Source organism: uncultured Mediterranea sp., from assembly GCF_902493215.1.
Classification (GTDB): domain Bacteria; phylum Bacteroidota; class Bacteroidia; order Bacteroidales; family Bacteroidaceae; genus Bacteroides.
This window is the reverse complement of sequence record NZ_CABUOL010000021.1, coordinates 1-51439: the sequence shown is the minus strand read 5'-3', so window position 1 is coordinate 51439 and position 51439 is coordinate 1. Positions and strand designations below refer to the sequence as shown.

The 51439-nt window shown below is 53.2% G+C and carries 39 protein-coding genes and 3 tRNA genes; 16 read left to right on the top strand and 26 right to left on the bottom strand.

Features of this window, described 5'->3' with window-relative positions:
• Positions 1-259: 259 nt before the first annotated feature.
• The gene (locus RDO88_RS11410; protein ID WP_307759493.1) at positions 260-1129 is read left to right on the top strand and encodes a type II CAAX prenyl endopeptidase Rce1 family protein; all 870 of its coding nucleotides are present in this window, start codon (positions 260-262) and stop codon (positions 1127-1129) included.
• Here RDO88_RS11410 and RDO88_RS11405 read toward each other — a convergent pair.
• Complete coding sequence (locus RDO88_RS11405) at positions 1126-3270, bottom strand: helix-hairpin-helix domain-containing protein (protein WP_307759492.1); 2145 nt, start codon at positions 3268-3270, stop codon at positions 1126-1128. The two genes, RDO88_RS11410 and RDO88_RS11405, sit on opposite strands and share 4 nt — an antisense overlap.
• Before the next feature lie 375 nt (positions 3271-3645).
• Here RDO88_RS11405 and RDO88_RS11400 point away from each other — a divergent pair, with 375 nt between their 5' ends.
• Positions 3646-5391: a 5'-nucleotidase C-terminal domain-containing protein gene (locus tag RDO88_RS11400; protein WP_307759491.1), complete on the top strand. Its 1746-nt coding sequence runs from the start codon at positions 3646-3648 to the stop codon at positions 5389-5391.
• Positions 5381-6277, top strand: a complete 897-nt coding sequence (locus RDO88_RS11395) for a helix-turn-helix domain-containing protein (protein ID WP_307759490.1) — start codon at positions 5381-5383, stop codon at positions 6275-6277. Before RDO88_RS11400 ends, RDO88_RS11395 begins: the two co-directional genes overlap by 11 nt.
• Here RDO88_RS11395 and RDO88_RS11390 read toward each other — a convergent pair.
• Complete coding sequence (locus tag RDO88_RS11390) at positions 6263-6847, bottom strand: cyclic nucleotide-binding domain-containing protein (RefSeq protein WP_307759489.1); 585 nt, start codon at positions 6845-6847, stop codon at positions 6263-6265. The genes RDO88_RS11395 and RDO88_RS11390 overlap by 15 nt on opposite strands.
• A gap of 215 nt (positions 6848-7062) precedes the next feature.
• Between RDO88_RS11390 and RDO88_RS11385 the strand changes: the two genes are divergently transcribed.
• From RDO88_RS11385 to RDO88_RS11365, 5 genes are all read left to right on the top strand, one after another.
• Positions 7063-7149: transfer RNA gene (locus RDO88_RS11385), tRNA-Ser, on the top strand.
• 22 nt (positions 7150-7171) lie between these two features.
• Positions 7172-7243, top strand: a tRNA-Glu gene (locus tag RDO88_RS11380).
• A gap of 9 nt (positions 7244-7252) precedes the next feature.
• Positions 7253-7325, top strand: a tRNA-Lys gene (locus tag RDO88_RS11375).
• 112 nt (positions 7326-7437) lie between these two features.
• Positions 7438-9105 carry a putative transporter gene (locus RDO88_RS11370; RefSeq protein ID WP_307759488.1) on the top strand — a complete coding sequence of 556 codons (1668 nt, stop codon included), beginning with the start codon at positions 7438-7440 and terminating at the stop codon, positions 9103-9105.
• A 32-nt stretch (positions 9106-9137) separates the two neighbouring features.
• Complete coding sequence (locus RDO88_RS11365) at positions 9138-11126, top strand: fructose-bisphosphatase class III (RefSeq protein WP_307759487.1); 1989 nt, start codon at positions 9138-9140, stop codon at positions 11124-11126.
• A 47-nt stretch (positions 11127-11173) separates the two neighbouring features.
• On the opposite strand, the gene RDO88_RS11360 is transcribed toward RDO88_RS11365, so the two are convergent.
• From RDO88_RS11360 to RDO88_RS11350, 3 genes are all read right to left on the bottom strand, one after another.
• The gene (locus tag RDO88_RS11360) at positions 11174-12406 is read right to left on the bottom strand and encodes an LA_2272 family surface repeat-containing protein (protein ID WP_307759486.1); all 1233 of its coding nucleotides are present in this window, start codon (positions 12404-12406) and stop codon (positions 11174-11176) included.
• Positions 12403-14061: an AMP-binding protein gene (locus RDO88_RS11355; RefSeq protein ID WP_307759485.1), complete on the bottom strand. Its 1659-nt coding sequence runs from the start codon at positions 14059-14061 to the stop codon at positions 12403-12405. Before RDO88_RS11355 ends, RDO88_RS11360 begins: the two co-directional genes overlap by 4 nt.
• 83 nt (positions 14062-14144) lie before the next feature.
• Complete coding sequence (locus RDO88_RS11350) at positions 14145-15341, bottom strand: cation:dicarboxylate symporter family transporter (protein ID WP_307759484.1); 1197 nt, start codon at positions 15339-15341, stop codon at positions 14145-14147.
• A gap of 158 nt (positions 15342-15499) precedes the next feature.
• Here RDO88_RS11350 and RDO88_RS11345 point away from each other — a divergent pair, with 158 nt between their 5' ends.
• On the top strand, positions 15500-16195 hold the full coding sequence (locus RDO88_RS11345; RefSeq protein ID WP_307759483.1) for a 6-phosphogluconolactonase: 696 nt from the start codon (positions 15500-15502) through the stop codon (positions 16193-16195).
• Between the two features lie 183 nt (positions 16196-16378).
• Positions 16379-18766: a carboxypeptidase-like regulatory domain-containing protein gene (locus tag RDO88_RS11340; RefSeq protein ID WP_374043945.1), complete on the top strand. Its 2388-nt coding sequence runs from the start codon at positions 16379-16381 to the stop codon at positions 18764-18766.
• Positions 18767-18789: 23 nt separating this feature from the next.
• Here RDO88_RS11340 and RDO88_RS11335 read toward each other — a convergent pair whose 3' ends face one another.
• From RDO88_RS11335 to RDO88_RS11290, 10 genes are all read right to left on the bottom strand, one after another.
• Positions 18790-19578, bottom strand: a complete 789-nt coding sequence (locus RDO88_RS11335; protein WP_307759482.1) for a M48 family metalloprotease — start codon at positions 19576-19578, stop codon at positions 18790-18792.
• Between the two features lie 167 nt (positions 19579-19745).
• On the bottom strand, positions 19746-21395 hold the full coding sequence (locus RDO88_RS11330) for a pseudouridine synthase (protein WP_307759494.1): 1650 nt from the start codon (positions 21393-21395) through the stop codon (positions 19746-19748).
• Between the two features lie 363 nt (positions 21396-21758).
• A complete protein-coding gene (locus RDO88_RS11325) occupies positions 21759-24854 on the bottom strand; it encodes a fimbrial protein (protein WP_307759481.1) in 3096 nt (1031 codons plus the stop codon).
• A 24-nt stretch (positions 24855-24878) separates the two neighbouring features.
• Positions 24879-25895 (bottom strand): FimB/Mfa2 family fimbrial subunit, encoded by a 1017-nt coding sequence (locus tag RDO88_RS11320; RefSeq protein WP_307759480.1) that lies wholly within the window; start codon positions 25893-25895, stop codon positions 24879-24881.
• A gap of 32 nt (positions 25896-25927) precedes the next feature.
• Complete coding sequence (locus tag RDO88_RS11315) at positions 25928-26869, bottom strand: fimbrillin family protein (protein ID WP_307759479.1); 942 nt, start codon at positions 26867-26869, stop codon at positions 25928-25930.
• A gap of 159 nt (positions 26870-27028) precedes the next feature.
• Positions 27029-27880, bottom strand: a complete 852-nt coding sequence (locus tag RDO88_RS11310; protein WP_307759478.1) for a DUF4469 domain-containing protein — start codon at positions 27878-27880, stop codon at positions 27029-27031.
• Between the two features lie 115 nt (positions 27881-27995).
• Positions 27996-28988: a fimbrillin family protein gene (locus RDO88_RS11305; protein ID WP_307759477.1), complete on the bottom strand. Its 993-nt coding sequence runs from the start codon at positions 28986-28988 to the stop codon at positions 27996-27998.
• 91 nt (positions 28989-29079) lie between these two features.
• Entirely contained in the window at positions 29080-30144 is a 1065-nt protein-coding gene (locus tag RDO88_RS11300) for a DUF5119 domain-containing protein (protein WP_307759476.1), read from the bottom strand.
• Positions 30144-31325, bottom strand: coding sequence for a DUF3575 domain-containing protein (locus RDO88_RS11295; RefSeq protein WP_307759475.1), 1182 nt, complete (start codon positions 31323-31325; stop codon positions 30144-30146). Before RDO88_RS11295 ends, RDO88_RS11300 begins: the two co-directional genes overlap by 1 nt.
• A 614-nt stretch (positions 31326-31939) precedes the next feature.
• Positions 31940-32851, bottom strand: a complete 912-nt coding sequence (locus RDO88_RS11290) for a phage integrase SAM-like domain-containing protein (RefSeq protein WP_307759474.1) — start codon at positions 32849-32851, stop codon at positions 31940-31942.
• A gap of 184 nt (positions 32852-33035) precedes the next feature.
• On the opposite strand from RDO88_RS11290, the gene RDO88_RS11285 reads away from it, so the two are divergent.
• A complete protein-coding gene (locus tag RDO88_RS11285; protein WP_307759473.1) occupies positions 33036-33830 on the top strand; it encodes a DnaJ domain-containing protein in 795 nt (264 codons plus the stop codon).
• Positions 33831-33923: 93 nt separating this feature from the next.
• Positions 33924-34889, top strand: a complete 966-nt coding sequence (locus RDO88_RS11280; protein ID WP_307759472.1) for a YitT family protein — start codon at positions 33924-33926, stop codon at positions 34887-34889.
• An 85-nt stretch (positions 34890-34974) separates the two neighbouring features.
• Here RDO88_RS11280 and RDO88_RS11275 read toward each other — a convergent pair whose 3' ends face one another.
• From RDO88_RS11275 to RDO88_RS11235, 9 genes are all read right to left on the bottom strand, one after another.
• On the bottom strand, positions 34975-35412 hold the full coding sequence (locus tag RDO88_RS11275; protein WP_307759471.1) for an Hsp20 family protein: 438 nt from the start codon (positions 35410-35412) through the stop codon (positions 34975-34977).
• A gap of 263 nt (positions 35413-35675) precedes the next feature.
• Entirely contained in the window at positions 35676-36431 is a 756-nt protein-coding gene (locus RDO88_RS11270) for an SDR family oxidoreductase (protein ID WP_307759470.1), read from the bottom strand.
• 112 nt (positions 36432-36543) lie between these two features.
• Complete coding sequence (locus RDO88_RS11265; protein WP_307759469.1) at positions 36544-37218, bottom strand: OmpA family protein; 675 nt, start codon at positions 37216-37218, stop codon at positions 36544-36546.
• A gap of 51 nt (positions 37219-37269) precedes the next feature.
• A complete protein-coding gene (gene nagA, locus RDO88_RS11260) occupies positions 37270-38433 on the bottom strand; it encodes an N-acetylglucosamine-6-phosphate deacetylase (protein WP_307759468.1) in 1164 nt (387 codons plus the stop codon).
• Positions 38434-38537: 104 nt separating this feature from the next.
• Positions 38538-39326: a patatin-like phospholipase family protein gene (locus RDO88_RS11255; RefSeq protein WP_307759467.1), complete on the bottom strand. Its 789-nt coding sequence runs from the start codon at positions 39324-39326 to the stop codon at positions 38538-38540.
• A 37-nt stretch (positions 39327-39363) separates the two neighbouring features.
• A complete protein-coding gene (locus tag RDO88_RS11250; protein WP_307759466.1) occupies positions 39364-40269 on the bottom strand; it encodes an ion transporter in 906 nt (301 codons plus the stop codon).
• A gap of 211 nt (positions 40270-40480) precedes the next feature.
• Positions 40481-41851 carry an efflux transporter outer membrane subunit gene (locus RDO88_RS11245; protein ID WP_307759465.1) on the bottom strand — a complete coding sequence of 457 codons (1371 nt, stop codon included), beginning with the start codon at positions 41849-41851 and terminating at the stop codon, positions 40481-40483.
• Positions 41852-41881: 30 nt separating this feature from the next.
• Positions 41882-45016 carry an efflux RND transporter permease subunit gene (locus RDO88_RS11240; RefSeq protein ID WP_307759464.1) on the bottom strand — a complete coding sequence of 1045 codons (3135 nt, stop codon included), beginning with the start codon at positions 45014-45016 and terminating at the stop codon, positions 41882-41884.
• A gap of 21 nt (positions 45017-45037) precedes the next feature.
• The gene (locus tag RDO88_RS11235; protein ID WP_374043944.1) at positions 45038-46162 is read right to left on the bottom strand and encodes an efflux RND transporter periplasmic adaptor subunit; all 1125 of its coding nucleotides are present in this window, start codon (positions 46160-46162) and stop codon (positions 45038-45040) included.
• A gap of 259 nt (positions 46163-46421) precedes the next feature.
• On the opposite strand from RDO88_RS11235, the gene RDO88_RS11230 reads away from it, so the two are divergent.
• The gene (locus tag RDO88_RS11230; protein WP_307759462.1) at positions 46422-47339 is read left to right on the top strand and encodes a helix-turn-helix domain-containing protein; all 918 of its coding nucleotides are present in this window, start codon (positions 46422-46424) and stop codon (positions 47337-47339) included.
• Between the two features lie 5 nt (positions 47340-47344).
• Here the strand turns inward: RDO88_RS11230 and RDO88_RS11225 are convergent, their stop codons facing one another.
• Positions 47345-48469: a glycerate kinase gene (locus tag RDO88_RS11225; protein ID WP_307759461.1), complete on the bottom strand. Its 1125-nt coding sequence runs from the start codon at positions 48467-48469 to the stop codon at positions 47345-47347.
• Between the two features lie 88 nt (positions 48470-48557).
• On the opposite strand from RDO88_RS11225, the gene RDO88_RS11220 reads away from it, so the two are divergent.
• From RDO88_RS11220 to RDO88_RS11210, 3 genes are read left to right on the top strand one after another with little or no spacing between them, the layout of a single operon-like run.
• Positions 48558-49157, top strand: a complete 600-nt coding sequence (locus RDO88_RS11220) for a YigZ family protein (protein WP_307759460.1) — start codon at positions 48558-48560, stop codon at positions 49155-49157.
• A 37-nt stretch (positions 49158-49194) separates the two neighbouring features.
• Positions 49195-50319 (top strand): HpaII family restriction endonuclease, encoded by a 1125-nt coding sequence (locus tag RDO88_RS11215; RefSeq protein WP_307759459.1) that lies wholly within the window; start codon positions 49195-49197, stop codon positions 50317-50319.
• Positions 50320-50340: 21 nt separating this feature from the next.
• Entirely contained in the window at positions 50341-50904 is a 564-nt protein-coding gene (locus RDO88_RS11210) for a nitroreductase family protein (RefSeq protein WP_307759458.1), read from the top strand.
• Positions 50905-50919: 15 nt separating this feature from the next.
• Here RDO88_RS11210 and RDO88_RS11205 read toward each other — a convergent pair whose 3' ends face one another.
• Positions 50920-51204, bottom strand: a complete 285-nt coding sequence (locus RDO88_RS11205) for a hypothetical protein (RefSeq protein ID WP_307759457.1) — start codon at positions 51202-51204, stop codon at positions 50920-50922.
• Positions 51205-51439: the final 235 nt, after the last annotated feature.

Below are 51439 nucleotides of genomic sequence, written 5' to 3'. Positions count from 1 at the left end.
CATTTTATTTACTGCCAGAGCCGCTTAGGCTTGGCGAATTTTTAACGAACTATTGTATTTATAGAGTGAAGGTTGGAACTAAAAAGATGGAAGCATAAATTGTATTTTGTCATTTTAGAAAAATAAATAGAACTGACTGCTTGAGATATAGGTGGGGTTGTAAATCGCAAGATTTGTAGAGAATGAATATCTTTTTTCCTTTTATTTGTATTTTTGTGGCTGTGTTCAGCTGATTTTAGACAATAATATATAATAAGGTATGGAAATAGGAAACAAAATGTTATGGAGAAAGACCGGCCGATTGGTGGCGGATATTCTGCTGTTTTATGTGATAGGGACATTTATCCTGATGTTTCTGGGTATATTTCTCTTCTTGGGATATAAGTTGGCGGCAGCAGAGATGCCGGAGGACGGCTTGCTCTCCCATGCGTGTGAGAGTCTGTTTATGCTGGTGGGCTATCTGAGTGCGGCGGTCTTGATATTGCGCTGGCGTAACCTACCCCTATCGCTGCTGGGCTTGTCGCTGAAGGGGCGGGGGAAGGACCTGTTGGCGGGCCTTGGTGTAGCGGTGGTGCTGTATGCCGTCGGGTTCGGCGTGTCGCTCCTGACAGGGGCTGTCGAGGTGGCAGGCATCCAATGGATACCTTGTGACCTGCTGGGATGGTTGCTGCTCTTCCTGCTGGTAGCCGTTTCGGAAGAGGTGATGCTTCGTGGTTTCGTGTTGGGCAGGATGCTTTCGGAAGGTATGAACCGTTTCGTGGCTCTTTTCTTGTCGTCGGCCCTATTTTCGGCCATGCACCTGTTCAATCCCAATTTCGCGCTTCTGCCGTTTGTCAACATTCTGCTGGCAGGCTGTCTGCTGGGTGCCTCTTTCCTGTATACACGTAATTTGTGCTTCCCCATTGTGCTGCACTGGTTCTGGAACTGGCTGCAGGGACCGGTGCTGGGTTATGAGGTCAGCGGGACGGACTGTGGCCAAACATTGCTTACCCTCCGCCTGAAGGGTAGTGATCTGCTGACTGGTGGCAGTTTCGGCTTCGAAGGTTCGCTGCTCTGCACGGTGCTGCTCGTTGTAGGGACATTGGCCATTGTCGGTTATTACGAACGGCGCGGCAGGAAGGAGGTTTAGAGTCCTTCCTGCGATACGCCGCGCAGAGTCAGCTGGATGCGCTTGCGCTCGGTGTCGATGCCCAGTACGCGTACCCTGACGTGTTGGTGGATGGACACCACTTCATTAGGGTCGCTCACGTAGCGGTCGGCCAGCTGGGAGAGGTGTATCAGGCCGTTTTCCTTGATGCCGATGTCCACGAAGGCACCGAAGTTGGTGATGTTGCCCACGATGCCGGGCAGCTCCATGCCCTCGCGCAGGTCGTCCAGCGTACGGACGTTCGGGTCGAATTCGAACACCTTGATAGGGCCGCGCGGGTCTCGTCCGGGCTTGTCCAGTTCCTGAAGGATGTCCTTGAGGGTGGGCATGCCGACGGTGTCCGTCAGGTAATGCTCAGGACGGATGCGCAGGCGCAGCTGCTTGTCGGCTATCAGTTCGCTGACGGTGCAGCCCAGGTCTTGGGCCATCTGCTCCACGATGCCGTAACTTTCAGGATGGACGGCCGTGTTGTCCAGCGGGTTCTTGGCGTCGGGGATGCGCAGGAAGCCGGCGCACTGTTCGAAGGCCTTGGCGCCCATGCGGGGCACCTTCAGCAGGTCGCGGCGCGAAGCGAAAGGACCATGTTCGGCACGGTAGCTGACGATGTTCTGCGCCAGTTGCGGCCCGAGGCCCGATATATAGGTCAGCAGATGGCTGCTCGCCGTGTTCAGGTTGACTCCTACGAGATTCACACAACTTTCCACCGTCTGGTCGAGCGATTTCTTCAGTTTCGTCTGGTCCACGTCGTGCTGGTACTGGCCCACGCCGATGGACTTCGGGTCTATCTTCACCAGCTCGGCCAGCGGGTCCATGAGTCGGCGGGCGATGGAGACAGCGCCGCGGACGGTGACGTCGTAGTCGGGGAACTCCTCGCGGGCCAGCTTGGAGGCCGAGTAGATGGAGGCACCCTGCTCGCTGACGACGAATATCTGCATGTCGCGGTCGAAGCGCAGGTGCTTCAGGAAGTCTTCCGTCTCGCGGCTGGCGGTACCGTTACCGATGGCCATGGCCTCGATGCGGTAGGCCTCCACCATCTTCTGTATCTTCTGTGTCGCTTCCTTGGGTTTGCTGACGGGCGGGTGGGGGTAGATGTTCTCGTTGTGGAGCAGGTTGCCCTGCGCGTCGAGGCATACCACTTTGCAGCCCGTGCGAAAGCCGGGGTCGATGCCCATGACACGCTTCTGTCCCAGCGGGGAGGCCAGGAGCAGCTGGCGCAGGTTGGCGGCAAATACACGGATAGCCTCGTCGTCAGCCCGTTCCTTGCTCAGGGCGGCAAACTCGGTTTCGATGGAGGGCTTCAGCAGACGTTTGTAGGCATCCTGTACGGCGTCGGCCACGTAGCGGCTGCAGGCATTATTGCCCCGCACATACCGGCGTTCGAGGCGCTCCAGGCAGGTATCGTCCTCGTCGGGGGCAATGCTCACTTTCAGTACTCCTTCGGCCTCGGCACGGCGCATGGCCAGCAGGCGGTGGGAGCTGCAACGCTTCAGCGGGTCGGACACGTCGAAGTAGTCGCGGTAGTTGGCCGCTTCGGCTTCCTTGCCTTTCACCACGCGGGCGGTGATGACGGCACGGCGGTCGAAGGTCGTGCGGACGGTCTGCCGCGAACGTTCGTCCTCGCTCACCTGTTCGGCTATGATGTCGCAGGCGCCCTTCAGGGCTTCTTCCACGCTCTTCACGTCGCCCTTGACGTAACTCTTTGCCTGTCGGTCGGGGGCGGGGTCTTTCTGGAGCAGCAGCAGGGTGGCCAGCGGTTCGAGTCCCTTCTGGCGGGCGGCTTCGGCGCGGGTCTTGCGCTTGGGGCGGTAGGGGAGGTAGAGGTCTTCCAGCTCGGTGTTGTCCCAAGTGTCAGCAATGCGTTGCTTCAGCGTATCAGTCAGCTTGCCCTGAGCCTCGATGGTGGTCAGGATGGTTTCCTTACGTCGTTCGGTTTCCTTCAGCTTCTCGTAACGGTCGCGTATGCTTTCTATCTGCACCTCGTCCAGTCCGCCGGTGGCCTCCTTGCGGTAGCGGCTGATGAAGGGGATGGTGGCCCCGTCGTCCAGCAGGGCAAGGGTCTGGCGCACCTGCTTGTCCGTCAGGGCGAGCGGTGCGGCTATCAGGTGGGGAAACAGGTCGTTCATGTCAGTGATGTTTGGATGAATAAATCGGGCCAAAGATAGTGCAAACGGGCTGAACTGCCAAGCGGAAACGGCGTTTTCGGTCGGAAGCCTCTGTCGGAAGGGCTGTTCCTTCTGCCTCGGCATGAGGGTTGGAGTATGTGTTTTTTCCAAGGAAATTCGTATATTTGCCGTCAGGACGTAACCGTTGGTCCGTGCAGAAGGGCGGACAAGTGTAGGCTTTGTCTTGCCTGTCTCCGTGCCTTGTCCATGCTTCCTGCCGAAGTCATGTAGGAATCATCCGGGATGATTCCTACATGAGGCAGCAGGTTGGAGACCTTACTTTGCAGGTCCGTGGTAGCTTTGTCCTGTGAGTATCATTATAAACTGTAACGAACTATGAGAAAAAAGAACATCTTGTTCCTGATGTGCCTGCTGCTGGCCTTCCCAATGTGGGCGCAGGAGCAGCAGGAAGTGAAACTGAAGCTGGTGCAGACGAGCGACGTGCACGGCAATTATTATCCTTACGACTTCATTGTGGACCGCGATGCGGCGGGCAGCCTCTCGCACGTCTGTTCGTACGTGCGGCAGGAGCGCCGGACGTATGGCGACCGGCTGGTGCTGCTGGACAACGGCGACATCCTGCAGGGGCAGCCCACGGCCTATTACTATAATTATATGGACACGACGTCCGTGCATCTGTGTGCCGACATGATGAACTTCATGGGCTACGACGCAGGCAACATGGGCAACCACGACGTGGAGACGGGCCGCACGGTGTTCGACCGCTGGGCGTCGGACTGCCGTTTCCCCATCCTCGGTGCCAACATTGTGGATGTGGCTACCGGGCAGCCACACTTCAAGCCTTACGTCGTGCTGCAGCGTGGCGGGGTGAAGGTGGCCGTGCTGGGCATGATAACTCCTGCCATCCCCGCCTGGTTGTCGGAGAACCTGTGGCGCGGCCTGTGCTTCGACGACATGGAGGAGACGGCCCGCCGCTGGATGCAGGTCATCCGCGAACGGGAAAAACCTGACGTGGTGGTGGGTATCTTTCACTCGGGACGCAATGCCTACGTGATGAACGGCAAGTATAACGAGAACGCCTCGGCCGACGTGGCCCGCCGCGTGCCCGGCTTCGACGTGGTGATGATGGGCCACGACCATGCCCTGGCCTGCGAAAAGGTGGTGAATGTGGAGGGCGACTCCGTGCTCATCATCAATCCCGCCAACAATGCCTCCATAGTGTCTGCCGTGGACGTGACGCTGACGCTGCGCGACGGTCGTGTCACCGGCAAGCACGTCTCCGGCGAACTGGTACGGATGGACGGTTACGAACCCGATGCCGAGTTTACAGCTCACTTTGCTCCCCAGCGTAAGGCGGTGGAGCAGTTCGTGTCCAAGCGGATAGGTCGTTTCACCGAGAGTATTTCCACCCGTCCGGCCTATTTCGGTCCTTCGGCCTTCGTGGACTTCATCCATCAGCTCCAGCTGGCCATCAGTGGGGCCGACATATCATTGGCCGCTCCCTTGTCTTTCGACGCGGAGATACGGGCGGGCGATATCTTCGTGAGTGATATGTTCAACCTTTATAAATATGAGAACATGCTCTACGTCATGAGCCTTTCCGGTAAGGAAATCCGCGGGGCCCTCGAGATGTCGTACGCCTTGTGGACCAACTGCATGACTTCGGCCGACGATCCGCTCCTCCTCCTGCGCGACCGTCCCCGCGAGGGAGCTGCCGACCGTGCCGCCTTCCAGAATCCCAGTTACAACTTCGATTCGGCGGCAGGCATCATCTATACGGTGGATGTGACGAAACCCGAAGGGCAGAAAGTACACATCGTGAGCATGGCCGACGGTACTCCCTTCGATGAGGCAAAGATGTACAAGGTGGCCGTAAATTCCTATCGCGGCAACGGCGGGGGCGAACTGCTGACCCGCGGAGCCGGCATCCCGCAGGACGAACTGGAGAAACGCATCCTCTCGTCTACGGACAAGGACCTGCGTTATTACCTGATGCAGTACATCGAGCAGCAGCAGACCCTTACCCCCCGTTCTCTGAACCAATGGCGCTTTATTCCCGAAGACTGGGCGGGACCGGCCTCCAGACGCGACTACAGAAGGTTGTTCGGAGATGGAAACTAAGATACCTCATATAGACTTGTCGCATATCCAGCACTTGCCGATGATTGACTTCATAGGCAACGACTTTGCCATTTTTGACAATATCAAGGATATACCTTTTTCCCATTATCCTAGTCGTCTGGGTGTGGTTTGCCTGTACGTTTGTCTGAAAGGAGAGGGTACAATGTGGCTCAACCTGCAGGAATATAAGGTGGAAGCGGGGATGATGGGTGTTATTTTGCCGGAACAGATTATTCAGCAAGGAAGATATTCCGATGACTTTTCGGGGCTTTTTATTGTTGTGTCCAAAGATTTTGTAGACGGGATTTTACCCACCATGCAGAAGTTGTTTCCGGTATTTCTGCTGGTGAAAGACCATCCTTGTATTCATATCACTCCGGAAGAAGAGCAATCCTTTTGCCAGTACCATTCTTTCCTGCGGAGCAAGGTGCGCCAGCAGGGACATCCTTTCCGTCGGGAGGTGGCCCAAGGACTTCTTCTCTCTTTGTTCTATGAGATATATGGCATCTACCTGCAGCGCAATCTGGAAGTAAAAGGGCCAGAGAATCTGCAGGAAGAACAGTTCCGCCAGTTCATGCGTCTGGTGACCGAGCATTGCAAGCAGGAACGCAGTGTCTCGTTCTATGCCGGCGAGATGTGTCTTTCGTCCAAACACCTGTCGGCTGTGGTGAAGCGGGTCAGTGGACGTACGGCAGGTGAATGGATAGACAGTCTGGTGGTACTGGAGGCCAAGGTGATGCTCAAATCGTCTGAAGCAAGCATACAGGAGATTGCTGAAGAACTGCATTTTGCCAACCAGTCCTTCTTCGGCAAATACTTCAAGCAACATGCAGGTATGTCGCCCAAGGCATACCGAAAACAGCAGGTCGGTCTACAAGACTCCTGAACGTACCCTGCTCAATGTTTCGGGAGTCATCAGCAGATAGGAAGCTATGTGTGAGAGGGGAGCCCGCTTGATGACTTCCGGCTGTGTCTGCATCAGGTTGTTATAGCGTTCGCGTGCCGTCTCAAATCGCCACGAGTCGGCTTTCACCTGCAAGGTAATGAGTGAATGCTCCAGTACTTTGCGGTAGAACATGTTGACTTCCCATGACACTTCGGCAAGCAGCATCAGTTTGTGATGGTTGAGCAGATAGATGGTTCCGTCTTCAAGAGCTTCCATCATCAGTCGGGTAGGCTCCTGTTTCAGCAGGCTCTCGATACACATGGCGATGCAGCCTTCATAGGAAAAGTGTTCGGTTACGTCTTTCCCATTCTTATAATAGAATTGGCGTATCATACCTTTTCCTACCAGAACAATGTTTTGGCTGATCTGTCCTTCGGCAACGAGGAGTTCTCCTTTGGAGAAATCCTTGCGGACGAGAATATTCTCTATTTGTTTTCTGCCTTCAAGGTTCATACCCGGGTATCGGGAGTTGACAGCCAGGTTGACGGTTTCTTTTAATAAAGTGTCCATATCTTGCTTGTTTTTCTTCACGTTTTTAATTTAGGCCTGCAAAGATAACAAAAAACATGGGTTTTTGGTTTATTCGTCGTTCGCTTTATAGGTTTGAAAGTTAGAAGATTATGATTTTGTATGAAAAAACAATGAAAAAAATATGCCGTAAAGCTTTGCACAGTCCAAAACTTTGTCTACCTTTGCAGCGCATTTGAAAAAATGCTGGTCACTAAGGAAGTTTGGGTGAGTGGCTGAAACCAGCAGTTTGCTAAACTGCCGTACGGGTTACCGTACCGGGGGTTCGAATCCCCCAGCTTCCGCACCGCTTTTTTCAAATATGTCGGTGGATTCGTCTAGCGGCTAGGACACATGCCTCTCACGCATGGAACACGAGTTCGATTCTCGTATCCACTACAATTGAATGCACTCTTAGCTCAGTTGGTAGAGCAACTGACTCTTAATCAGTGGGTCCAGGGTTCGAATCCCTGAGGGTGTACAAAAGTGAAGCAACTGCATCGGTAAACTGCAGTTGCTTTTTTTATGCTTTTATTTTCCCTCTCCAAGGATAGTTCCTATCTTTGCAGAGTAAAACGTAAATGTGATATCTTTTGGACTGGTTATATAGTTTGTTTGTAGAACATTCCGCTTTGCAGGCGGTTGTTGTCCTCTCGCTGATTTCCGCAATCGGCCTCGGACTGGGGAAAGTCCGTTTTTGGGGAATTTCCTTGGGGGTAACTTTTGTTTTCTTTGCCGGTATTCTGGCTGGTCATTTGGGGCTTTCAATTGATCCTCAGATGTTGAATTATGCGGAGAGTTTCGGACTTGTGATATTTGTATATGCTTTGGGGCTTCAGGTTGGTCCGGGTTTTTTCAGTTCTTTCCGTCAGGGAGGAGTCCGGTTGAACATGTTGGCTTTGGGAGTCGTATTGATAGGTACACTGATGGCTGTATTGGGTAGTTTCCTTACTGGCATATCGTTACCTGATATGGTGGGTATTCTGTGTGGAGCCACCACCAATACTCCGGCCTTGGGTGCAGCTCAGCAGACTTTGAAGCAGTTGGGTATGGAAACCAGTACACCGGCTTTGGGTTGTGCGGTAACCTATCCGTTGGGGGTGGTCGGTGTTATTCTGGCCATTCTTGTCCTGCGTAAGTCGATGGTAACTGACAAAGATCTGGAAGTACAGGAAAAGGAAGGTGAGAACAAAACTTATATAGGTGCTTTCCAAGTGCATAATCCGGGTATTTTTAACAAAAGCGTGAAGGAAATAGCCGATCTGAGTTATGCCAAGTTTGTGATTTCCCGCCTCTGGCGCGACGGTAAGGTAACCATTCCGACTTCGGATAAGATTGTGAAAGAAGGTGACCGTCTGCTGGTCATTACTTCGGAAAAGGATGCGGCTGCCATGACGGTGCTCTTCGGCGAACAGGAGCATACGGACTGGAATAAGGAGGATATCGACTGGGATGCCATTGACAGCAAACTGATATCCCAACGAATTGTGGTAACCCGCCCCGAACTGAACGGTAAGAAATTGGGAGCCCTCCATTTGCGTAACCATTATGGAATCAATATCACACGTGTGTATCGTAGCGGTGTACAGTTACTGGCTACGGCCGGGCTCACATTGCAATTGGGCGACCGTCTGACCATTGTCGGTGAAGCTGCGGCGGTGCATAATGTGGAAAAAGTATTGGGTAACGCTATTAAAAGTCTGAAGGAACCCAATCTGGTTGCTGTATTTATCGGCATCATTTTAGGACTTGTTTTGGGATCCATTCCGATATCATTTCCCGGAATCAGTCAGCCCGTAAAGCTTGGACTGGCAGGTGGCCCTATCGTGGTGGGCATTCTGATAGGAACTTTCGGCCCACGGCTGCACATGGTGACTTATACCACCCGTAGTGCCAATCTGATGCTTCGTGCTTTGGGACTGTCTTTGTATCTGGCCTGTTTGGGCCTGGATGCCGGCGCTCATTTCTTTGAGACCGTTTTTCGTCCCGAAGGACTTTTATGGATTGGAGTAGGGTTTGTACTGACGCTGGTCCCCGTTCTGATAATGGGTGTGGTCGCCTTTAAATGGATGAAGGTGGATTTCGGTTCTGTAACCGGAATGCTTTGCGGCAGTATGGCCAATCCGATGGCATTGAATTATGCCAACGATACGATTCCCGGTGACAATCCATCGGTATCATACGCTACCGTGTATCCGCTTTGCATGTTCATTCGGGTGATTATCGCCCAAGTGCTGCTGATGTTCCTGTTGGGATCCTAATATTGAATAGAAACAGATAAAAATATAAAGTCATGGGAAACATTACTTCTGAAAGCATAATCAGTGATTTGCGTTATCTCCAGTTGTTGTCGTGCAGTTTTCCGACCATAGCCGATGCCAGTACTGAAATCATTAATCTGGAAGCTATCCAGAATCTGCCGAAGGGAACAGAACATTTCCTGACCGACCTTCACGGAGAATACGAAGCTTTTCAGCACGTGCTGAAAAATGCTTCGGGTGCTGTAAAACGTAAAGTGAACGAGATATTCGGCCACACGCTCCGTGAAAGTGAAAAGAAAGAGCTTTGTACACTGATTTATTATCCGGAAGAAAAGCTGCAGCTGATCAAGGAGCGGGAGAAGGATCTTGATGACTGGTATCTGATAACGCTGAACCAATTGGTCAAGGTCTGTCAGAATGTGTCGTCCAAATATACGCGTTCGAAAGTGAGGAAAGCTTTGCCGAAAGACTTTTCCTATATCATTCAGGAGTTGCTGCATGAGTCGACGATTGACCCTAACAAGCATGCTTACATCAACGTCATCATCAGTACCATTATTTCGACCAAGCGTGCCGATGACTTTATCATAGCTATGTGTAACCTGATACAGCGGCTTACCATTGATCTGTTGCATATTGTAGGCGATATATACGACCGTGGACCGGGAGCCCATATCATTATGGATACCCTTTGTGACTATCATAACTTTGATATCCAGTGGGGCAATCACGATCTCCTTTGGATGGGGGCGGCATCTGGAAATGATGCTTGTATGGCAAACGTGATCCGTATGTCCATGCGTTATGCCAATTTGGCCACACTGGAAGACGGATACGGCATCAACTTGCTTCCGTTGGCAACTTTTGCCATGGATGTCTATGGAGATGATCCCTGTGAGATTTTTGCGCCGAAACTGAACTTTTCCGATTCCCGTTACAATGAAAAGACATTGCGTCTCATTACCCAGATGCATAAAGCCATTACCATCATACAGTTGAAGCTGGAAGCTGCCATTATTGACCGTCGTCCGGATCTCGGTATGCAGGGGCGCAAATTGTTGCATCTGATAGATTTTGAGCGGGGAGTTTTCCAATATGAGGGGCAGGAATATGCTTTGCTCGATACCAATTTCCCGACAATCGATCCGGCTGATCCCTATCGGTTGACGGATGAAGAGCATGATTTGATGGAGAAGATCCATGCATCTTTCATGAACAGTGAAAAACTGAAGAAGCACATGCGTTGCCTTTTTACTTATGGTGGCATGTATCTGGTGTGCAACAGCAATTTGCTTTACCATGCCTCGGTGCCTCTGAATGCGGATGGCAGTTTCAAGCATGTAGCCATAAACGGAAAAGAATATTGGGGCCAAAAGCTGCTGAAAAAGGTCGACCAGTTGGTACGCACCGCTTATTTCGGTGAAGAGGGGTCGGAAGAAAAGAGTTTTGCCCTTGATTATATGTGGTATTTATGGTGCGGACCGGATGCTCCTTCGTTTGACAAGGACAAGATGGCCACGTTTGAACGCTATTTTGTAGAGGACAAATCATTGCATAAAGAGACGAAGGGCTACTATTACACGTTGCGGAACGAAGTGGAAGTATGCAATAACATTCTTCGTGAGTTTGGTGTAGATCCCGAAGCCCATGCCCATATTATCAACGGACATGTACCGGTTAAGACGATCAAAGGGGAGCAACCCATCAAGGCCGAAGGAAAAATGCTTGTGATTGACGGAGGATTCTCCAAAGCCTATCAGCCGGAAACGGGTATAGCCGGATATACGCTGGTTTATCATTCGCATGGCTTGCAGCTGGTGCAGCACGAGCCTTTCCAAAGCCGGCAGAAAGCAATCGAAGAGGGGCAGGATATCAAGTCGACCACATTCCTGGTGGAATTCAATTCGCAGCGTATGATGGTGAAGGATACAGACAAGGGACGTGAACTGCGTACTCAGATAGAAGATTTAAAGAAACTTCTTGTGGCCTATCGTACCGGTCTGATAAAAGAGCATGTATGATTGGGTAGTCAAATGAGGAATGAATCATTGAATCCGGAGGGCGGCATTCAGTACTTGAACAGTACAATGCCGCCCTCAATGATGATTCCTTTGTCATAGGTGGCATTACGGTCGTAATGGCGGTCCCATCCATAGCCCCCGCTGACAAACAGGCCGGCACTTCCGGTCAGTCTGTATTCCAGATTGATGCGGGTTTGGAGGGAATACAGGCGGGCAGGATAGCCTGCGTCGTTTTTGCGGAATGTTTCGATATGCCTATAACCCAAGTCTCCGCTGACAAACAGACGTTTGCAGAGGGGAAGTTCAGCTCCTGCCCGGTAGAATACCGCGCCGGAAAACTTTTCGTTGAAGTCAAAATAGGGAGCACCGATGCCCAAAATGGTATAGAGCCTGTTGTTCTTGAAACGGGCACCCAAATTCAATTTAGTCGTATTGCCTCCTGATACCAAAAGCTGTATGCGGGTATGCGGATTGGCATTGACCAGACCAAGTTGCAGCCCGTCGAATTTTTCCTTGTAATAGTTGAACAGCCCGATTTGCACTCCTTTGGCACGGGAAGCCATATTGAGCAGACCGATTTGTATGCCTCTAAGTTCTCGTCCCGTTACGTTTCCTATTCCCGATAACTGGACTCCTCGCATATCTTCACCGGTGATGTTGAGCAGTCCGCCGACCTGTACTCCCGTTGAGGAGCCTCCGGCCACATTCATCAGTCCTGATGAGGCCAGTCCGCGATAGTTGTTCCCCGAAATGTTGGCTAAACCGGTCAGCAGCAGTCCTGAGCCATTGTCTCCTGTAAAATTCATCAAGCCGGCGATGGTGATTCCCCGGTTACTGTTTCCTGTAATGTTAGCTAGACCGGAGACCAGCATTCCTTTTCCTTCGTTGCCACTAATACCTACCAGTCCGGCAACAGAAAGTCCATAGTATCCATATCTGTTGATGTTGGTGATGCCTGCCAGTTGTAGACCTTGCATGCGATATCCTGCATTGTTGGACAGTCCTGCCAGTTGGATACCTTTTACATCCCGGCGCGTATTGCTTCCCAAGATGTTGATTCCCAATCCCGTCAGGTTGTTCTGGGAAGAAAAGATACCCAGGTTGAAGGCTGAAGAACCTATGCTGTCGTCAGCCTGTGTAGAGATACCTTTCCACAATGACAGATTGATTCCAATGGGTTTCAGTGGGCTGGAAACCGTCCGGCGGGTAGGGGACTGGGCAAAAAGAGTCCCTGCCGTGAGCAGGGACATCAGAAGTATTATAGAATTTTGTTTTCTCATCCTTTGGCTTCTTGATACAGGAAACGTTTGATGGACTTCTTGGGAGTCTTTTCAAACTCTTCCGGATAGATTTTCATTTTATACAGCTGGCTGTATGCCGGAAGTTCGGCATTCAGGGCTACCCGGTTCTCTTCCATAACCCGTTCGATGTCTTCGTTGGTCAGGCCATGAGCGAAAGCGTCGTCAAAGTCAGGGTAAACCAAGCCTACCAGGCGTTCATTCTGCTGCACGATGATGCTTTCGGCCACATAAGGCATGTTGTTCAGCTTGTCCTCGATTTCTTCCGGATAAATGTTCTGTCCGCTGGGGCCAAGAAGCATATTCTTGCTGCGTCCCTTGATGGTAATGTTTCCTTCACGATCCATCAGAGCCAGGTCGCCCGTATGCAGCCAGCCATCCGGTTCCAGTACCTCTTGGGTCGCTTCCTCGTTCTTGTAGTAGCCGAGCATCACGTTGGGACCGCGGCAGATGATTTCGCCGGGGATATTTTCCGGATCGGGTGAGGCTATCTTGACTTCCATACGTGGGGCGGCTTTTCCGCACGATCCCGGCTTGAACCGTTTCCAGTCTTCATAGCAGATGATGGGGCCACATTCGGTCATTCCGTAGCCTACGGTATAAGGGAAATCAATCATTTTGAGGAACTGCTCCACGTCGTGATTGAAGGCTGCTCCACCGATAATGACCTCTTCGAAGTTTCCGCCGAATGCCTGTACCACCTGTTCGCGCACGGTAGCCTTGATCTTGTCGTTGACAAAAGGTACTTTCAGCAACAACTTCATGGTCGGTGTCTCCAGCTTGGGCAACACGTTCTTTTTGATAATCTTCTCGATGATGAGCGGCACGGCAACGACAATGCGGGGCTTCACTTCAGCAAATGCCTGGAAAATGATTTTCGGACTCGGCATGCGGGTCAGGTAATAGATATGGCAACCCACAGCGATTTCATACAGGAATTCAAAGGCCAGTCCGTACATGTGGGCCATAGGAAGCATGGACACTACCTTGTCGCCACATTTTAGCGGAAGTACCTGGAAGGCGAAGGTAGTATTCGACCAAAGGCTGCGGTAGGGCAGCATTACGCCTTTGGAGTAACTGGTGGTTCCCGAAGTATAATTGATGACGGCCAGTTCTTCCGGTTGGTCCTTGTGATAGGATACGTGTTCCTTGCGGAAGTTCTTGGGGTATTTCTTGCCGAAGAGTTCATTGAGATGTTCGCGGGCATAATCCACTTTTTCACTTCGGGAAACAAGAATCGAAAAGTCTGTCATCATGAAGATGCCTTCCAGCAGCGGCATGGCATTTTCATTCAGATTTTCCCATGCCATATCGCCTACAAAAAGCAGTTTGGCTTCGGAGTGGTTCACTATGTTGTGTATGTTGTCTGCCTTGAATTCGTGCAGGATGGGGACAATGACTGCTCCGTAGGTCAGCGTAGCTAGGAAGGTGACTCCCCAATGCGAACTATTACGGCCGCAGACGGCTATCTTGTCACCTTTCTTAATGCCGCTTGCTTCAAAGATGATGTGCAGCTTCTCTATTTTTCGTGCAACGTCTTTGTATTGTAGGGTTGCTCCCTTGTAGTCGGTCAGGGCGTCCAGGTCCCAGTTCTCTTTGATACTCTTCTCAATGTATGCGATAAAACTTTGTTCCATAATTATTGCACATTTTTGTTAGATTTGTGCAAATATAGCTCTTTCTCTATATAACACAAACGAATTAGTATAAATTTTGTTGTTCAGGCAACAAGTTCCTGTTTGTTTCTCCTTGCTTGCCGTTTTGTATAAATCTTGTCGATGACCAGTGCGATGGCTCCGTCGCCTGTAACGTTGCAGGCTGTTCCGAAACTGTCCATGGCGATGTATAGGGCTATCATCAGTGCCTGTTCCGATTCGCCGAAACCCAGAATGGACTGGAGGATTCCGAGCGAGGCCATGATGGCTCCTCCGGGGACGCCCGGTGCTGCAACCATCGTGATGCCCAGCATGAAGATGAAGCCGGCGAACAGCTGGAAGTCATAGTGTATGCCTTGCATCATCATCAGTGCCAGGGCACAGGCCACAATCTTCAGTGTGCTCCCCGACAGGTGGATGGTAGCACAGAGCGGGATGACAAATCCTGCTATTCCAGGCGATACACCGTTCTTGACGGTCTGTGCCAGAGTGACGGGGATGGTAGCGGCCGACGACTGCGTACCCAGTGCCGTGAAATAGGCAGGCATCATCCGTCCCAGCAGCCTGAGGGGATTGCGGCGGACGAACAATGCGGCAATACTATATTGGAAGACCAGCAGGAAGATGTGCAGCAGGAAGATGATACCGATAATTTTGATGAACACACTGAGAATGCCGAATACCTGTCCCGAGCGGGTCATGTTCAGGAAGATGCCGAAGATATAGACAGGCAGCAGCGGCAGAATGACGGTACTGATGGTTTTCACGACAATCTCCTGGAAGTCCAGTGCCACGTTTTTCAGGGCATCAGTCTTCAGGTGGGCCAGGCCCAGCCCCAGAGTGAAGGCCAGCACAAGCGCCGTCATGACATTCATCAGCGGAGGAATGGCTACGTTGAAGTAGGGTAGGATACCCTGTGCTTCGCTCACCTGTTCCAGTGGCACGTCCTGCCGGATGAGCGACGGAAAGAAGGTTGTACCGGTGAAATAGGACAGGAAGCCGGCGAACAGCGTGGCACCGTAAGCTATCAGTACGGTGGCCAGCAACATCTTACCCGCTCCTTTGCCGATGTTGGCAATGGCAACGGTCACCAGCCCGACGATAATGAGTGGAATGGAGAAATTCAGAAACTCACTGAAGATGCCGTTGAACGTGACAAATGCCCTGATCAGCGTCATGGGCAGCACGTTTCCGAAAGCGATGCCCGCCGCGATGGCTATCACGATGCGGGGCAGGAGGCCGATATGTATCTTTTTCTTCATCCGTCTGTAGTTTTGGCGAAGTGAACAATAGGGTTGTCTGATGCAAAAATAACTATTTTCAAATCAAACAATGAACAATCTTGTCCGGCATTTTGTTCTATAAACGTCATTATTTTCGACAGAGTGGCATCAGGATGCCACTCCTTGCAGACCTAATTATGAAAACAGTAACCAGGAAAACAGTCGCCGATACTTACCATGCGCTGATAAGGCACCTTGTCGGCATGATGGATGCCCGGCCGGAGAAAGTCTTTCATTTCGCTTTTTCCGGAGGTGAGTCCTTATGGCCCTTATTCGACATCTGGGCCAACGACTATCGTTCGGTTACTCCCTGGAACCGGATGCGCATTTATTGGGCAGACGAACGTTATGTCCCTGCCGAACATTCGGACAGTCATTACGGAGCCTTGAAACGTCTGTTGCTCAGCAAGACCGATATTCCTTCGGCCTGTGTATATCCTGTCATTTACGGGCAGCGGTGGGGAGCCGGGCGCGAAGCCGAACGCTATGCCGTCATGACCGCTGCTGTCGTGCCGTCGGTTCAGGGCAGACCTGTATTCGATGCCGTGCTTCTGGGAATAGAGGCCGATGGCCGGGCTGCATCCATCTATCCCGGTCAGGAACATCTGCTTGCCTCTCCGAAAGCGTATGTTTCGTGTACCAATCCTTATACAGGGCAGCCTTGTGTTACCATGACGGGTACGACATTGCTGGCAGCTTCACAGCTGGTGTTGCTGGCCGCAGGCGAGGGTTGCAGAAAGGTGGTAGACGACATTCTGCATTCGGGCGACACTTCTCCAATGGCCTATATCGCCCATCATGCGGCCGATGTCGTACTGTTTATGGAGGGCTGAACTGCTCGATTCGAAAACTTTCTTCCCGTCTTTTGTACTTCCCCCGGATTGAACTATCTTTTCAGAACATAGGCGGCACCTCGGAAATACAAAAGATGAAAACTGCGTTTCCTCTTTTGTGCTTCGCTCGGTTTGCACTATCTTTGCACAACCGATGTGTAACACTTATTCAATCTGAACGATATGTCATTCCGTCTGTTCTTTTGCATCCTGTTGTGGATATCCTTGCTGCCTTTGCAGCTGATGGCCCAGGGCTTCACCGTCCGGGGCAGGGTAGTGGACAAACTTTCGCGTCAGCCCGTGCCCTACGCCAACGTGTCGCTCTACGGCAATCCCGGTCAGGGTGCGTCGACCGACAGCCTGGGGCAGTTCCGCATCGAGCACGTGGCGCCGGGCATTCATCAGCTATCCGTGTCGTGCATTGGCTACAAGAACCTGCTTTCGCCCGAATACATCGTCTCCGCCAAGCTACCGCCCGTCGAACTGGAGCTGGAGGAAGACGCCTCCCAACTGGCCGAAGTCACCGTAAAGGCCGCTGCGCCCTTCCGTCGCCTCAAGGACAGTCCCGTCAGCCTGCAGATTATAGGCCTGAGCGAGATTGAGAAAAGCCCCGGCGGCAACCGCGACATCTCGCGCATCGTCCGTTCCTATCCGGGCGTGTCATTCTCGCCCATCGGCTACCGCAACGACCTCATCGTGCGCGGCGGCTCGCCCTCGGAGAACCGTTTCTACATGGACGGCATCGAGATTCCCAACATCAACCACTTCGCCACGCAGGGCGCATCGGGCGGTCCCGTCAGCATTCTCAATGCCGACCTCATCCGCGAGGTGCAGTTCTACACCGGTGCCTTTCCGGCCGACAAGGGTGGAGCGCTGAGTTCCGTGATGGACATTCGCCTGCGCGACGGCAACCCCGACGACCAGACCTTCAAGGCCACGCTGGGCGCCTCGGAAGTGTCGCTCAGCGGCGCGGGCCATTTCGGCGAGCGCACCACCTACCTCTTCTCCGTCCGACAGTCCTACCTGCAACTGCTCTTCAAGATGCTGGGCTTGCCCTTCCTGCCCAACTACATCGACGGGCAGTTCAAGATCAAGACGCGTCTTACGGCCACGGACGAACTCATTTTCCTGGGCCTGACGGGCATCGACAACATGAAGCTGAACACCGACGAGGAAGGCGAGGACGCCGAGTACATGCTGAGCTACCTGCCCCGCATCAAGCAGCAAACCTTCACCCTGGGCGCGGCCTACAAGCACTATGCCGGCCGCCACGTGCAGACTGTCTCCCTGGGCTACAACTACCTGGCCAACCAGAACCTGAAATATACGAACAACGACGACTCCTCGCCCGACAACCTGACCCTCGACCTGAGCTCGCACGAGCAGAAGGCCACCCTCCGCGCCGAGAACCGCACGCACGGCGAGCGCTGGACCTTGATCGAGGGTGTGGAAACCTGGTATGCCCGCTACGACGACCGCACCTTCCAGCGCATCTTTGCCGGCGGCGCGCAGCAGGCCTGGCAGCAGCAGACCGACCTGGGCATCGTGGGGTGGGGCGCCTTTGCTTCCGCCCGCTATCGCACGCCCGACGAACGTTGGACAGCCACGCTCGGCCTGCGCCTCGACGGCTGCGACTATTCCCGCTCCATGATGCGCTTCTGGCAGAACCTGTCGCCCAACCTCTCCGTGTCGTGGCGCGTGCGTCCCGCCGTGGCCATCAACGCCGCCGTGGGCCTCTACCACCAGCTGCCGGCCTACACGGGCCTGGGCTATAAGGACGCCACGGGCGAGTTGGTCAACAAGTCGTTGAAGTACATGCGCGTGGCCAACGCCAACCTGGGCACCGAGTGGAACGTCACCCCCCGTGTGGTCCTCGCCCTCGAAGGCTTCTACAAATATTACACCCGCGTGCCCCTCTCCGTGGCCGACGGCATCCCCCTCTCCTGTAAGGGCAACGACTACGGCACGGTGGGCAACGAGCTGCTCCTTCCCACAGCCAGCGGCCGCGCTTACGGTGTCGAGGCCTCCATGCGCTGGCAGATACCCGGCAAGTTTACCTCCGTGACCTCCGTCACCTGCTTCCGCAGTGAGTACCGCAACGACGACCGTTCACCCTACATCGCCTCCGCCTGGGACAACCGCTTCATCGCCAACGTGAGCGGCACCTACGACTTCCCCCGCAACTGGAGCGTCGGTGCTAAGCTGAGTGCCATCGGCGGCAGCCCCTACACGCCCTACGATGAAGACAAGTCGTCGCTCGTCGAGGCCTGGGACGTGCAGGGGCGGCCCTACTACGATTACTCGCGCTACAACACCTGCCGCCTCGACGCCTTCGCCCAGCTCGACGTCCGCGTGGACAAGAACTACTACTTCCGCGGCTGGCGCCTGGGCATCTACCTTGACCTGCAGAACGTCACAAAGAGCGTCCTCCGCCAGCAGGACGTGCTGATGAGCACCGGCGTCGTCGAAAACCCCGAAGCTCCTGCCTCCGAGCAGCGTTACGTCATGAAACGCCTGAAGCAGGAGAGCGGCACCCTGCTGCCCACCATCGGCCTGACGGTGGAATTCTGATGCCGTCTCATTTCTCTATTATTTCAGTATTTCGCCTTGATCTCCGGCAGCGCCTTCCGGATGTCGCTGATGCGGCGGGCGTCGCTGGGGTGCGTGCTGAGCAGTTCGGGGACGGAGCCGCTGCCCGAGGCCGACATCTTCTGCCAGAAGCCGACGGCCACGTCGGGGTTGTAGCCCGCCATGCGCATCAGCACCAGGCCCATGTAGTCGGCCTCCGTCTCGTGCTTGCGCGAGAAGGGCAGCATGACGCCCACCTGTGCGCCCAGTCCGTAGATGGTGGAGGCAGCCGTCTGGATGGCGGCGCTCTTCTCGGCGAGGGAGTAGTTGAGCAGCTGGGCGCCCGTCTGTGCCAGCATCTGCTGGCTGAGGCGCTCGTTGCTGTGCTTGGCCACGGCGTGCGCCACTTCGTGACCAACGACCACGGCCAGTTCGTCGTCCGAGGTGACGAGCTTCATCAGCCCCTCATAGACCACAATCTTGCCGCCGGGCATGCAGAAGGCGTTCACCTGTTTGTCCGCCACGAGGTTGAACTCCCACTGGAAGTTCTTCACTTCTGCGGCCAGTCCGTTCTGGCGGAGGTAGGCCTCGGTGGCCTGGGCTATCTTCTGGCCGACGCGCTTCACCATGGCCGCCTGCTTGGCCGACGAGGAACGCGGGGCGGTCTTCATGTAGTCGTTGTACTGCGTCAGGCTGGAGGTGAGGACTTCCTGGTCGGAGACGAGTAGCAGCTGGCGGCGTCCCGTCAGGGGGACGGAACCGCATCCCGTCCAAAGGAGGGCGGTGAGGGCGAGGGGGAGAAGGGAATTTTTCATATATTATCGTTTAAAGGGTTATGCCTGGACAAAGATACGGAGATTTTTGGATTTCTGTCTCTTTCACCACAGATTACGCGGATTGACACAGATTATGATCTGTGTAATCTGTGTAATCCGTGGTGTTCGGTCATTCCGCACTGGATGCGGAATCCATGTCCCGAGGGTTATCTGCCGTGTGTGTCATCTGTGTGCCAGTCGCTTTCCACGTACACCTCTTGCCCCGTGACGGGATGGACGAAGCGCAGCGAGCGGGCATGCAGGTAAAGGCGGTCGGCGGGCTTGCCGTAGAGCGGGTCGCCCACGATAGGGCAGCCGAGGCCCTCGGCATGGGCGGCGTGGACGCGGAGCTGGTGCGTACGCCCCGTCAGCGGACGGAAACGGATGAGCGTGCGGCCCTCGCGGCGTTCCAGCACTTCGTAGAGGGTCTGCGCCGGCTTGGCGTGGGGCGCGCGAACCTCCTGGCAGGGACGGTGGTGCGGGCTGGGTCCTAGGGGCAGGTCGATGAGGCCGCTGTCCGCCGCGACGGTGCCTTCGAGCAGGGCGATGTACTCCTTCTCCACGGCACGCGTCTCGAAGAGGGCTTGCAGGCGGCGGTGCACGTCGGCACTCTTGGCGATGAGCATCAGGCCGGAGGTGTCCATGTCCAGGCGGTGCACCACCAGCGGGCCTTCGGCCTGGGGCAGGCGGCTGCGCATCAGGCTGAGCACCGAGGGGGCGTCGGTCTCCCTGCCCGGCACGGAGAGCAGGCCGGCGGGTTTGTCCACGATGAGCAGCCACTCGTCCTCATAGACTGTGCGCAGGCGGTGGGCAGGGGCGTCTGCCATCTTCTGTTGCAGTGGGTTGTCGTCCACGTCGAGGCCCTGGAGCATGTGCTTCAGGATGGGGCCGCACTTGCCCGTACAGGCGGGGTAGAAGTGTCCGTGCTCGCGTATTTCGTTCGCTGGTGAGCGGCCCCACCAGAACTCGGCCATGCAGAGGGGCTTCCACTTGTGCAGATAGGCCTGCTGGAGTAGCTTGGGCGCGGCACATTCGCCTGCACCGGCGGGCGGGGTGCCCTGGCGGGTGGGGGCGAAGATGGTGCAGAGATCCTTGGCCTCGCCGCGGGCGTTGAGCATCTTGAAGTGCCAGAAGAGGCGCATCTGCAGGGCGGCGGAACGGCGGTGGCGTTCGGCCTTCAGTTCGCGGATGGGCTCCTGCAGGTTGTCGAAGAGGGTCTGCAAGGCAGCCTTGCGGGCCTGCCAGGCGCGTTCGGCGCGCTTGTATTCAGCCTTCTGGTGCTGGCTTTCGCGCGTCAGGGCGGCTTCCTCGTCGGGCGTCAGCGTGGCCGATTGGCGCAGGCGGTGGCGTGCGTCGCGGGCCTCCTTCATCAGACGCCGCATCCCGGCCAGGTTTTCGTCGGCCTGGCGCTGGACCTCCTCCACCTCTTCCTTCAGCAGACGCATGTTCTCGTCGGCCTCCAGCGCGGCGATGCGGCGGTTCAGGGCGGAGATTTGCTCTTCCTCCTGCTTGAAGAAGCCGTCGGGCTGCAGCAGGTCGTAGACGGGCGGCACAAAGAAAGGCAGGCGGTTCTGCCCCGCCAGGATGCCCGAGAAGGCGGCCAGGTAGCCCAGCTGCCCCTCGCGGGTGCGTACCACCAACACGCCGAACATCTTGCCGCGTTCCAGCTCGTCGTGCCACTGCGTCTGCGCCGCCAGGTACTGCTGCACCTCGTGCGCGGCCAGCAGGCAGAGCGGGTGGGGCATGTAGGCAAAGGGATAGGTGAACCGCCGGGGCGGCTCGATGCCCTCGGTAGGCGAGGCGAACGGGTGGAGCATCTCCGCCCCGGCGCCGGTGGTGCGTGCGGCGGCCTTTTTCAGCCCTGCTGCGTGTTTCTTCTTCTTTTCCCATGCCGCCTTGCGGGCCTCGTAGGCGTCGCGCTGGCGTTCCAGATAGTTGTCGGCCATAGAATTGAGAATGGATAATTGATAATTGATAATGGAAAATTTGAACTTAAACCCCGCAAATATAGCAAAAGCTATTCGTATGAACAATTGGGGGCCTGTAAAAAACAAGCCATACGACCCGTGGCCGCATGGCTTGACAAACAAAACAAACAAATGCCTGTTGCAATAACAAGCACCTTGCCTCCCTGCTTCGCCAAGCTGGGGAGGCGGACCCGCCTCACGGCGGGGATATTATTATTCCTTTACATCCTGTACGGGACGAACATAACCTTCATCACCAATAGTGTTCTGTAAGAAAAAAACGCCTGATTCTGAGTTCCAAATAAATCCTTCACGACTATTATTGTATGGTGCATTCCCATTCAATGAGAAAGATGTTTGGCAGACATAGTTAGGCTTTATACTGGCTGTTTGCCTTCCGCTTTTATCTGTAAAAGTTTTCCAAGCTTCCGCTGGCATTCGGGTCGTCATAATAAGTAGCTCGCGCTGATTCGGTATACGATATCCAGCCGGATCTGCTCTAAATGTCTGATAATAATTCCATGGCCAATCATTCCATTCATCTTTAGTCAAATTATTCCATTGATCTACGTGAGGCTCCTGACCATCTCCACCATAAACATTTGGATGTACCCTGAATTTGGCATACGGCAGATTGTTTGCTGAGCGCTCGTTGTGTACGGGTAAGGGATTTACCTCGTAGTTGGTACGACGTGACTTTACATTCAGGTTGGTGGCATCTATCAGGTAGTAGCCTCCCTCTTCCGAGGTTACATCTATCAAATCTTCTGGCTCATCGTCAGGTTCGCTGAGCTTCAGCCCAAGATTACGGGCACACCGGTAGGAGAAATATGTATTTTGAACAGGTTTCTCACCGGGATCCCACCATGGCCCTTCTGTCGTTTCATCTTTAATAGACCCTGCCGAACCTCCTCGCGAAGCACCCTCCTCTGACCAAAGAATCCAAGCGTCACTTGTGCCATTAGCTGAGGAGGAGATGTAGTGCCAGCGCACCTGTGTCTTTCCTTCTTCGTCAACGCGGTCTGCCGGATTGCTGGGGTATAGGCGTGACTTTTCGTCCAGCGCATATTCTCCGATGTAGATGTCCGTCAGCTGGTCGATGGCGGCCAGGTACCAGCGGATTTCGTTGGATTGGATAATGTTGTCGCCGTTCAGGTCGCGGTTACGCATCAGGCAGGCGTGTACGGGGTCCTGATAGGTGCTGTTCAAGTCATAGTGCTTATCAGTGTTCAGCACGTCCGTCCAATGTACCACGTTGTTGTGGTTGGAACCGAGAATAATGTCCAGCGTATTCATTCGCCCATTGCTGGTAGAGCTGCCGTACTGGCGGCTGCCTTTCTGCATGCGTCCTGTTTCCATCACGGATTCTAGCCCCCAGGCGGTTTGCAATCCAGGCTTGTCCACATTGAAGATGGTGCTGATGGGGCGTTGCTTGAAGGTGAAGGTGGAGTTCACGACGCTGGAGTTACCGTCTGCACTGATTTGTGAGCCTCGGGCGATGATGTGTAACTGGCGGTCTTCTTTGTCGGTGGTGAGTTTCCACAACGAGCGGTTCTCCGCTCCCGGCTGGTTGGTCAGTGGGTGGTTGAAGTAGAGGTGCTCGTCGACGAAGACAGTGATGGCCACTTTCGCCTCTCCGTCAGTATCTTTGTAGAAGATTTTTGAATTCGGGTCATTGTATTCTCTTTGCAGACGGCGAATCAGCTGGTTCACGTCGAGCAGGCGGGCATTAGGATAATTTCTGCCACCTGTTGTATAATAAGGAGATGACTCGTTATTGGCTGCGCCAGTCATCGGGAACGGGTCGTTGTAGTTTTGGTCGCCCGGGTATTTCACGAAGTGTTCATTGTCCACGCCATAGTCGGCATTGATGGCAAACTTTATCCAGCGGTAGTCGCGCATATCCTGTTCGATGTTTTTGTCATCGTCCGTGGCATCGTGTATGCCGCGGCTGAAGGGGGTATTTACGCTCCACTTCATGTCCGTACCAATGGCACTCCTGTTCAGCTTGATGAGGCGGCGGTCGTAGTGGGAGTCGAACTCGAAGATGTCGGTGGTGCTGTACACCACGTCGCCCTCGTAGCCGGGACGCTTGTCCTCCCCATTCTCACTGGTTACCTCCACGATGATGTCGTTAACGCCCTGCACCTTTACATTATACGTATAGAAACCGTTGCGCTCGGTGTTGTAGTCGTTGGGGTCGGCGGGTACGGGCTGTCCGTTACGATTGGACACGTAGCCCAGGTGCACGATGAAGCGCACGTCGGCGTTAACCAGCATGTTCTCTCCGTCCACGTAGGAGATTGTTCCTGTCATTTCCACGAAGGTGGAGTTGGCGTTGGCGTTTGTGAAGATACGGTCGCCGTTGTCGTCCAGTCCTTCCTTGGTGTCCCACGCGTCACGCTGTGCATAGTCGAAAACGGATTGGAGTGGTGACTTCTTGTTTTCAGGCATGTAGAACACGAAGCTGCCGCCGGTGTAGAGGTTGGCGTTGTTCGGGTCAGTGGTCATCGTCTCGAAGGGTACGGCGGGTGTGTTGAAGTAGGTGGCATCGTCTCCGTCGTAGTCGCCAGACTTTGCTTCGAGCAGATAGCTCTGCTGCGGCACACGCTTCACTTCCCAGGTGCGGGGGGTAAAGGAGAAGTCTTTCCATGCCGGATTACTAGGGTTTGTTGTCACCATAAACTTCACCTTGGCATCGGTGCGCTCGAACTGCAGGGTCGACTCCATGGTCACGGTTCCGCTTTCCGAACCGGGGATGGTGACAACGGTGTTACCCTCTTTGTCCTTGGCGTAGCCAGTCATCATGAACAGACCGCCTCGGCTGACGGAGGCATCGCTCATGCGCATGACATAGGCTTTCAAGGCTTTTAGGTCGGCTATCTTGTCCAACTCGTCTTTTGTCACAGGGAAAGCCGTACCGGAGGTCCCGGTCCATAGGTTGGCGATACCCACAATGGTAGCGTCGTTCATCGACTTGGTGTCGAAAATAATCTTTCCCGAAGAGTGGTTAGGGTCTCCATTCTCAAAGGTAAAGCTCTCACCTTCCGTGAAGAAATTCCGGTAAACGATGGCGCCGCCTCCGTCGAACACGAAGACGTAGGCGTTTTCTATGCGGTTCTCGTATTCTTCGCTCTGCTCTGCTCGGGTCATCACTTCGCCGGCTTCGGCGCGGAATTTCAGCTGCACACGGACGGGGATACCTTCTTCCACCCGGCTGTGGTTGTCCATAAACGTGTCGTCGGTGCACGATGCTCCCAGAAGCGCCAGCACCGCTATCATGCTATACAGTAACTTGCTTGCTTTCATATCTGTTTCTACTATCGTTACGTGTTAATTGAATGAGGGTACGTCCACGGTGTTCTGTTCCCAAGGCACTACCTCAAATGCTATTTCAATGTGCGTGTCCGTGCGCAGCGTGGCATTGATGTTGACCTGCGTGTTGCGGGCTATGGAGTTCAGCGCACCGTAGTTGTTCACGAATGGCAGCGGCGTATATATTCCCCCTGACTCCGTGGTGAAGCCGATGGTATAGGGTGAGGCCTGCCCAGCGTCTTTCCATGCAAACGACGGATAGATATAGAGTGCCAGCGTTTCGCTGCTGTTACCCTCGATGGGGATATTGATGTTCTCCGTATAGCTCATTTCGTCATATTTCGTGTCGTCGGGCACGTCGAGGCTGCTTGTGTGGAAAAGGTAGAGGCAGTCGCCAAAGAATGGGCCGAACGACATGCTGTTGATGGTGATAGGGTCGCTCAGCGCATTGTTCATCGTGATGTTTAGCTTGGCCACGGCGCGCACCAGATTCACCTCAATTGCCTGTGGCGTATCGGTAGGTGGGTCAATGGTCAGCTGCCCCATCCACTCCATAGGCAGCCCCTTCGTGGTAAAGTCTATTTCCGAGCCGCGCTTGGGGAAGTATTGGTGCCCGTCATCATGAATGTGCACCTTCCTGGTTTCCGGTTCAATATCGGCCTGTAACTTCGCTAGGTCGCTGTAGTCCTTACCCAGGCTCGCCTCGTTGGCTATGACATACATCTGTACCTGACCAACAGGCACGTTGTCTATTGTGATAAAACTGCCACTTGTCAAGTCCTTGAATTCTTGGTTGATGGTGGTTGTCCCATCCGACTCTATGATGACGCGCAGGGTGTGGATTGCGGATTCCTGCTCCTTGGTGGGCGTCGTGATGCGTGTAGCCGCCTCGAGCATGGGGATGTCCAGCCGGATGGTAGCCGTACGTCCGTCGGCCGCCGGTTCGTCAGCCTCACGGGTACAACCGGCAAAGGTTGCCGAGAGCAGGCAGGTGGCCAGCAGCCCCATGATGTAATGATAAGTTGAATGTTTCATATCGTTGTTTCTTTTCATTATTCTCTTTTATATTATCCCCACGATACGGAGGTGTCTTCTTCTTTCCAGTCCGCTACTTTTACGGTGACGGTCAGCGTGCCGCCCTTGATGGTCAGGGTGTAGTGGTAGCTCTTTCCGGCGTCCCATTGGGTGATGGCTGTGGTCTGTAAATCGATGGTGGAGGTCCGGTCTACCGTATCTCCCTGATATTTATAAGCTATGTAGAGCTTGGCGTCTGTCAGGTTTGTGCCCGGTATCAGCAATACGTCGCCCAGCATGTCTTTTTCAAAACCATAGGTGGTGTTGAAGATGAAGTTTTCCAATTTATAAGGAGTATTGGCTTCGGTACAAGATGTTACTGGATCCCAAGTTGCTGTTTGTCCTTTGGTAAGCGTTCCTTGGTAGTTCACGCCATATACCTTGAAGGTGCTGACGGTGGCTACGGTGTTTTCCGACTTTACGGTGAATTTCACCCGTGCCAGCTCGTGCTTGAACTCCATCGCTACTGGTTGTGGATCATTGCCTGCCTCATAAGGAATGCTTGGGGGAATGGCTGTCATCAGGTCCACAGCATCCTCTCCCGTTTTCGAGCAATCGAAGTTCTTGACGGTAAGAGTGCCGTTGCTGAATGTTGTTTTGTCTTTAATTGTCGCCGGATAGACAGCGTAAAAATTGTATGTGCCCGGCACCCAGTAGCGTAATCCGTTGTCGTATGTTCCGTTGGGATGTACGGTTTCGCCTTCAAACAGGGGGAATTCAGGATTATATCCACCCCACACAAGGAAATCGTCGGGCAGACTACCACCATCCACCGCCGCGCGTGTCTCTGCCGCGGGAGTGAAAGAGATGGCACGGGCATCCGTGTCGGGTTCGCCCGTGGCGGTGTCGGTACACGAGGCGAGGGGCAGGAGGAGGGAGGCCGCCATGAGGAGGACGGCTCCGCGATTGTTTTGTTTTGTAAATATCTTTCTCATCTTCTTATGATTGGTGTATTTAATTGTCTATTAAGCGTCCGTTTAACGGACTGTTAAGCGGTCGTTTAATGGACCGTTAAGCGGGGCTTTAACGGTCCGTTAAATAGGGCCTTAACGGACCGTTAAATTCCGCGGGGGGCTGACCGGCCCCAGAAGGGCCTACAGCGGGCTTTCGTCCTGTCCGTCGCCTCCCGTACCGCCGCCCGGTTCGGGCTCTTCGGGGGCGAGGCCTACGTAGACGGGGCGGTTCAGTGTAAAGATTCTTGGAGACTTCGTCTGGTAGTTGCCGCCGGCGTACTGGGTGGTGACCTTCACCGTCCAGGCACCTTCGGTGATGCCTGCGGGCAGGCTGAACTGGAGCTTCTTGGGCGTGTTGGGCGAAATCTTGGCGGCGGGGATGAAGAAGGTCTTCTGCGGGTCGTCCACCGAGGTGAGGGTGACGCCTACTGAGGGGTCGGTGCCCACTACCTTGAGGCCGTTGCCGGTGATGACGGCCATGTCGCCTGCCTCCATGGGGAGGGGTACGCGGGTGACGGCGCCGCCTGCGCCGGTCTGTTCATTGAAGAAGGCGCTGGTCATGCCGGCGATGTAGGGCCCTGTGGCTGCGGGCTGCAGGAAGAGCTGGAGCTTGGCCTGGGCGAGGGCTTCGGTGACGGCGCTGCCCTGGCGGAAGGAGGCGTAGACGCGCACCTTGTCGCGGTCGACGGGCTGCGAGAGTTCGTGTTCCATCACCACGCCGGTGGCCATGGGCTGGGCGTAGCACAGGGGGGTGGAGACACAGAATCCGCTGGCCACGGCCTGTGCCATCACTTCCATGCCCACCTGCAGGGCGGAACGTACCTTGGTGATTTCTTCGCCCAGCCGTTGTGCGGTGGCACGGGCAATGTCGTCCAGGTCGAGCGGGGTGCTCTGTGTGTCTACGCGTACGGTGTAGTCGTCGTCCACGTCGGGCGTCAGCTGGTTGGGGTAGGCCTTCAGATTGAGGTCCATCGAAAATTGATTCTGTGCCATAATCGTTCGGTTTTAATGGCTAAAGTTTCGGGTTCGCTTGTGCAGCGCGGGGCTGCGTTGTGCCCGGGTGGGCGGTCAGGCCCGCCCGGGCTGTGATGGTTAAATAAAAGGGTGATTAGTTTTGGGGATCCGGATTGATAGGAGTTGTAGCACCACCTGTTGTCCAGTCGGAAGCTGAACCTGTGAATTCGATAGGTTTCGGGTCTTTTCCCGGATCTGGAGTCACGATGTTCTCATACTTCAATTCGGCTGTATAAACATATTTTGTTTGCGGATCCCATTTGGTGATACCAGTTGTCGGTACGGTAGCTGTGACTTTACCTGTTTTGATATTACTACCGTTGGCATCGGTAATTTCGGCGGTAGCAGTAATAGCAAATGCATCTACATCCTGTGGAATTACATAGAATTCTGCAGTAGAAAGACCTTGGGTTCCATCAATTACTGTTAAGACATCTTTGAAAGCAGTGTAGTCACCAGTAGCAGGTTCATCGGCAACTTGCTGAGTACCATCTACCCACTTGGCATTAGTGGTAAGGCCTGCAACCTTGAAATCTTTCAATTTTACGGTTACACCACCAAGGCTTTTCACTTCTTTTGTAAACTTGAATTGGATTTTAGACAGCAGGTGGGTAAAGTTGAGTACTACTTGAGTATTGTAGGTTGCGGGGTCGGCTACTACAATACCATTACCATCTTCACCTTTATTTGCAGCAAAAATCACATCACTTTGCTTATCTGCGGCAGAGTTAACAGCCAATGTCAGCTTACCAGCAGCATTGTCCCAAGTTGGAGTAACACCGTCACCGCCAGCATATCCGGCAAAGAACCAAGTACCTTTTGCCCAGTATTGTGTAGGACTATAACCCCAAGCGCTTCCGCTTTTTGTTACACTGATTTTGTTGAATACAGCATTTGTTCCATAACCACCATACACATAGAACTGTTCGAATGAAGTTGACGTAATGTCGTCAGCTTTCGTAATGTTGTCAATACCGGTTCCATTGAATCCGATAGCGCGGCTGTCCGATATGTTCAGCACTTCCTCGTTTGTACAGCTGGCCAGCACCATTGCGGCTACGCCCAGCATCATTAAACCTTTCTTCATAATCTTAATCATTTAAAGGGTTAATAAATAAAGTTAGTTGATTAGTTAATTGGTTTCTTAAGTTTATAATTCCATTATCCATTCTTCATTCTCAATCAATCGGCAGGGGTACCTCGATGACGTCACCCCAGTCTTCCACATCGGGATCGAAACCGCCGGAGCCTTCGGTACCGTCTTCATCGGAAATCTCGATGTCGTTGAACACCAGGATGCCGCCGCGGGGCTGGATGCGCATGGCGGCGCTTATGTCGCGGTCGAAGGTGAGGTGCTTGCCGTTCTTCAGCATCACTTCGAGGGTGAGCACGCAGTGCATCTTCTCGGGGTCGTCGGTATACTCGTTGGTCTTATAGGCAAAGTTGGGCACACCGAAGGTGAGCACTTCTGCCGTGCAGCCCTTCTCGTCCACCTTGCAGTCGAAGAGCACGGTGGCCGCTTCGGCGTCGGTGTGGCCGTCGTTCAGGAACACCTTCTCGGCCATGCCGGCCAGGGCTCCCTTGGCCTGTGCCACGTACTGCAGTCCCGACTTGAAGCGGTAACGTATCAGATACGTGTAGGTACGGGGGTACATGGTGGTGGGAAGGCCGTCCGGCGTGAGCGACTTGTGGGCCTCGTAGCTGGGCACGTAGGAGGCGTAGAGCACATCGGGCGGGGTGATGGTGCGCTCGTCGGCGTGGGTCTGCGGGGCCTGGTAGCTGGCGCGGGTGCGGGTACGGGTGCTGGCCGTGGCCGAGGCCGAGTTGTCGGTACCGTCGAAGACGATGTACTCCGTGTCGTTGTTGTAGAAGAGGATGGAGTGCGTGCCCTCGGTCATGGAGATGATGCCGCCGTCGCTCTCGAGGTTGCTTACGGAAGGCTCGTCACCGGTGTTGTAGACGATGGAGCGTATGCCGTCCGCCACGTCGGGGCGGAACTCGTCGTAACTGCGGGGCCATCCCTGCTCTTCCCAGATGGTTTCCCAGTCCGGCTGGATTTCACCTCCGGTGTAGGGGTTTTCCCATTCCTGCATCCATTCGGGCTGCACGTCGGCCCTCACGGAGGGGGCGTGGTCGGCATGGTTGTAGCACAGGTCCTTGCGACAGCCGGTAGTCAGCACCGCCGCCAACAGCATGGTTCCGGCCAGTGCGATATTCTTCATTTTTCGTTCTTCATTCTTCATTATCTGTTTCCTCCTTTCTCCGTCCAGCGGCCGATGTTCCATACAAAAGCGAATTTCAGTTTCAGCGGGCCGAAGTAGTTGGTCCGGTTGGTCTGCTGGTAGGCGTAGTGTCCGTCTGCCGGTACATATTCTTCGTACTTCAGGTGCGCGTAGCCCAGGCCGATGCCTGCCTCGAAGGCAAAGTACTTGCCCACGGGGAACATGTAGCCGTAGCTGAGGCCCACCATGCCGCCCTCGCCGCGGTAGCCGGTCTTGCCGTTCTCGAGGTCGTACCAGCCCGGTCCGCCGAAGAGGCCGAGGTAGTGGCCCTTGCGGGCACCCTGCGGCTTGAACCACCAGCGGGCTTCGGGAACGATGGTGGCCAGCTGGTAGTACTTATGCTTGCCGTTGTTGTGCCACCAGGCCATGTTGCCCTCGATGGCGGCCGAGAAATGTTCGCTGAAGCGGTATTCTATTTCGAGTGAAGGCATGAGCACGGCGTCGTAGAGGAGGTTCGACTTGATGTACCAGGGGGTAGCCTTGTAGACGCGGGTGCGGGCTTCGGCTTCGCGTGCCAGGCTGTCGGCGGCCTGACGGCGGCGCATCTCTTCGGCCCGCTGGAGGCTGTCGCGGCGCAACTGTGCCAGGCGTTCGGCCTCGGCGCGTGCGGCTTCGATGGCAGCCAGACTGTCGGCACGGAGGCGTTCAAGGCTGTCGCGGCGGGCCTTCAGGGCGCGCTGTTCGGCCAGATATTCCTCGGTGAACTGGATGCCCATGAGGGCTACGACGTCGCGGATGCCGTTATAGGAACGGGATGAGTTGTAGGTGCGGTAGTAGTCTTCCTTCATGCCGTGGTGGGTGATGAACCACGACTTCACCTGGTTGGTGCGGTTCTTGGCTGCCTTCAGGTTTTCGGCCTGGCTGCCGTAGGATCCGCAGAAGCCGCGGATGTACAGATAGGCCTTGCCCGAAGTGATTTCTTCGCGGTGGCGGTCGATGAGCGCGGCGGCTTCGGTAATGGACTTGTCATTCCCTCGGAAGGGGGAATAGAACATGAGCTTTCCGGGAACGAACCGGAAGAGGATAGCGGAATCACCTGTCTGCTCCACAGGTGTCTGCCGGTTTTGGGCTTGCGTGGGCTGGCCTGTGCAGAACAGCAGAAACAGCAAGCCGGACAGTGCAAGATGTCGGACTCTACACATAAGATTTTTTCGTTACAGTTTTACAATGGGTGTCCGTTACTTCGTAGGTAACGGGAGAGTGTACTTTTCTTTTGCCTTGACGCAAAAGAAAAGATACCAAAAGAAAAAGTCAAGGGCTGAACCTCCGGGGCTACTCCGTTCCCTCCTTTTGCTAAAAGGCAGAAACTCGCTGCGCTCAGACAGTCTGCCTTTCTTTACGCAAAAGGAGGGACTCCGCTTTACGCCCCTCCGATTAGGCCCCGGCTGCGCATGGAAAGCCTACACGCCGCATGGTGGACCGGCCTCACCGTAGGGGCGTAAAGCGTAAGGCGGCTTTCAGGCGTGAAGAAGGACAGGCTGTCTGAGCGCAGCGAGTTCCTGTCCTTTAGCCTGAAAGCCGTCTGGAGTAGCCCCGAAGGTGCAGACGGGGCCCTTTCTTTTTGATATCTTTTTCTTTCGGGCAAGCGAAAGAAAAAGTATAGTAACTTTTTTGAAACCTGAAATGTTAAATCAATGATTTTGCTTGTTTATTATGTAAAAAAGGCCGTCCTTTGTCGCAACAAACAATCGCAAGTCCCGTTACCTACGAAGTAACGGAATTCTTCATTTTCCCTCTCTTGTGAACCAATATGAACTTAAATGGACAAATACGATAGAATACTTCTGTTCATGTCGTGTATCCGTTCATCAGAATGTCGTTTGAAGTAAGTTTCCGTAATTTTTACAGATGAATGCCCCATGGCGTTGCTGATGAGTTCCGGCTGGAAATCACGGTAGTTGGCCAGGGTGGCCCAGCTGTGGCGGGCTGCATAGCTGCTGAGCTGTATACCGGCCTTTAGGGTGGCAGCTAGCTGCTTCAGCCGGTAGTTGAAGCGGCGCAGGGCAACGGTGTATTGACGGTAACCCTCGGCCCCTGTGCCGCGGACGAAGGAGAAGAGGTAGGGCGACTCGGGGTCCCGGCTCTTCAGGCGCTCGATGAGCTTCATGGCCTCGGGCTCGACACGTACCGTGAGCCAGGCACCCGTCTTGCGGCGGCGGTAGGTCAGGAGGTTGCCGTGCAGGTCGCAGCGGCGCATGTAGGCGATATCGACAAAGGGGATACCGCGCAGCATGAAGAGCAGTATGAAGAGCAGGCGTGAACGTTCGAGGCTTTCGGATGCGGATACGGGCTTTTGCAGGCGGCGGAGTATCTGCTCGTCGAGGGCCCGCTTTACCGTGACCCGCGTGCCGGTATATACTCCCTTGAAGAGGCGCGGGCGGAAGGGGGCGAGGCCTTCGTCGACGGCTCGGTAGTAGACGGCGCGCAGCATGCGCATGTAGGTGGAGATGGTGTTCCAGTTGAGCATACGTCCCAGCAGGTAGTTCTGGAAAGCTTGCAGCCACGTGGGGGTGATGGCACTGAAGGGGAGCGGCCTGCCGCCGACAAATTCGTTGATGCGGTTGAGGGTACTGCGGTAGACGTGGGCCGTGCCGAGCCGTTCCACGTTCTGGAGGCGGGCTGTCACTGCGGACATGTAGGCGATGAAATCTTTTTTAGAGTTAGTCATGGATTAACGGAATTAGTTGTTGGTTAATATATAAATATGTATAAATAGTGTGGAGGTGAGTATTGTTTGTTTTGTTTCGTGTGCAAAAATACGATTTTGCGCTAAATATTGTTCCGGCTCTTTGGCAGACCGCCGAAATTTACGTTCCTTTGTTGCCGGATTGAATCAAACTATATAGATTATTATGGGATACGGAAAATGGATAGGCGGCGTGGTGGGCTTCATGGCTATGGGTCCTCTGGGTGCGCTGGCCGGTTATGCGATAGGTTCGCTGTTCGACAAGGCTTCGGACGCGGAGGCACAGGGTGCGACAGGACATGAGTACTACGGGCCTACATCGGCCGGTTGCGAGGACTTGGGTCAGCGCAACAGTTTCCTTTTTGCCATGCTCGTCATGGCTTCATACATCATCCGAGCCGACGGGCGCATCATGCACAGCGAAATGGAGTTTGTGCGCCGTTTCCTGCGGGTGAATTTCGGCGAAGGTGCCGTGGCCGAGGGCGAACAGATTCTGCTGAACCTCTTCGAACGGCGCAAGCAGATGGAACGCACCAATCCGATGGCATTCAAGAACACCATCCACGACTGTGGTGCGCAGATTGCTGTCAACCTGACCTACGAGCAGCGTCTGCAGATGCTGGACTTCCTGGTGAAGATAGCGCAGAGCGACGGCAACGTGTGCCAGGCAGAGATTGAGGCGTTGAAGGAGGTGGCGGTGGCCATGGGACTCTCGGTGCAGGAGGTGGAGTCGATGCTCAACCTGCGCGGCAGTTCGCTGGAAGATGCCTACAAGGTACTCGAAATCTCTCCCGAGGCTACCGATGCCGAGGTACGTGCGGCCTATCGCCGGCTGGCCTTGAAGCATCATCCCGACAAGGTGGCGGCGCTGGGTGAAGACATCCGCCGCGCTGCCGAACAGAAGTTCCAGGAAATCAACGAAGCCAAGGAACGCATCTACAAGGCACGCGGACTGAAGTGAGGCAGGACGGCTTCATGCGATTTTTTTTCCATCGGATAGTTGCAGCAAAGGTTATAGATTTGTATATTTGCTGCATAAAAATAAAACAATCGTATGAAGAAAATAATCTGTTCGTGGGTCAGCATTCTGTTCGGATGCTTCATTCTTGCATCCGGTTTCGTGTTTTTCATCAACCCTTATAACATTGTTCCGGGAGGTGTGTATGGGGCGAGCATCGTGCTTCACAATTTGTTCCCTTCCGTTCAGGTGGGTACGTTCGGCTATATGTTCGATGTACCTTTGCTCATTCTGTCGGTGGTGCTGCTGGGTGCCAAGCTGGGTACCCGGACCATTGCGGCCGCTCTTGTCACTCCGCTTATCATGAACGTGCTTTCGCGGGCTGTTTATCCCACACAGGAGGCGCTTGAAGCACTCGACCCCTCACAATTGCTGGGAGGATGCATCGACTTTTCTGATCATCTGATGCTGACGGCCGTTGTCGGTGCAACGTTGATTGGCATTGGGTCGGGCATCGTGGTGCGCAACCAGGCCACAACGGGAGGAACGGATATTGTAGCCATGCTGTTGCAGAAGTATCTGCACATCCGCTTCTCGAACGGCATTCTGCTGGCCGATGCGGTAGTGGTTTGTTTTGGTCTGGCAGTCATCGGTTTTGGTATCGGCAGTGCCGAAGACATGGAGCAGCCTGCCCTTTTCCTGTCGTTCTATTCGCTGGTTGCCATCTTTGTATGTTCGCGTGTCATTGCTTTCATGATCAATGGTGCGAAGAATGACAAGCTGATTTTTGTAATCAGTGACAAGAAGATGACCGAACTGCACAAATACATTCTCGAAGAGCTGGACCGTACGGCCACCTGCATCAAAAGCAGCGGCCTTTATACAGGGGCAGAGAAGGAAATGTTGTTTCTGGTGGTAAGCTACAAGGAAGTGAACGGGGTGAAGCTCCGTATCAAGCAGGCCGATCCGCGTGCATTTGTGGTGGTGACCGATGCTTACGATGCCTTTGGTGAGGGCTGGAAGCAGTTGCCTTCTTCGGCCAACGAACTTCAGCCGGAGTAATACAGGCAGTATATACAAAAAAAGAAGGCCGTTCTCCTTTGGTGGGGAACGGCCTTCCTGTTGTCTTTACCGGAAACCGGACTGATTAATGGATTTCAATCACACGGTTGATTTTGGCTTTTTCTTCGGGTGTGCGTTTCGGCAGGTCAATGGTCAGCACGCCGTCGGTGACGTTGGCGCTGATCTTTTCCTTTTCGACATCCTCGGGCAGAACGAATGCCTGCTGGAACTTGGAGTATGAGAACTCGCGACGCAGATACTTCTTGTTCTCTTTGTCTTCTTCTTTGCTTTCGTTCTTCTTCTCCATGGTGATGACCAATTCGTTGTCTTCACTCAGATGGATGTTGAAGTCGTCCTTGGTCATACCCGGAGCAGCCACTTCCACCTTGTAGTCTTTTTCATTCTCAATCACGTTGATGGCAGGAGCAGTAGCGTTGGCTTTTACCATCCAGTCGTTGTCGAAGAAATCGTTAAAGATACTCGGTAACCAGTTCTGATTGTTGTACTTTCTAATCGGCATCATAGTTGTAATCTCCTATTTTAAATTGTTTATTATCAATTTTCTTCTGAACCCCTCTACCTTTCGGTTTCGTTGTTCGCAAGAGTATTTGCAAACTCTGTGCCTGTTTGACGAAATGTCAGTCACAACACCCAGTTGTTTAAACTTGCGCAAACATTTTTAATCAGCCGGTCTGTCGTTTTAAATCTTTGCATACTTTATTGATTGTTCGTCGTTGCCGGCATGGACATGCCGGTCGTCAGATTGTCACTTTTTCGGCAATATTGTCATTTTTCCAGCCGCCATCCTTCGTCGTTGTGATAGACCATCAGGTGGCTCATACCTCCGTCTACGGTCAGATTGATACCGTTGACGAAGCTGTTCTGTTCATCACAGAGGAAAAAGGTGGCCCGTACGATGTCTTCCGGTTCGCCGACGCGTCCGGACGGATGTTGCAGGCTGTCACTTGTTGTATAGTGGGGCTGGGGCGTTCCTTCGTGGAAACGGGCCGTTTCAATCCATCCCGGTGCGATGGAGTTGACGCGAGCAATACCGGACAGGCTTACGGCCAGTGCATGAGTCAGGGAGGTGATGCCGCCTTTGGCCGCAGAATAGCTTTCCGTATCGGCTTGTGACTGGAAGGCCCGGGTGGACGAAAGGTTGACGATGGATGCACCCGGAGCGAAGTGGGGCTTCAGACGGCTGGCCAGCCAGAAGGGGGCAGCCACGCCTACGCGTTGTACATAGAGGAACGCTTCGTATGAGCACCCGGAGAGGATGCCGCCATTCATCAGGCAGGCGTTGTTTATCAGATAATTTACCTGCTTTTCCTGCTCCAATATCCAGTCGACAAAGCTGTCGATGACAGTTTGTTCGGCAATGTCACCTTGATAGAAATGAATGTTGGGGTCAGCAGGATGGTCGGGACATGTTTTGTCGATAACGTAGACACGGGCTCCTTCGGCACTGAAACTTTCGGCCAGGCAGCGTCCGATGCCGGCTGCCCCTCCGGTGATTACACAGACTTTTTGTTTGAATTTCATGAGGGTAAAGATGATTTTATGAGCTGACAGATGGGTTAGTGGATAAAAAAATGAGGCTATGTCGATTTATGGCACAGCCTCATCGGTTGGTAATGAGAATCTTATTATCTTATTATTGTTGGGCTTCGGCCTGTTGGATCATCTCCTTGCTGGCATACATGTAGATTTCCACACGGCGGTTCTGGTCGGCCGACTTGCTTTCGTCGTATTCATCGTAGGCCACACCTTTCACCACCTTGAACTGGGCGGGCGAAACGTTGCAGTCCTGCAGATAGTTTTCGACGGCGTATGCACGGTCTTTCGAGACTTTCACATTGGCTTCGTATGTACCCACTTTGTCGGTATGGCCGATGATGGCAATGTCTGTAGTCGTATCTTCGCGCAGAATCTCAGCCAGTTTGCGGAGCGATGCCTTGGCATCGTTGCTCAATGTCGAAGAGTTGAATCCGAACAGAATGCCCGAGGTGAAGGATACTTTGACTGCATCCAGTCCGTTGGTATCGGTCACTTTTTCGACTTCGGCTCCTTCAATCTTGGCAGCTTCTTCCGCCTTCTTGTCCATCTTGCGGCCGATGACAACACCGGTACCAGTTCCTACAACGGCGCCTACAGCTGCACCGATGGCGGCTCCTTTTCCTTTACCTATCAGGCCGCCTATCAGAGCACCGGCTGCTGTACCCGAAGTACCACCGATGATACCTCCTTTCGTTGTATTGTTCATTGTTCCGCAACCGCTGAGCAGCAGACTTGCACAAAGCACGCCGGCCATCACTTTCACATTTTTCATTTTTCTATCAGTTTTGGGTTAGGATATTGTTTTTGTTTCCTGTTCCTGCAATCAGAACAAGGTATTGGTTTCGTCGATGAGTTTGCCTGCCTGCCATACGGCACGGATGTTCAGTTCCTTGTCCATGACGATGACGTCGGCATCCATGTCTTTTTGCAAAGATCCCTTGCGGTCGGCAATGTTCATGATGCGTGCCGGTGTTTCGCTGGCCATGCGGAGGGCGTCTCCCAGAGGGATGCCGGCCTTGACCATGGTACGTACCAGAGTGTCACAGGTAGCAATACTGCCAGCCAGTGCCGAGCGGTCGGCCAGTTTGCAGACTCCGTCTTCGATGATGTAGCGCGGGTCGTTGATTTCCTTTCCGTCGCTGGCCGAACACGACATGGCGTCGGTGACGAGGCAGGTGTGGTCTACACCCTTCAACTTATAAGCCAGTTTCAGAATGGTGGCGGGCAGGTGGATACCGTCGGCTATCAGCTCGATGGTCATGCCGTCCGTCAGATAGACGCTTTCTACAGTACCTTCGTATTTGTATTCGCGGCGCTTGTGGAAGCCCGGCATAGCGTTGTAGAAGTGTGCGGCATGGGTGAAGCCGGCTTCGTAGGCAGCTTTGATGTCGTCATATTCGGCTTCTGTATGCGAAACGGCAGCCAGGATACCTTTTTCACGCAGATAACCGGCAAACTTGAGTGCACCCGGCAATTCGGGAGAAGCGTCCCAGCGGCGGATGCAGTCGGTCTTTTCCAACAGTTCCTTGTATTCTTTTTCTTCAATGGGCTTGACCAGGCCTGCAAATTGTTCTCCGGCCATTTTAGGGTTCAGATAAGGACCTTCGATGTGGAGGCCTTCCACAGGACTGCCTGCTTCGTGCATGATTTTCTCGCAGATGGCGGCTGCTTCGTACAGCTTGTCAAAGGGAGAGCAGGACAGAGTGGGGTAGATGGTCGTGGAACCATGGAGCAGGTGGGCATGGATAGCAGTACGGAAAGCTTCTTCCGTACACTCGGTAAAGTCGTGTCCGCCTCCTCCGTGAATGTGCATGGACACAAAGCCGGGTACGATGTACATGCCTTTGGCATCTATGAGCTGAGCACCGATCAGGGCCAGGTCACAGTTGGTCACTTCCAATATCTTTCCGTCGCGCATCAGTACGGATCCTTCTTCCAGCCATCCTTGCGGAGTAAATATACGGCCGTTTATAATCTGGGTAAGCATCGTTTTTTTTCTTTTAAAGGTTAGTATTGTTGAATTAGGTTTTCGCAAAAGTAACTACTTCTTGTGAGAAATGGTCATTTTCCGTTCGTTTTTTTGTAAAACTATCAAGAACAGACTGAATGGGCGCGTATTTCGAGAGTCTGTCGGGCCGCTTCGGCTCCACTTTGGATGATGCGGCGGGCGTGGTGGAACTCCATCATGTCGTAGTCGTGTGCAGACATCTGGATAAGGATGTCTGGTTTGAAACGTTCGATGTCGTAGCGGGTAATCTGCTGCATCATCAGACGAGATGATTCGGACAGCAGCAGGTAGGGATTCATACGACGGCGCTTGCCGTTATTGATGGGGGCGTTGACGTCGACGGCCATGAGCAGGTCGCCTGGTGTGCGGATGGCGTGGCGCAGGGGCAGAGGATTGAGCAGGCCACCGTCTACCAGTATGCGTCCTTCTGAACGGACAGGACGGAATACCATGGGAATGGAGATGGAGGCGCGGATGGCTTCGAACAGGTTGCCGGAGGTGAACTTCACTTCCTGCTCACTCAGAATATCTGTGGCCAGGGCGGCGTAGGGCAGGGGCAGACTTTCGATGGGCACGTCGGGGACAATCTGCTTCAGTTCGCGGATGAAGCGGTCACCCTTTACCAGACCGTCGCGGCTCAGGGTGAGGTCGGCCAGTTGGAACATCTTGCGTTTGTCCCAGCTGCATAGCCATTCCTTACATTCGGCCATTCGTCCTGTGGCATACATGGCGCCTACCATGGCTCCCATAGAACTGCCGACGATGGAAGCGATTTCGTAACCATATTCCAGCAAGGTTTCTATTACGCCGATGTGGGCAATACCACGGGCTCCACCCATGGAGAGTACGAGGGATATTTTTTGTTTCTCCATAATTATGAATATATGATGTATGATGGGGAAGAAGCGGTCAGAAACGTTCGTCGTCTCGTCGTTCTTCGTTTACTTTGTCGGGTTCGCTTTTTTTCAGCCTTGCACCGCAACATTTGCAGTAGAGGGCTTCGAAGTCATGACCGTCGCGGTGGCAACGGGGACAGCGCCGTTTCTCCATTTTCTTATGTTCACTCACCATTGTGGCCGAGACGATGCCTGTAGGCACGGCAATGATGGTATAACCGATGAGCATGATGACGGCCGAGAGAAAACGGCCCACCGGGGTAACGGGCGTGATGTCGCCATAGCCTACGGTCGTCATGGTGACAATGGCCCAGTAGATGCTGTTGGGAATATTGTTGAATTGTGAGCCGGTGGCGTCACCTTCGATGGCATACATCACCGTTCCCATGGATGTCACGAGGATGAGCACGAAAAAGAAGAAGATGAATATCTTGGGGGCACTGATCCACAAGGAACGAAGCAGCAGATTGCCTTCGTTGATGAAGGTGAAGAGTTTGAAGATGCGGAAGATGCGGATGAGGCGGAAGGCACGGATGACGAGCAGGTAGTGTGTACCGTGGAGGACGAAACTCAGGTAGACGGGCAACGTAGCCAGCAGATCGACGATGCCGAAAAAGCTGAAAATGTATTTCCGGGGCTCCTTCAGGCAGTAGATGCGTGCCAGATATTCAATGGTGAAAAACAGTGTGAGCACATACTCCAGCACTCGCAGTACGAGATAGGCCGAATGGGGGAAGATGTGCATGCTCTCCAGGATGACGAGCAACACGCTGAGTACAATACTTCCGATGAGAATGATGTCAAACAGTTTGCCTTTGGGCGTGTCCGATTCGAAAACGATGGAGTAAATTTTCTGCTTCAGCTCCTCGTTGTGCAGGAAGTGGTGCCAGTGTTGGCGTAGGGTGGAAAAATATTTCATAATGTCCGGTTACTTGATGATTGTCTGGCAAAGTTAGCAATTTCTTTACGAAACTGGTGGTTTCATCCGTTGAAACATAAAACAAGCCCGCACGGTTCGTCGCGAATGGTGCGGGCTTCAGGTTGACTTCATAATATTGGTTTATGAAGAGAGAGTAGATTTAGTTAACATGGTATTAGAAAACCCCTTTAGGGAAATATAGGATTCTATTTTATTGGTCGGTTCCTCCACCCAAAGCATGGTAGAGGTTGATGACTCCCTGTATCTCGCTGTAGCGGTCGGATGCCAGTGTCAGTTGCGCCGAGAGGAGTGATTGACGGGCAGTAATCACTTGCAGATAGTTTACCGTACCGTGCTCCATCAGCAGGCGGGTATCTGAAACTGTTGTTTCCAATTGTTTCACCTGTTCCTTGTCCAGCAGGATTTGTTCGCGGGCAGTCTGCCATTGGATAAGGGCGTTGTTCACTTCCTGACCGGCATTAAGCAGTGACTGTTTGAAGGCGAGCACTGCTTCCTGCTGTTGTGCCTTGGCTATTTTCAGGTTGGCGATGTTCTGTCCGCGGTTGAAGAGTGGCTGTACGAGTGACCCCACTGCTTGCAGAAGCCAGGCACCCGGATTGGTGATGGCTGCTCCGCCACTGTTGGTCCATCCGGCACTTCCGCTCAGTGTGATGCTGGGATAGAAGGCCGACCGGGCAGAGTTGGTGGCATAGAAGGCTTGCATCAGCGAGGCTTCGGCTTGGCGTACGTCCGGACGGCGTGACAGGAGTTCGATGGGTAGTCCGACTGACATGCGGTCAGGGAACTGCTGCCCGTCCAATGTTCCTCGTTCGAGGCGGTGGGGTACTTCACCGATGAACACACACAAGGCATTTTCCTGTTCGGCTACCTGTCGTTGGAGCGAGAGGAGCGATGACTCGGCGCTGAGCCGCGAGGCTTCGGCCTGGCTTAGCGTGGCACGGTCAGCCTCGCCTGCTTTCATCAGGGCGTGGAGTGATTTGACGTATTCACGCCAACTTTCTGTTGTCTGCGTGGTGACTCTAACCTGTTCGTCAAGCATCAGCAGGGCATAGTAGCTGTCGGCTACAGTAGCTATGACCTGTGTCTGCATGGCCTGTCGGTAGGCCTCGCTTTCCAGCAGGGCAGCGCGGGCACCTCGTTTAGCGTTGGTCAGTTTCCCGAAGAGGTCAATTTCCCACGAGGCCGATCCTCCCAGTGAATAGGTTTTCTGTGCTTTGCTTCCGTCAAAACTGGAGAGAGTGCCCTGCGGGTCGAGTTGCAGGGAGGGTAGGTAAGCCAGTTTGGATGACATCAGTGTGGCCTGTGCTTCCTTGACACGTAAGGCAGCTGTTTGCAGGTCTGTGTTGGCTTCCAGACCACGGCGTATGAGTGACTGGAGGCAGGGATCGGTGAACAGTTCCTCCCATCCCAGCGAGGCGATGGACGAAGCTGTGTCGGGAGCGGTGTCGGCGCGGTAGAGGCTGTCGGTCTGCACCGTGCTCAGGTCGGGCCGTTCGTATTTGTTGTATATGCCGCAACCGGTTGTCAATAAGGAAAGGGCGGCTATCAGTATTTTTTTCATTCTATTGTTTCTGTTATGGTTTGTACAATTTCAGTCTTCCTCGTGTTTGCGGGCAGGCATCAGCCGTTCCTGCAAGGTCTGGAAGACAATGAACAGTGTGGGTACTACGAAGAGCAGGGCCAGTGTCCCGACGATCATTCCACCTACAGTACCTACACCCAGCGAGATGTTACCGTTGGCACCGGCACCCGAGGCTACGACCAATGGGAACAGACCGATGATCATCGTAAGGGCAGTCATCAGGATGGGACGCAGACGGACGCCGGCTGCCGATACGGCCGCTTGTGCGATGGTCATACCCTGACGGCGTCGGGCCGAAGCATATTCGGTCAGCAGAATGGCTGTCTTGGCCAACAGACCAATCAGCATAATGAGTCCGGTCTGCATGTAGATGTTGTTTTCCAGTCCCCATATCTTGGCAAAGAGGAAACTTCCCATCAGTCCGAATGGTACGCTTAACATGACGGCCAGCGGTACGAAGATACTCTCGTACAGGGCACAGAGGATGAGGAAGACGAAGATGATGCAGATGGAGAAGATGATAACCGTGTTGCTTCCGCTTCCTGCCTCTTCACGTGTGATACCACCGAACTCGTAACCGTAACCTACGGGCAATGTCTCCTTGGCCACTTCGGCAATGGCGGCAATGGCTTCACCCGTACTGTAACCGTCGGCCGGAAGTCCGTTCACCTGAATGGAACTGTAGAGGTTGAAACGGGTAAGTGTTTCAGTACCATATACTTTGGTCAGGTTGACGAACTGACCGATGGGGGCCATCTCACCCGACGAGGTACGTATGAACATATTGTTCAAGGCGTTCTTGTCCAGACGATAAGTCTTGTCGGCCTGTACCATGACGCGGTAAAGTTTGGAGAAACGATTGAAATTGGACGAATAGTTTCCGCCGATGAAGCCCGACAGAACACTGAGCACATCGGTAGTCGTAACGCCTGCACGTTGGCATCGGGCAGCATCCACTTCTACGGTATATTGCGGGAATTTCGTGTCAAATGAGGTATAGGCCATTTGGATTTCGGGACGCTGGTTCAGGGCGGCGATGAAATCCGTGGTATATTTCTGTAATGCGTTGATGTCGCCACCTGCACGGTCCTGCACATAGAGTTCGAACCCGTTTCCCATACCGTATCCCATGATGGTAGGTTGGGCAAAAACGAAGAGTTTCGCCGACTTGATATTGGCTGTACGGCGGTAAATCTCGCTGATGACAGCGTTGATGTTGTCTTGACTTTCCGTACGTTCATCCCAGGGTTTCAGTTTGATGATGAGCATACCACCCGACGGTGCCTGTCCACCCATCATACTGTAGCCGCTGACATTGGAGTAACGGGATATTTGGGGAATGTCTTTGATACATTTCTCGACTTCAGACATGGCTTTGATGGTTTGCGAGAGGCTGCTGCCCGGAGGAGTGGTGACGTTCATAAAGATACAGCCCATGTCTTCCTCGGGGACCAGACCGGTCTTGGTCGTTTTCATCAGAACCACCAGCAGGGCGATACTGGCTACCAGTGCAGTTCCTATTACCCATTTGCGACGGAAGAACCACTTTACCCCGCCTTTGTAGCGAAGTATCAAGCGGTTGAACGAAGCTTCAAAAGCCTGATGGAAACGGGAAGAAAAACTTAGTTTCTGGCCGGTAGAGGCATCGATGTGAGGTGTCATGATGAGTGCACACAGGGCCGGACTCAGTGTAAGGGCGTTGATAGCCGAAATGCCTACGGCAACAGCCATGGTCAGACCGAATTGCATATAGAAGGTTCCGCTGGTACCTCCCATAAACGAAGAGGGAATAAACACGGCCATAAATACCAATGATGTGGTGACAATGGCAGCCGCAATGCCGTCCATGGCACCAGTTGTGGCTTTATAGGGTGAGCGGACACCCTCATCGAACTTGGCCTGTACCGCCTCGACCACCACAATAGCATCGTCCACTACCGTACCGATGACCAAGACGAGAGCAAACAATGTCAACAGGTTGAGGCTGAAACCGGCTATATAAAGGAAAGCAAACGTACCTACCAGTGATACAATGATGGATACTGCTGGAATGATGGTGGAACGTACACTTTGCAGGAAGACATATACAACGAGGATAACGAGGATGATGGCCTCAATCAAAGTCTTTACCACTTCGTGGATAGAGGCATCAAGGAAGTCCTTGGTACTCATCAGATCGGTCAGTACCAGTCCCTTGGGCAATTCTTTGGCTATTTCCGCGGTCAGCTTGTCTATTTCTTCAATGATTTCATTGGCATTGGAACCGGCCGTTTGCGAAATCATACAGGTGGCACCCGGATGTCCGTTTATCTCGCTGTTGTAGGCATAGCTCTGTGCACCAAGTTCTACTTTGGCAATATCTTTCAAACGGAGCACTTCACCGTTCGCAAGTGATTTGATGACAATGTTACCGAATTCTTCGGATGTCTCGTATCGTCCGCGGTATTTGAGGGTGTACTGATAGGTGTTTTCCGAATCTTCGCCTAACGTACCGGTAGCAGCTTCCACGTTTTGGTCGCCTAGAGCATTGATAACGTCGTCGGGTACCAGTGAATACTGGGCCATGACTTGTGGGTTGAGCCAGATACGCATGGCGTAGTCGCCACCCATCACATTGACGTTACCTACACCTGTGATACGTGAAAGGCGTGGCTCGACATTGATTTTGAAGTAGTTGTTGATAAAGGTCTGGTCGTAACTGTCATCGGGACTATAGAGGGCCAGAATTTTCAGCATACTGTTCTGCCTTTTCTCTACGGTTACACCGATTTTGGTCACTTCGGCCGGCAGAAGACCTTCAGCTTCGGATACACGGTTTTTGGTGTTGATGGTTGCCATGTCGGGGTCTGTCCCTTGCTTGAAGTAAACGGTGATACTTCCCGAACCGTTGTTGGTGGCGGTAGAGGTCATGTAGGTCATGTTCTCCACGCCGTTGATGGCTTCCTCCAGCGGGACGATGACGCTCTTCTGTACTGTTTCGGCATTGGCTCCCGTGTAACTGGTGGATACCATAACAGTAGGCGGTGCAATGTCGGGATATTGTTCCATAGGCAGATTGAACAGGCTGATGAGGCCCAGCATCAATATCAACACCGATATGACGCATGCCAGGATGGGGCGGTCAATGAATGTTCTGAGTTTCATAACATATTCCTCCTTTCAGGTTTAGTTGGCAGGCGTGTTGGCGGTTGGCTGGTTGCCTATTACGGCTCCTTCCTGAACCAGACCTGCACCTTCGGCAATGATGGTTTCACCTTCTTCCAGTCCGTTCTCTACGATATACTCTTTTCCATTGTTCACGGGGAATACGGTTACTTGGGAAGAAGTGGCTTTTCCATCCACTACTTTATATACGAATATTTTGTCCTGTATTTCGAATGTGGCTTCCTGCGGCACGATGAGTACGTTCTCTTTTATATAAGGAAGGACGACAGTTCCGCTTCCACCGTTACGCAGCATGTGTTCTGGATTGGGGAAAGTGGCTCTCAGGCTGACGGCGCCTGTACTGGTATCAATTGTTCCGCTGATGGCATCAATACGTCCCTTGTGATCGTAAATCAGACCATCGCTGAGTTTCAGTTCCACTTCAGGCATTTGTTTCAATGCTTCGTCCAGTGTTTTGTACTGGCGTACCAGAGAAAGTACCTGGCTTTCGGTCATGGAAAAATAGACGTACATTTCGGTATCATCGGATACGGTGGTAAGCGGTGTGGAAATAGAGGCGTCTACCAAAGCTCCTACACGGTAGGGCAACATGCCTGATACTCCGTCGACGGGACTTTTCACTTCGGTGTACGAAAGATTGTTGCGCGCATTTACTTCTTCAGCTTTGGCTTGTGCCAGTGTGGCTTCAGCTTGCAACAGACTGTTACGGGCGGTTTGCAGGTCGAAGGCCGATACTACATTTTCTTTGAACAATTGTTCTTTACTGTCGGCTGTCAGGCGTGCCGTGGCGACCGATGCTTCGGCGCTTTTTACGTTGGCTATGGCTGTTTCAAGTGCCGCTTTGTAGGGTACTTGGTCAATGATGACCAATGTCTGCCCTTTTTTTACCTGGGCACCTTCGGCAATACATACTTGGGTGATGGTTCCACTGACCTGTGGGCGAATTTCTACACTCTGTCGTCCGTTGATGACGGCTGTATAACTTTGACTCAGGGTACGTGTTCCGCGTGACACTTCCATTGTTTTGTAGTTTCCTCCGTTCATATTCAGAGGAGCATTCTTACATGCGGTGGCAAGCAGGAGACACAGACTCCATGCGCTTGCGCGTAAAAACATTCTTTTCATTCTTAACTTAATTCATTTAAATGATTATGGCGCAAAGTTATCGGCAATATGGGGGCTTCTTTTGGTTTGGTTTCACTTCAGATTGGTTTAAAATCCTGTATTACCACTTTTTTGCTTTATATTTTCTAATAAGTGAAAAAAGGCTTCGGTCTTTCAAGGCTTTCCTTTATATTTACCCGCAGAAAGGTGAAATCCATTGAAAAAGGTCGCTGGAAGAGAGAGAATACAGGTGATTTCATAATTAATTGGTAAGTGAAATATGGAGAATCTGAAGAATTTTGTTCTCGACTGGTTGGGATCGGATCTGATGCAGGCCGGCATCGTAGAAATGGCAGCCTGTGGCGATGAAGTGGTAATGGTGAAATTGGCAGGGAATTGCCTGACGTTGGGACGAAAGCTTCCCGATAGTGAACATCATGTCAGCATGCTGATGACAAGGGGTGAGCTGCGGTTGACTCTGAATGGCGACCGTATGGGTTTTTTTGCTCCTGCCTATATTGATTTTATAGCTTCCAACCGATGGAAGGACGTGAGGGTAGAAGGAGAGCTGGAAGGCTATCTCTTGGTTGTAGAGCGGAATTTTTTTCTGGAAACAACTTCCAAATTGCGTTCTCGGATATCGGAAAAAATGATGGTGTATGCTCAAAGACCTTTTGTCTCGTTGAACACTGAAGAGGTAGCAAGACTTCAGAACCTCTCTTCTGCCTTGTATGCTCTGATGGTGGCCGAAAAGAATGGCGTTTTTCATCGTGAACTGGTACAGAGTATGTTGCGTGCCTGTCAGTGTGAATTGTGGAACATCGTTTTTCGTCAGGATGAGTCTGTGGAAAAAGCGGAGGAACCCTATCATCTGGGAGAACTGGTAGCCCGTTTCCTTTATCTGGCTCATACCTATTGTTGTGAACGTCACGAAGTGAATTGGTATTGCGAACAGTTGGGCGTATCGCCCAACGTTTTGACTGCCACATTAAAAAGATTTTATGGGAAAACAGCCCGTAGCATTATAGACGACTTGCTTATAACTGAGGCAAAGGTCGCTTTGAGGAACCCTGAATTGAGCGTGCAGGATATATCCGACAAACTTTGCTTCAGTGACCAATCGGCTTTTGGCAAGTTCTTCAAACGTTATTGTGGAATGTCTCCTGCTCTTTTCCGGAAGGAATATATGGTGCAATAAGTTTATCACTTTTCTTTTAAAAGCCGTTCAATGGTCCGGCTGATGTTCGCTTGAGCCACGTCTTTCTGCATGGCTGTGCTGAGGGGCATATCCGGAGGGGTGGTGGCATATACTTGGCTGAAACCGGCCGAACGAAGTATTTCTTCGTCGGCTACTTGGCCGGCTATCAGAACGACAGGGATACCTGTCTGGCGGGATTCGTTCAGTACGCCTGCCGGAACTTTCCCCATTGTCGTCTGCCGGTCGGCGCGGCCTTCGCCCGTAATGATCAGATCGGCTCCCTTAATCTTGTCTTGAAAACCGTTGGCTTCCAGCAGCAGGCTGATGCCCGGACGGAGTTCGGCGTTCAGAAAGGCAGCCAGTGCACCGCCCAGTCCTCCTGCAGCTCCGGCACCGGGTAGGGTGGCAATGTCATGTCCTGTCGTTTGTCGGTAGAGTTCGGCCAGATGGCGCAGGCCTTTGTCAAGCAGTTGCACCTCGTCGGGGGTAGCACCTTTTTGTGGAGAGAAGATATAGGCTGCACCTTCGGGGCCGTAGAACGGATTGCGGACATCGCAGGCGGCGGTACATCGGACGGCCTTCATAGCTGGGTGGGCAAGCGAGGTGTCTATTCTGTCTGCTTTCTCCATATCACAGCCTTTTCCTTTCAACTCCTGGCCCTGGTTATTTAGGAAACGGATTCCTAAAGCGCTGAGCATACCCATTCCTCCGTCGTTGGTGGCACTTCCGCCCAATCCGATGACCAGATGGTCGCATCCCCTGTCGAGGGCATCGCGCATCAGTTGGCCTGTCCCGCGGGTAGTAGTCAGCAGAGGGTTACGTTGGTTTTCTGGCACGAGAGGGAGGCCGCTGGCCGAAGCCATTTCGATGTAGGCTGTTTGTCCGTCGGAACTTATCAGATAACGCGCTTCCACTTTCTCATCCAAAGGTCCCTGCACACGGAGACGCACTTCTTGCATGCGCAAAGAAGAGAGGGCTTCCAGCATACCTTCGCCACCGTCGGCTATCGGGATGCAGACGGTTTCGGCTTGGGGATATACCCGCCGGATGCCTTCGAGGGCGGCAGTTTCGGCTTCGGTGGAAGTGAGGCTCCCTTTAAAGGAGTCGATGGCAAGGACTATCTTTCTCATGACTTCAGTGGATTGCTGTGCCGCAAAATTAGGATTTTTGTCGGGAATAGGCGAGGAGTAAGTGGAAAAATGCATTATCTTTGTCGGTATGAACGAAGACGTATACAGAACCATAGCTGCTCCTGCCGAGGGTATCTATACGGAGAAGCGGAGCAAATTCATAGCCATTGCCTTGCCTGTACGTACGGTGGACGAAGTGAAGGCTTTGCTGGAGGAGTATCAGAAGAAGTATTACGATGCCCGCCATGTGTGCTATGCCTACATGCTCGGTCCTCAGCGCAAGGACTTTCGGGCAAATGACAACGGCGAGCCGTCGGGCACGGCTGGAAAGCCTATCCTGGGACAGATAAATTCCAACGAACTGACGGATATCCTCATTATCGTGGTACGTTACTTTGGAGGCATCAAGTTGGGGACGAGCGGACTGATTGTGGCCTATAAGGCTGCCGCTGCCGAAGCACTTGCCGCCGCCGAGGTCGTGGAGAAGACGGTGGACGAATGCATCCGCTTCTGGTTCGAATATCCTTTCATGAACGACGTGATGCGGGTGGTCAAGGAAGAAGGTCCTGAGATTGTAGAGCAGGGTTACGACATGGATTGCCTCATGACACTCCGCATACGCAGTTCCCTGATGCCACGCTTGCGGGCACGGCTGGAGAAGGTGGAGACATTGAGGATAGAGGAGTAGGGATTTAAATCGATAACTTTACACATTATATATAAGTATGTTCAAAGCAACAAAAAGAGAATTGGGCGAGATTTATGCCTTTTTCCGTCTGTTGGCGGATGGGAGCGTGTATATGGGTACACCTCAGGTACAGAAGGACATGAACCGTTGCTGGCCGGTGGCGCTGGTTCAGCGTGAGGAACACGACGGTACGCGTCGGTATTACATAGAAGAGGACGAAATTCGTATGGTGTCGGGCGAGGTGGACCGTAGCGGGCAGTTTGTGCCGAAGGAGGAGGCGGAGCCGGTTACCTTTCCGAGAGCCGATTTTGGCGAGGCGGCCGACTTTGTGCTCGATATCCTGAAACATTCGTCGGGCGAAGAAGTTGAAGTGCCCGACGGCTTGGAAGGTTTTCTTGATGCTGTACGCATTTACGATCTGGAAGCCAAGACCGATGACCGTACCGATTTCAAGGTAGCTTTCTGGCAGAAAGACGCTCCCTTGACGGGCTTTTGTGTACGTTGTCGCCTGAGTCCCATGAATCCGTTGCTCGACGGCGGACGTACGGCCAACCTGAAGCTGGAGCAGACAGGCGTGAAGTTTGCCGTGCCTACGGTCAACAAGGTGAACGCCCTGCCCGAATCGCCCAACGAAGTGGCCGAGCGTATGCTGATGATTGAGCGGCTGGGTGGTGTGTTGAAGTATAGCGACGTGGCCGACCGCGTGTTCCGTTGCAACCTGTTGATGATTGACCTGCACTTCCCCCGCATGCTGGCCGAGATGGTTCGCCTGATGCACCTCGAAGGTATCACGCGCGTTGCCGAACTGACGGAACGTATCAAGGAACTCAATCCGCTGAAGATAAAGGATGAACTCATCCAGAAACATGGTTTCTATGAATACAAGATGAAGCAGTTCCTGTTGGCTCTGGCCTTGGGCATGCGTCCTGCCAAGATTTTCAGAGGTACCGATTCGGCCGTCGAAGGCATGTTGCTGGTCGATGGGCAGGGTGAGCTGCTCTGTTACCATCAGTCGTGCCGGCAGGACTTTGCCGAATTTCTGTATCAGAATACGCGCTTCGAGAAAGGGGCGCTGGAGAAGGACAAATACGGCTTTCTGGAGCGTGAGAATGGCTCCTGGTATTTCAAGCTGAATGTCAAGATAGGATTGATAAAACGTTGAACCCTATAAATAGTGGAAATGATGAACGAAGTATTGCAAAACATCAAGGCGCGCCGTAGTGTGCGTGCCTATACCGACCGGCAGATATCGGCGGCCGATTTGGACTTGATTCTCGAAGCCGGTGCTTATGCCCCCAATGGCATGCACTATGAAACGTGGCACTTCACGGCCATTCAGGATGCGGCCATCTTGACTGAATTGAACGAAGCCATCAAAGGAGTCTTTGCCAAGAGTGACGAGCCTCGCCTGCGCGAGCGCGGACGGAGTGAAACCTATTGTTGCTACTACCATGCCCCTACGTTGGTGATTGTTTCCAATGAGCCGGCACAATGGTGGGCGCCGATGGATTGTGCCTGTGCATTGGAAAATATTTTCCTGGCAGCCCGCTCATTGGGCATTGGTTCCTGTTGGATCAATCAGCTGGGGCAGACTTGCGATGATCCTGAAGTCCGTGCGTTGCTCACCCGTTTGGGAGTCCCTCAGAATCATAAGGTTTATGGTTGTGCCGCTTTGGGATACGAGCCTGCCGACGCACCACAGAAGGAGAAGAAACTGAAAGAGGGAACCATTACGATTATCCGTTGAGATAATTCATCATTTTTATAAAAGTAAAAGGAGGTTTGCAAACACTCCTTTTGGAAGCAGTCTGCAAACCTCTTTTGGATTTTCGGCCTTCCTTTTTTCTTCATTGCAGGATGTGCACATTCTTTCTTCAGCTTGTCCACAACCTGCATCCGGCTTGTGCACTTCCTCTGGCTGGCTTTTGCACATCCTTTTTCCGTGTCTTAGGAAGCTATTTCCAGTTGAAGAAGACTCTTCTCTATCCGTTTGAAGAATGAAAAGCATTGTTTTCGCTTCCGGAAAGCATCGTTTTCCTCCTTTCAAAGCACTGTTTCCTTTTCCTTCCTTGTTTTTTTTCCATAATGCGAACTGTAACTGTAATTGTAACGCGCGTTGTGTACGCGTGCGTTAAATAAATAATGTATTCTGTTTTTGTCTCCCTTTTCCCTTTCTTCAAAAGCCTGCTATAGAACATAGTTGTAAATCAGCGATTTGGATAAAACTGATAGGAAAATGTGAAAAAAAAGTCGGTATAAGTTTGCAGATCCGGAGATAAGCC

Bases quoted from the DNA above. Each gene is read 5' to 3' on its own strand.
- RDO88_RS11410 (WP_307759493.1), top strand. From the start codon at position 260: ATGGAAATAGGAAACAAAATGTTATGGAGAAAGACCGGCCGATTGGTG.
- RDO88_RS11405 (WP_307759492.1), bottom strand. From the start codon at position 3,270: ATGAACGACCTGTTTCCCCACCTGATAGCCGCACCGCTCGCCCTGACG.
- RDO88_RS11400 (WP_307759491.1), top strand. From the start codon at position 3,646: ATGAGAAAAAAGAACATCTTGTTCCTGATGTGCCTGCTGCTGGCCTTC.
- RDO88_RS11395 (WP_307759490.1), top strand. From the start codon at position 5,381: ATGGAAACTAAGATACCTCATATAGACTTGTCGCATATCCAGCACTTG.
- RDO88_RS11390 (WP_307759489.1), bottom strand. From the start codon at position 6,847: ATGGACACTTTATTAAAAGAAACCGTCAACCTGGCTGTCAACTCCCGA.
- RDO88_RS11365 (WP_307759487.1), top strand. From the start codon at position 9,138: ATGGGAAACATTACTTCTGAAAGCATAATCAGTGATTTGCGTTATCTC.
- RDO88_RS11360 (WP_307759486.1), bottom strand. From the start codon at position 12,406: ATGAGAAAACAAAATTCTATAATACTTCTGATGTCCCTGCTCACGGCA.
- RDO88_RS11355 (WP_307759485.1), bottom strand. From the start codon at position 14,061: ATGGAACAAAGTTTTATCGCATACATTGAGAAGAGTATCAAAGAGAAC.
- RDO88_RS11350 (WP_307759484.1), bottom strand. From the start codon at position 15,341: ATGAAGAAAAAGATACATATCGGCCTCCTGCCCCGCATCGTGATAGCC.
- RDO88_RS11345 (WP_307759483.1), top strand. From the start codon at position 15,500: ATGAAAACAGTAACCAGGAAAACAGTCGCCGATACTTACCATGCGCTG.
- RDO88_RS11340 (WP_374043945.1), top strand. From the start codon at position 16,379: ATGTCATTCCGTCTGTTCTTTTGCATCCTGTTGTGGATATCCTTGCTG.
- RDO88_RS11335 (WP_307759482.1), bottom strand. From the start codon at position 19,578: ATGAAAAATTCCCTTCTCCCCCTCGCCCTCACCGCCCTCCTTTGGACG.
- RDO88_RS11330 (WP_307759494.1), bottom strand. From the start codon at position 21,395: ATGCTCCACCCGTTCGCCTCGCCTACCGAGGGCATCGAGCCGCCCCGG.
- RDO88_RS11325 (WP_307759481.1), bottom strand. From the start codon at position 24,854: ATGAAAGCAAGCAAGTTACTGTATAGCATGATAGCGGTGCTGGCGCTT.
- RDO88_RS11320 (WP_307759480.1), bottom strand. From the start codon at position 25,895: ATGAAACATTCAACTTATCATTACATCATGGGGCTGCTGGCCACCTGC.
- RDO88_RS11315 (WP_307759479.1), bottom strand. From the start codon at position 26,869: ATGAGAAAGATATTTACAAAACAAAACAATCGCGGAGCCGTCCTCCTC.
- RDO88_RS11310 (WP_307759478.1), bottom strand. From the start codon at position 27,880: ATGGCACAGAATCAATTTTCGATGGACCTCAATCTGAAGGCCTACCCC.
- RDO88_RS11305 (WP_307759477.1), bottom strand. From the start codon at position 28,988: ATGAAGAAAGGTTTAATGATGCTGGGCGTAGCCGCAATGGTGCTGGCC.
- RDO88_RS11300 (WP_307759476.1), bottom strand. From the start codon at position 30,144: ATGAAGAATGAAGAACGAAAAATGAAGAATATCGCACTGGCCGGAACC.
- RDO88_RS11295 (WP_307759475.1), bottom strand. From the start codon at position 31,325: ATGTGTAGAGTCCGACATCTTGCACTGTCCGGCTTGCTGTTTCTGCTG.
- RDO88_RS11290 (WP_307759474.1), bottom strand. From the start codon at position 32,851: ATGACTAACTCTAAAAAAGATTTCATCGCCTACATGTCCGCAGTGACA.
- RDO88_RS11285 (WP_307759473.1), top strand. From the start codon at position 33,036: ATGGGATACGGAAAATGGATAGGCGGCGTGGTGGGCTTCATGGCTATG.
- RDO88_RS11280 (WP_307759472.1), top strand. From the start codon at position 33,924: ATGAAGAAAATAATCTGTTCGTGGGTCAGCATTCTGTTCGGATGCTTC.
- RDO88_RS11275 (WP_307759471.1), bottom strand. From the start codon at position 35,412: ATGATGCCGATTAGAAAGTACAACAATCAGAACTGGTTACCGAGTATC.
- RDO88_RS11270 (WP_307759470.1), bottom strand. From the start codon at position 36,431: ATGAAATTCAAACAAAAAGTCTGTGTAATCACCGGAGGGGCAGCCGGC.
- RDO88_RS11265 (WP_307759469.1), bottom strand. From the start codon at position 37,218: ATGAAAAATGTGAAAGTGATGGCCGGCGTGCTTTGTGCAAGTCTGCTG.
- nagA (WP_307759468.1), bottom strand. From the start codon at position 38,433: ATGCTTACCCAGATTATAAACGGCCGTATATTTACTCCGCAAGGATGG.
- RDO88_RS11255 (WP_307759467.1), bottom strand. From the start codon at position 39,326: ATGGAGAAACAAAAAATATCCCTCGTACTCTCCATGGGTGGAGCCCGT.
- RDO88_RS11250 (WP_307759466.1), bottom strand. From the start codon at position 40,269: ATGAAATATTTTTCCACCCTACGCCAACACTGGCACCACTTCCTGCAC.
- RDO88_RS11245 (WP_307759465.1), bottom strand. From the start codon at position 41,851: ATGAAAAAAATACTGATAGCCGCCCTTTCCTTATTGACAACCGGTTGC.
- RDO88_RS11240 (WP_307759464.1), bottom strand. From the start codon at position 45,016: ATGAAACTCAGAACATTCATTGACCGCCCCATCCTGGCATGCGTCATA.
- RDO88_RS11235 (WP_374043944.1), bottom strand. From the start codon at position 46,162: ATGAAAAGAATGTTTTTACGCGCAAGCGCATGGAGTCTGTGTCTCCTG.
- RDO88_RS11230 (WP_307759462.1), top strand. From the start codon at position 46,422: ATGGAGAATCTGAAGAATTTTGTTCTCGACTGGTTGGGATCGGATCTG.
- RDO88_RS11225 (WP_307759461.1), bottom strand. From the start codon at position 48,469: ATGAGAAAGATAGTCCTTGCCATCGACTCCTTTAAAGGGAGCCTCACT.
- RDO88_RS11220 (WP_307759460.1), top strand. From the start codon at position 48,558: ATGAACGAAGACGTATACAGAACCATAGCTGCTCCTGCCGAGGGTATC.
- RDO88_RS11215 (WP_307759459.1), top strand. From the start codon at position 49,195: ATGTTCAAAGCAACAAAAAGAGAATTGGGCGAGATTTATGCCTTTTTC.
- RDO88_RS11210 (WP_307759458.1), top strand. From the start codon at position 50,341: ATGAACGAAGTATTGCAAAACATCAAGGCGCGCCGTAGTGTGCGTGCC.